The sequence below is a fragment of the Pseudomonas fuscovaginae SE-1 genome, assembly GCF_000364705.1.
GTDB lineage: Bacteria > Pseudomonadota > Gammaproteobacteria > Pseudomonadales > Pseudomonadaceae > Aquipseudomonas > Aquipseudomonas fuscovaginae_A.
On record NZ_AQOH01000111.1, the window covers coordinates 1 to 56,529 of the forward strand.

Genomic DNA, 56,529 nt, shown 5'->3' on the forward strand with positions numbered 1-56,529 from the left:
TCAGCTCAAGAGCTCCACAGAGTCCCAGTTCAGCTCAAGAACTCTACAGACTCCCAGTTCAGCCCAGGAACGCCAAGGCCCCTGCCCAAGAGCTCCACCGTGTCACGGTCAAAAGGTGTAGTCCGCCGTCACGAAGAACGAGCGCGGCTGCCCCAGGATCCATTGTTGACCATCATTGTATTGGCTTTGTGCATACTGGCGGTCGAACAGGTTGTTCAATTGCAGGCCCAACGTGGTGTTGCGCATGGCTTTCCACGAGAGATTCGCATCGACCACGGTGTAGCTCGGCAACTCGGCACTGTTGGCCAGGTCGGCATAACGGGCGTCGACGTAGCGCACGCCGGCACCGGCCTTCACACCCTCCGTAATTGCCTTGCTCAACCACAGGTTGGCGGTACGCCGGGGCACATCCACCGGGCGGTTGCCGTCGCGGGACACGTAGACGCCGTCGACCTTCTGCTGGAAGTCATCGTACTGTGCCCGAACGATGGCGGCGTTGGCCTGCAACTGCCAGTCGTGGGCCAGTTTCAGGTCGAGGCTGGCCTCCAGGCCGTCGGACGATTGCTGGCCGACCTGCAGTTTGTTCTGGGTATTGCTCGGGTCGTCCGTCAGCAGCTTCTTCTTGACGATGTGATAGGCCGCCAGGGTCCATTCGCCGCGCTGGTCCCAGAACATCTGCTTGAGACCGACTTCGGTCTGCTTCGCGGTGGACAGGTCGTATTGCTGCTGGCTCGGGCTCAGCGAGATCAGGCCGCCGACCCCGTCGGTGCTGGTGGCGTATTGGCCGTACAGCGAAGTGTCCGGGGTCATGGCATACACCAGACCGACCTTCCAGTTGCTGCCGACCAGGCTCTTGTCGCTGTCGCTACCGTCGACCAGGTTGTCGCGATCGATGTGCACGAAATCCCGGCGCACGCCAGTCACCAGCGACCACTGCTCGTTCAGTTGGGTACGGTTTTCGGCGAAGACCGAGAACTGGCGCGTGGTGCTCTTGAACTGGTCGCGATAGAGACTGGCGCTGTCGAATGCGCCCGGTGTCGGGTGCTCGATATCGATCGGCTGGCCGGCCGGCAGCAGATCCTCGTACGGCGAGTTGTTGGCGAGCTTGAAGCGGATGCGGTTGACGTCGACCCCGGTCACCGTCTGGCTGTCGAGCCCGAACAGGTTGTGCTTGAAGGTGAAGTTCTGGCGGTCGCCGACCTGCTCCTGGTTGTGGCCGATGCCGAGGAAACCGCTGCGAAGCAACTGCTGGCTGGCAGTGTCGAAGCTATAGTTCTCGGCGTTCTGCCAGCGGCGCCGGGCCTTGAGGTAATACAGCTCGTTGTTCGAGCTGACATTGTCGGAAATCTGCCATTCGGTGGTCAGGCGTGTCCACTGGTCGTTGTAGTGCTGGGTGTTGTTGCCAACGTTGTAGTTCTTCTCGCGCAGATGGCTCCGGTAGTGGCCGTTGATCAGCGGCACACCGAAATAGTTCATCGGCTGCTGGTCGCCATAGTCGTGGGCGAGGGTGAACACCAGGTTGTCATTGGCCTGCCAGCGCAGGGCAGCGCTGACGAAGTCGCTGGCGGAGTCGCCGCGATCCACCCAGCCGTTGCTGCGCAGGCGGTTGAGGTTGATCCGGTAGCTCAGGCTGTCGCTCAGCGAGCCGCCGCTGTCGAAGGCCTGTTGCTGGCTGTCTTGGGAGCCGTAGCCGAGGCGCAGGTGGTTTTCGATCTCGCCGGTGAACGGCTTTTTCGGAACGGTGTTGATCACCGCGCCGGTGGCACCCTCGCCATACAGCACCGAGGCCGGGCCGCGCAGCACATCCACGCGCTCGACCGACCAGGTGTCCACCGGGAAGGTCACGGTGCCCATGCCGGTGTACATCCGGTTACCGTCGTACAACTGCATCACCGAGCTCTGGCCGGTGAAACCGCGAGCCTGCAGCGAAGTGCCGCCGTCGCCCGGGGTACCGGTGCGACTGATGCCGGTGCTGCGCGAGACTGCGTCCTGTACGCTGGTGTCGCCCCGTTCGCGAATGCGCGTGCCGGTCAGGCTTTCGGTGCTGGCGGGGGTTTCCAGGGCGCTCAGGCCCAGGCGTGAACCGGCGCTGGTCGGCGTGTTCAGGTCGACGTCGTCGGTGTCGACGGCGGGCGCGGTGATGGTGCCGGTGGGCAGGGTCAGCGTGGCGTCCGCCTGGGCGTGATTGAACGCCAGCAGGCAGAGGCCGGACACGAGGTACTTGTTCATCGGGGCAGTGAGTCGCTGTTCTTCGAAGGGGCCCGCGGCGTGTGACCGCGGGTCGGGCATCTTGCGATATTGTTATAATATAACAATATTGACTGCAAGCGGATACCTTCCAAAGTCTATAGATCCCTCTACCTGGCGCATCTCGGGTTCTTCAGGCTGAAGGTGAGGCCGGTTCATGTTGACGACCCAGGCGCGACAGCAGCAGCTTGTCGAGCAGCCAGACCACGATCAGCGATGCCCCCACCAGCGGGAATAGAATCGCCAGCACCAGCATGACCAGCATCGCGCTTTTCCACCGTGGCAGGTCGTGACGCAGTGGCGGCACGCCCAGGCTGCCCTGCGGACGGCGCTTCCACCACATGACCAGGCCGCTGACCGAGCCGAGCAGGATCATCAGGCAGATCAGCAGGATCACGAGCTGGTTGATCGGGCCGAACAGCTTGCCCTCGTGCAGCATCACACCCATCTCGGTGGCCCGGGCGACATTGCCGTACTGCTGCCAGCGCACGTCGGCCAGGACCGTGCCGGTGTACTGGTCGACATGCAGGGTGGCATCGTTGCGCGGGTCGTCGGCGAACACGGCGATGGTGAAGACTCCTTCGGCGGTGGTCGGCAGGGTGATGCTGTAGCCGGGTTCGACCTGGCGCGCCGTGGCGATGTCGACCACCTGCTGCAGTTTCACGCCCGGTGCCGCCGGGCCGGCCGAGGCGCCGCCGTGGTGCATGTGCTCGGCATGGTCGCCGGACATCGGCATCGGTGTGTTCTCCATGGCCCAGGGCACGGTCTGGCGCGCGGCGGTGTTCAGGCTGCGGGCCTCGACGTCGGACTGGGGCATGTTGTTCCACATCGGATCGGGAAACTGGTTCCACACCTCGGCGTATTGCTTGCCCCAGAAACCGGTCCAGGTCATGCCGCTGAGCAGCATCAACAGCAGCAGGATCGAGCCCCAGAAGCCGCTGACCGCGTGCAGGTCGCGCCACAGCAACCGCCCTCGGGCGCCCAGGCGCGGCCAGAGCACGCCGCCCGGGGAGCGACCGCGGGGCCACCAGAGGTAGACCCCGGACACCACCAGCATCACGCCCCAGCCGGCGGCCAGTTCCACCAGGCGGTCGCCGACGGTGCCGATCATCAGCTCGCCGTGCAGGGCGCGGGCAACGGCCTGCAGGTTGAGCTTGGCGTCCTGCTCGCCGAGCACGTTGCCGCGGTAGGGGTCGATGAACACGTTGAGTTCACGGCCGCTCTGGATCACCACGAACTGTGCGCTGCGTCCGGCGGCGGGCGGTGGCAGGTACTGCTTGATGCGTGCCTGTGGATAAGTGGCCTGAACCCGCTGCATCTGCTCGTCGGCGCTGATCAGGTGATGGCCGGGTTCGACCTTGAGCAGGTCGCCGTACATCAGCGGATCGAGCTGCGGCTTGAACAGGTAGATGATCCCGGTCAGGGCCAGCAGGATCATGAATGGGGCGACGAACAGCCCGGCGTAGAAATGCCAGCGCCAGGCGAGGTTGTAGAACGAGATTTTCGGTTGGCTCATGGGAGCGCTCCGCAAGGTTTGATGGTTCGAATGTCGGGTATGCGCAATCCCTCTTCCGTGGGAGCCGGCTTGCTGGCGATGGCTGCCGCATGAGCGCCACCGGTCTATTGATGGCCGCCTTCGGCGGATCGCCAGCAAGCCGGCGCCCACAGGGGGGGAGTCGGTGATGTTCTTTAGAAGGCCATGTCCACCTTGGTCCAGAAGGTCCGTCCCGGTTCGCTGATCGCCCGCGGGTCATTGGCCGGGTAGCCGAAGCCGGCGTTGCCCGCCAGGTTCAGGTGCTCGGCATAGGCCTTGTTGAACAGGTTGTCGACGCCGGTGCTGAGCTTCAGGTGCTGGTTGATCCGGTACGCGCCGTTGAGGGAGAACACGCCGAACCCGGCACTCTTCGAGAAGTCCTTGCCGACCACGTTGCCCTTGTTCTGGTCGATACGGTTCTGCGCCGCGACCACCCGCCACAAGGCGCCGGCACTCCAGTCATCCTCGCTGTAGGTCAGGCCGAAGCGGCTGTCGAGCGGCGGGATCTGCGGCAGGGCCTTGCCGTCGCTGCTGTTCTTGCCCCAGGCATAGGCCAGGCTCGCGTCGGCTTTCCAGTTCGAGGTCAAGGCGTAGGCCGCACCCAGTTCGCCGCCCATGATCCGTGCGTCGACGTTCCGGGCCTGGGAGGTCATGCCCATCATCCCCGGCTGGTAGTCGAACAGGATGAAGTCGCGCACCTGGCCGACATAACCCGAGGCCCAGGCTTCCAGGTCGGCGGTCTTGTACTGCACGCCGAAGTCCAGTTGCGTGGTCTTCTCTGGCTTGATCGCATCGAAGGCGTTGAGAGAACCGGCCGGGCCGCTGTTCGGCGAGAACAGCTCCCAATAGTCCGGGAAGCGCTCGGCATGGCCGAGGCCGGCATAGAGCGTGGCCGGTGTCTCGGCCAGGTCGTGCTCGTAACGGGCGAAACCGCTGGGCAGAGTGTCGGCACGGGTGTCGTTGGCGGTCGGGTTGGCCCTGGCAGTCATGCCGGAGCCGAGGCTCTGGCGCGAGTCCCGGGCCGAGGCGCGGTCCAGCCGTGCGCCGGTGATCAGGCGATCACGTTCGGCGGCGTACCAGGTCAGCTCGCCGAACACGCCGTAGTTGTGGAAGTCGGCGTCCTTGACCCGTGGCAAGTCCTTGTAGGTGTCGATGCCCATGCTGCTGCGCTGGCGGTGTTCATTGGTCTGGGCATCGAGGCCGCCGATCAGTTGCCAGTCGGCCCAGTGCCAGGTGGCCTTGATCCGCGCGCCGAGGGTCCGGCGGTCGACGTTGGAGGCCATGGGGCCGGCCATCATCCCGGTGCCGGACGGCTGGCGCAGCGTGTAGTTGTCCATCACATGGTCGGCGTAGTTGTAGTAGACCTGGGCCTCGAGCTTGTCGAGTACCTCGCCGATATTCGATTTCTCGAAGCGCAGGCCGAGGCTTTCACGCTTGAACTGCGCGCCATCCATGCCGCGCCCGGCGTAGCGGGCCTCGCCGTCGCCCTTGCCGGCGGTGAGCTCCAGCAGGGTGTCGGCGTCCGGGGTCCAGCCGAGGGCGACATCGCCGTTCCACTTGTCGTAGCGCGAGGCCACGGTGTCGTTGTGGCCGTCCCTGTAGTCGTCGGCGTGGGCCTGGTTGCCGATCACCCGGATGTAGCCGAGCGGGCCACCTGCGGCGGCATCCACCAGCTTGTCGAAGCGACCGTTGGAGCCGGCCAGGAGGCTGGCGTTGATCCGGCTGCCAAGCTCGCCGAAGTGTTCCGGCTCGCGGTCGAAGAGGATCGTTCCGGCGGAGGCGCCAGGGCCCCAGAGCACGGTTTGCGGGCCCTTGATCACGGTCAGCTTGTCGTAGGTTTCCGGCGCGATGTAGGACGTCGGCGCGTCCATCCGGCCGGGGCAGGCGCCGAGCATCATGCTGCCATTGGTGAGAATGTTCAGGCGCGAACCGAACATCCCGCGCAGCACCGGGTCGCCGTTGGTGCCGCCATTGCGTACCAGGGCGAAGCCGGGGATGGTCTTGAGGTAGTCGCCGCCATCGCTGGCCGGTACCGGCTGGCGTGGGTCCTTGGGGTTGGTGATGACCGTCAGCGGTGAACTGGGAGCGACGGCGGTGATCACGGTCGGGCTGATTTCCCGGGCGTGCTGTTCGTGGTTGTCGGTGTCATCGGCGGCGAAAGCCGTGGGCACCAGCAGAGCCCCGCACATCAGCGTGGTAGCCTGGCGCAGGCTCAGGCGCAGCGCGTACGGGGCGAAAGGGTTTTCCGCCCGCGCAGCGCGCAGGCGAGTCTTTGCAATGGACATAGGGGTTCCATCATTCAAGCGAATACAACACGGCCACCGCGCTCTGGCTACAGGGCGGTCAAGCCGGGTGAGAGATATGTCGTTGCCTGATGGACGGCTGGTGGCGCGCGGGTGCGGGCGCCGGGGAAGATGCTCTGGCGGGCATGGCCCAGGCGGGTTCGGGAGTCGACCGTGGGGGTTGGCCGAGGACCGTCGAGGGCGGCTAAGCTGGGGGACAGCGGCAGTGCCGGGCAACTGAACAGCAGACTGCAGTAGCCGCATTTTTCCCAGAGTGCATGGTGTTCGGCGCTATTACCGTGGTGCTCGCTGGCGTCTTGCCCGAGCCGTGCGCCATGGTGACCGGGCATGTCCATGGGCATTGCCATGTTCATCGCCATCGACATGGCGTGCCGATCCATCGGCATCGCCTGGGATATCAGCGGACCGATAAAGATCATCAGCATGGCGAACAGGCTCAGCCAACTGCCGCGTACCTGAGTGCGGGAGTGGCTGGATCTGCTGCGGCGAGCGCGCATGGGGTGCAACGGAGCCGAGGCTTACTGGGCGTGCATGTGCATCTTGTCCGTGGCGGCGGGCGGTTGCTTCTGTACCGAGACGTCGACGGTAACCGTGCCGGCCTTCTCGAAGTGCAGGGTCAGCGGGAAGTGCTGGCCGTCGCGCAGCAGGCTGCGGTCGCGCAGGTCGAGCAGCATCACATGGTAGGCCATGGGCGCGAACTTCACTTCACCCTGGGGCGGAACGGTGACGTCCGGCACCTGTTGCATCTTCATCAGGTTCGCCTGCATCACATGCTCGTGCAGTTCGGCCTTGCCGGCGATGGGGCTGTCGACGCCGGTCAGGCGGTCAGCCGTCGCTCCCCGGTTTTGCAGGGTGAAATAGGCCGCCACGGTGGGGGCATTGGGGGGCAGTTCCTGGGACCAGGGGTGGTCGATCCGTAACTCGCCGACGGTGAATTCGTGGGCATGGGCAAAACCGACGGGCAGCAGCAACGCGGCCAGAAGCAGGGCATTCTTGAGCATGGGAGTTCTCCATAACGATTCAAAACGCATAGGGGGGGCGAATGTGAGTCAGACCGCTGGAGAGGCTCGGGGATTGAGTGAGGGCCATTGCTGGCGAGGTGTCGGAGAGTCGACCGGGAGGGCGGCGGGGAGCGGGTTACTTTCGGTCGGCGCGAGTGCGAGTTGTGGCACATGGCCGGGCAAGGCCACGAGTGGCGCCGAGCCGGAGCAGCACCAGCAATGCTGCATGTTGGAGTGGTCATCGCCCTGGGGCGCTTTCTGCTCCAGCTTGCCGATGACGGTGGCGACCAGCTTGGTGCCGCTGGCCGAGCAGAAACTGCCCCAGAGCAGTTGTTCGGAGACGGAGCGATCCGCCGCCGGCGCCATGCTCCCGGAAATCGGCATGGCAAGCAGGTTGAACAGCACTGCGAGGCAGGCGATCCAGTGAGCTGCGGCGAGCCGTTGTCGGGACATGGAAGGGTTTCCGTCGGATGTTTCAAACCGGTGGGTTATTTAGCCTGAACGTCCTGCATAAGTAAAAGCACGGGCTGCGGTGTAAGGTCGCAATGGCTTGCAGGTCGTTCACCCCAGGTGTCTTTGTCAAGCGTAGCAGGCATGGCGTGGCGAGGACGTCGATCAGTTGAGGGGAACGCTGTGTACTTCGATATTGACGCCCAGTGCGGTGCGTATGACGGCGAAGATGGCGGCCAGGTTGTCCATGCTCGGGTTGCCGTTGGCTGACAGCATCCGATGCAGGCTTTTGCTGGGCTTGTCGGTTTCCCGTGCGAGTCCTTCGAAGCCGACGGTGGCGTTGACCAGGTCGCGCAGTATGACCCGGGCCATTTCCGGCTCGCCATTGAGAAACAGGCTGGCGGCTTCATCGAGCAGTGCCTCGGCGAAGGCTGGATCGCGTTGCGCCCTGTCGGCGATGGTTTGCTTGAAACTGCGGCTCAGCGCCATGGGGTCTACCTCGTTTGCGATTCTGTGCGTTTGCGGCGTTTGTACTCTGCCACCAACTGCCTGGCCTGCTGGATATCCCTTTTCTGGGTCGACTTGTTACCTCCGCCAAACAGGATGATCAAGCGTGTGCCCTCGCGTATGAGGTAGATCCTGTAGCCCGGCCCCCAGTCGATACGGTACTCCCCGAGTCCGTCCAGCCACTTGCTGTTCGAGGTGTTACCCATCTCCAGCCGAAGCAGGGCGGTGGAAACCTTGGCGGCCGCTTGCACATCCAGTGAAGCGAACCAGCGTTCGAACGGATTGCAGTGGTTGTCCCGCACATATTCTTCGAGGTTGATCATCCCTGCTCTAAAGGTAACAAATAAGTTACTATATTGGCAAGCAGGGAGCGTGATCTATTGGAGGGCTTCCGCCAAGGCGGCAAGTGTTTCCTCAAGCGTCTGGAACTCCCGGTCCACGGCCGGCAGGGGCGGGCGCCTGAGGATCAGGACGGGGATCGAGCGCTCTCGGGATACCTGCAGCTTGGGTTCGGTGGCGCCGCTGCCGCTGTTCTTGCTGATCAGCACGTCGATGGCACGGCGTTCGAACAGGGCCCGCTCGTCTTCCAGGTGGAAGGGGCCGCGGGCGCCGATGACTTCGCAGCGCTCGTTGCCGGGATACGGATCGAGGGCGCGCAGGGTCCAGAACTGCCCTGGGGGGATTTCCTCCAGGTGTTGCAGGGGCTCGCGGCCGAGGGTGAACAGCGGTCGGCGGAACGGCTCGAGGGCCTTGACCAGTTCGGCCCAGTCCGCCACTTCCCGCCAGTCGTCGCCGGGTTCGGCGACCCAGGCCGGGCGGCGCAGGGCCCAGCAGGGGATGCCGCTGGCTTGTGCGGCAGCCGCCGCGTTGCGGCTGATCTGCGCGGCGTAGGGGTGGGTGGCATCGAGCAGCAGGTCGATGCCTTGCTCGCGGATGAACTGCGCCAGGCCCTCGGCTCCGCCGTAGCCGCCGACCCGCACCTGGCAGCGCAGGTCGGTGGGGACCCGGCCGACACCGGCGAGGCTGTAGACATGCTGTGGCTCCAGCGTGCGGGCCAGCGCCAGGGCTTCGGTGACGCCGCCCAGCAACAGCAGGCGTTTGATGGGTGCGCTCATTGAAAGACTCCGGCATGGCCGACGATGCCGCCCTGGCGGTCGATGGCGAACACTTCCACCTGCACCCGAGGCGGAACCACGCTGCGCGCGAAGTCCAGGGCGTGCTGGCAGACCGCATCGCCCAGGGCAACACCGGCGGCGCTGGCCATCGCCAGTGCCTGCTGGCTGGTGTTGGCCTGGCGAATGGCTTGTTGCAGGACTTCGTCGGCGCCCACGGCCGCTGCCCATTCGGCCAACTGCGGCAGGTCGATGCTCGAATGCCGACTGTGCAGGTCCATATGCCCCGCCGCCAGCTTGCTGATCTTGCCGAAGCCGCCACACAGGCTCAACTTGTCCACAGGTACTTTGCGCAGGTGCTTGAGCACGGCACCGACGAAGTCGCCCATTTCGATCAGGGCGATCTCCGGCAGGTCGTACACGCGGCGCATGGTGTCTTCGCTGGCGTTGCCGGTGCAGGCGGCGATGTGCAGGTAGCCGTTGGTCCTGGCAACGTCGATGCCCTGGTGAATCGAGGCGATGTAGGCCGAACAGGAAAACGGCCGAACGATGCCGCTGGTACCGAGAATCGACAGGCCGCCGAGGATGCCCAGGCGCGGGTTCATGGTTTTCAGGGCCAGGGCTTCACCGCCCTCGACGTTGACCGTCACCGAGAAGCCGCCACTGTAGGCGTGTTCGGCGGCGAGTTGCAGCAGGTGGTCGGTGATCATCTTGCGCGGTACCGGGTTGATCGCCGGTTCGCCGACGGCCAGCACCAGGCCGGGACGGGTGACGGTGCCGACGCCGCTGCCGGCATGGAAGCTCACGCCCGGCTCGGCGGTCAGCCGCACCCGCGAATAGAGCAGGGCGCCATGAGTGACGTCCGGGTCGTCGCCGGCATCCTTGAGGGTGCCGGCTTCGGCGCCGTCTTCGTGCAGTCGGCAGAATTCCAGGCGCATCTCGACCTGCTTGCCCTTGGGCAGGATGATCTGCACGGCATCGTGGCTGACACCACTCAGCAGCAGGCGTGCCGCCGCCAGGGCGGTGGCGGTGGCGCAACTGCCGGTGGTCAGGCCGCTGCGCAGAGGGGCGGGTTGTTCGGCGGTTTCGTCACGCATGGGATCGTGCTCTGACTCCAGGCTGGTCGGGGCTCAAGGTTTCACCACATCGAGCAGGGTGATCGGCAGGGCCTGGCGCCAGGTGTCGAAGTCGCCGAGGGGCTGGGCCTGGGCGACGTGGATGCGGGTCAGTTCGCCGCCATGGGCCTGTCGCCAGTTCATCAGCAGCAGTTCGCTTTGCAGGGTCACGGCATTGGCCACCAGCCGTCCGCCGGGCTTCAGGCGGGCCCAGCAGGTGTCCAGGACGCCGGGTACGGTCACGCCGCCGCCGATGAAAATCGCGTCCGGCGGCTCCAGTCCATCCAGGGCCTGCGGGGCATCGCCGCGGACCAGGTGCAGGCCGGGAACGCCGAGGGCATCGCGGTTGTGTTCGATCAGTTGCTGGCGGCCCGCGTCCGCTTCGATGGCAATGGCCCGGCATGAAGGGTGGGCGCGCATCCACTCGATACCGATGGAGCCGCTACCGGCGCCGACATCCCAGAGCAGTTCGCCGGGGACCGGCGCGAGGCGGGCCAGGGTGATGGCGCGTACGTCGCGCTTGGTCAGTTGGCCGTCATGCCGGAACGCCGAGTCCGGCAGCCCACCGATGCGCGACAGGCGCGGGGTGGCCGGATCGGCCAGACAATCGATGGCGACCAGATTGAGGCGGGCGAACGATTGTTCCTGCCAGTCATGGGCGCAGCCATCGATCCGCCGTTCAAGCGGACCGCCGAGGTGCTCCAGTACGCTGATCCGACTGGGACCGAAGCCCCGTTCGCGCAGCAGCTTGGCAATGGCCTCGGGGCTGTGCTCGTCGTTGCTCAGCACCAGCAGGCGCAGACCGTTGTGCAATTGCGCGGCGAGCGCCGCAACCGGGCGAGCGACCACCGACAGGCACACCACCTCCTGCAGCGCCCAGCCCAGGCGGGCGGCGGCCAGCGAGTAGGCGGACGGGGCCGGCAGCACAAGCATTTCCCGGGGCTCGACCTGGCGCGACAGGCTGGCGCCGACGCCGAACAGCATGGGGTCGCCGCTGGCCAGTACGCACACCGGCGTGCCGCGCAAGGCCAGCACCGGCTCGATGGAGAACGGGCGCGGCCAGGCCAGGCGCTCGGCCGCCACGCTCGCCGGCAGCAGATCGAGCTGGCGTTGCCCGCCGAATACCCGCGTCGCGCCCAGCAGGGCCTGCCGGGCGTTATCGCCGAGGCCTGCGTAGCCGTCTTCACCGATTCCCACTACTGTCAGCCAGGGCGCCATCTAAAATCCTCGAAACGCAACTGTTCCGACCGGCAGTCTTTTCATGCCGTCGGACAAAGCAGGCATAATACCGCGCCTTCGACGGCGAAACGCCTTTCGACGATAACGAGCACTTTCCCTGACTGCCGGTTGCCCCTTGAACGAACACCCGCTTGCCAACGCTGTCCGCCCCTCGGCCTGTCCGGGGTTGCTGCGTATCGTCCCGGCGCTGGATGGCGGTATCTGCCGGATCAAGCTGGCCGGTGGGGTGATCAGTGCCGATCAGGCGCGGGCGGTGGCCCAGGCGGCCGAGCGGTATGCCGGTGGGGTGATCGAGGCGACCAATCGGGCCAATCTGCAGATTCGCGGGATCGGGGCGCAGCATCAGGCGCTGATCGACCGCCTGCTGGCGGCCGGGCTTGGGCCGAGAGGGGCAGAGGCATCCACTGGGGCCGGGGCGGAGATGTCACGGGTCAGCGCTGCCGATGATGTGCGCAACCTGATGCTCAGCCCCAGCGCCGGCATCGATTCGCGGATGCTGATCGATACCCGTCCACTGGCGGCGCAGATTCTCGCCAGCCTGCAGGAACGCCCACGCTTGCATGAGCTGTCGGCCAAGTTCGCCATCCAGCTCGACGGTGGCGAGGCCCTGGCGATGCTCGAACATCCCCATGACCTGTGGCTGTCGGCCCTGTTGATCGAGGAGCGACCCTGCCTGGCCTTCGGCCTCGCCGGCTGTCCGGCCCATGACGCGCCCCTGGCGGCGGTACCGCTGGAGCATGGGCATGCCCTGGTGATGGCGGTACTGGAGCTGTTTCTCGACCTGGCTCGTCCCGAGCAGACGCGCATGCGGCATCTGCTGGCCGAGGTGCCGGTCGAGGCGTTTCTGGCGCAACTGGCCGCACGCCTCGGCAGCGAGCCGATGGCTGTTGGCGATTGGCGGCGCCCGTCGGTCGCCGAGTGGCTGCATGTGGGGACTTATCCACAGCGTCAGCCGGATCTTGTGTATGTCGGCGCCGTGTTCCCACTGGGCCGTCTTGATGCGGCCATGCTCGAAGGCGTCGCCGAACTGGCGCGGCAGTTCGGCGACGGCAGCCTGCGCCTGACGCCCTGGCAAAGCCTGCTGCTGCCTGGTATCCGGCAGCAGCAGGCGGGCCTCGTCACTACCCGGCTGCAGCAACTCGGCCTGCTCTGCGATGCCGACCAGCCACTGGCACGGACCGTCGCCTGCACCGGTTCCGCTGGCTGCGCCAAAGGCCTGGCCGACACCAAGGCCGATGCCCGCCGCCTGGCGACGCTCCTGCCGGGGCGGCACCAGGGAGTGCACCTGTCCGGCTGCAAGCGTTCCTGCGCCGCGGCCCATGTCGTGCCGACCACGTTGCTGGCGGTCGCCCCCGGCCACTACGACCTCTATTTTCGCGATGCAGCCCAGCCCGGCTTCGGCCTGCTGCACGCACGCAACCTCACTATTGATGCGGTGGGCGCCTTGCTCGAAGCCCGCTCACGGAGCAGTACCGATGATTGATTACATCCGCGATGGTCAGGAGATCTATCGCAACTCCTTCGCGATCATTCGCGCGGAAGCGAACCTGGCGCGGATCCCCGCCGACCTGGAGAAACTGGCCGTGCGGGTGATCCATGCCTGCGGCATGGTCGATGCCATCGATGGCCTGCAGTTCTCGCCGGGCGCCGGCCAGGCCGGACGTGAGGCCCTGGCGGCCGGGGCGCCGATTCTCTGTGATGCACGGATGGTTGCCGAGGGCATCACCCGTGCCCGCCTGCCGGCCGACAATCAGGTCATCTGCACCTTGCGCGACGAGCAGGTGCCGGCCCTGGCGCAGGAACTGGGCAATACCCGTTCGGCGGTCGCCCTGGAACTGTGGCGGCCTCACCTGGAGGGCAGCGTGGTGGTGATCGGCAATGCGCCGACCTCGCTGTTCTACCTGCTGGAAATGCTCGATGCCGGTGCGCCGAAACCGGCGTTGATCCTCGGTTTTCCGGTAGGTTTCGTCGGCGCCGCCGAATCCAAGGCCATGCTGGCCGCCGACAGTCGTGGCGTGCCGTTCGTGATCATGCAGGGTCGGCTCGGCGGCAGCGCCATGGCCGCCGCGGCCGTCAATGCCCTCGCCACGGAGGTGGAATGATGAGCAAGGCTGGACGTCTGATCGGCCTCGGCGTCGGGCCGGGTGATCCGGAACTGATCACCGTGAAGGCGCTGCGCCTGTTGCGCGAGTCGCCGGTGGTGGCGTACTTCGTCGCCAAGGGCAAGAAGGGCAATGCCTTCGGTATCATCGAGGGCCATCTGCAGCAGGCTCAGACCCTGCTGCCGCTGGTCTACCCGGTGACCACCGAGGCCCTGCCGGCGCCGCTGTCCTATGAGCAGGTGATCAGCGATTTCTACGACGAAGCCAGCCTGGAGGTGGCCGCGCACCTGAACGCCGGCCGCGATGTGGCGGTGATCTGCGAGGGCGATCCGTTCTTCTACGGGTCCTACATGTACCTGCATGACCGCCTGGCCGAACGCTATGAGACCCAGGTGATCCCCGGTGTCTGTTCGATGCTCGGTGGCGCCTCGGTCCTCGGTGTGCCGCTGGTGTACCGCAACCAGAGTCTGTCGGTGCTGTCCGGCGTGCTGCCCCATGAAGATCTCAAGCGCCGGCTGGCCGATGCCGATGCGGCGGTGGTGATGAAACTGGGGCGCAACTTCCCCAAGGTTCGCCTGGTCCTGGAAGAATTGGGGTTGGCCGGCCGTGCCCTGTATGTGGAACGGGCCACCATGGCCAACCAGAAAATCGTCCCGCTCGATGAGGTGGACCCGATGTCCTCGCCATATTTCTCGCTGATCATCGTGCCCGGCGAACGGTGGCAGGGATGAGCCGCCCGGCTCCGGCCATTGTCATCCTCGGCAATGGCAGTCTGGCCACCGCGCGCAGGCTTCAGCAGATCTACCCGGATGCCCTGATCCACGGCCTGGTCGAGCGGGTCGAGGGCGCGGACCGCAGCTACGGCGAGTTCGGCGCGACCTTGCGCCGACTCTACCAGCATGACACGCCGATCATCGCCCTGTGCGCGGCCGGAATCGTCATTCGCAGCCTGGCGCCGGTGCTGCTGGAGAAGGGCGCCGAGCCGCCGGTACTCGCGGTGGCCGAGGACGGCAGCGCGGTGGTGCCGCTGCTCGGCGGGCTGGGTGGGGTGAATGTCATGGCCCGGGAAATGGCCGATGGCCTGGGGGTGGCGGCCGCGATTACCACCAGTGGCGAACTGCGTTTCGGCACCTGCCTGCTCAATCCGCCGAGCGGCTACGCCCTGGCCGACCTGGAGCGGGGCAAGCGTTTCGTCTCGGATCTGCTGGCGGGCGAGAGCGTGCGCATCGAGGGTGACGCGCCCTGGCTGGCCGAGGCACGCTTGCCCGAGGAGCAGAACGCCAGGCTGTCGATTCATGTGGGCAGCGCCGAGCGCAGGCCGGCGATGGACGAGTTGCTGATCTACCCGCGTTGCGTGCTGGCAGCGGTTTCGGCGGATGTGCCGGAGCTGGCCGAGCACGTGCGGGCGGCGCTGCGGGCGGCGGGGATTGCCCAGCCGTCCCTGGCCTGTCTGCTGGCAGCGGACACGCAGATGGCCAGTGCGGCCCTGCACGAGGCCGCCGGGCAGTTGGGCGTGCCGCTGCGTTTCGGCGCAGCCGGCGCCGGCTTGGAAGCGCTGGCGCGGCAGGCCGTGCCCTCAGCATCGCTGCACATTGGCGCGGAATTGGCGCTGGCCGTTGCCGCGCAGCCGTTGGACCCGCTGCAGATCGGTCGCCCACGCGGACGCCTGGCGGTCATCGGCCTCGGCCCCGGTGCCGCCGAACTGATGGTGCCGGCGGTCAGGGCCGAGCTGGATCGGGCCAACGATGTACTCGGTTACGAGACCTACGTGCGCATGGCCGGGCCGTTTCGGGCCGAGCAGGTGCTGCACTGCACCGACAACCGCGAGGAAATGCAGCGTGCCCGGCACGCCTTCGAGCTGGCGGCCACGGGGCGTTCGGTGGTGGTGGTATCGTCCGGCGATCCGGGCGTATTCGCCATGGCGGCGGCGGTGCTGGAAGCCCTGCACGAGTCCGACGATCCCGCCTGGCAGGGTGTCGAGCTGGAGATCCTGCCCGGCGTTTCCGCCTCGCTGGCCACCGCGGCCCAGGCCGGGGCGCCGCTGGGGCACGACTTCTGCGTGATGTCCCTGTCGGACAACCTCAAGCCCTGGACGATCATCGAGAAACGCCTCGACCTCGCCGCCGAGGCCGATCTGGCGCTGGCGTTCTACAATCCGATTTCCCGTTCACGTCCCTGGCAACTGGGGCGGGCACTGGAGATCGTGGCCCGGCATCGCACGCCCGAAACCCCGGTGGTGCTGGGGCGCGACATCGGTCGACCCGGGCAGACGCTGCGGGTAACCACCCTGGGCAAGCTGACCCCGGACCAGGTGGACATGCGCACCCTGGTCATCGTCGGTTCGTCCACCACCTGCGTGTTCCCCCGCGCCGAGGGCGGCGAGTGGGTCTACACGCCTCGCTGGTACGGCGAGAAACCCGGCTCCTGAGGGCCTCAGGGCACCAGGTAGCCGCGTACCCCGGTGAAGATGATCTGCGCCGCCAGGGCGCAGACGAACAGCCCCATCAGGCGGCTGACGATCTGCAGTCCCTGATCACCTAGCAGTCGTTCGATCCGGTTCGACAGGTACAGCACCACGCCGACGGTGAAGCTGGCCAGGGCGATGCTGACGATGGCGGTGAGCTTGTCGTCCCAGTGCGGCTGGCTCACGCCCATCACCAGCAGGGCACCGATGGTGCCGGGGCCGACCGTCAGCGGGATGGTCAGCGGCACGATGGTCACGTCCTGCTGCACATTGTCGCTCTGCACCGCCGACTTGCCCTGGGCCATGCCCAGCGCCGAGATGAACAGCACGCTCCCCGCGCCGATGCGGAAGGCATCCACGGTGATACCGAAGACGCTGAAGATCACCCGCCCGAACAGATACAACAGCACGCTGGAGACCAGGGTGGCGAGGGCGACCTTCCAGGCCAGGCGGCGGCGCTCCTTGCTGGAGTAGCCGCGGGTCAGGCCGATGAAGCAGGACAGGACGAAGAACGGGCTGTAGAGCACCAGCATCTTCAGGTAAACGCTGAACAACACGTGGAGCATGGTCTGAGCTCGAACAGGGGAGGGCCCGGGCAGTCTATCAGGCGCCAGGCCGTCTGTCGGCTCAGGAGGTGCTCTGTTCCTGTACCTGCTGGCTGTCGCGGCGCGCGACCCAGTGCTCGACCAGTTCACGCAGTTGCGAAAGCTCCACGGGCTTGGCCATGTGGCCGTCCATACCGGCCTGGCGCGCCCGTTCCTTGTGTTCGCTGAGGATATGCGCGGTCAGCGCCACCACCGGTGTGCGGACCCGCTGGTTGCCGACCTCCCACGCACGCAACTGTTGGGTGGCGGAGAACCCGTCGAGCACCGGCATTTCGCAATCCATCAACACCAGGTCGTAACGCTGGGCTTTCATCGCCCGCAGCGCTTCCTCGCCATTGCTGGCGGTATCTGGCTGCAGGTTGAGCTTGCCGAGCATGCCACGGATCACCTTGGTGGAGATGCTGTTGTCCTCGGCCACCAGGATGCGGAAGTCGCTGGGCACCGTGACCGCGGGCGTGGCGGCCGCGCTCGACGGTGCGGACACGACCTGGCCCTTGCCGCGCTGGGTCAGTTCGTCCGCCAGGGTAGTCTTGAGCGTGTAGCCGGCCACCGGCTTGGCCAGGATGCGCTTGATGCCGGCATTGCGCGCGATGATCTTGCTCGGCGCGTTGCTGATGCCGGTGAGCATCACCAGCAGGATGTCGTGATTGAGGCTCGGGTCTTCCTTGATCTTCGCCGCCAGTTGCATGCCGGTCATGCCGGGCATGTTCTGGTCCAGCAGGACCACGTCGAAATAGTCGCGCAGGTGGGCCTTGGTGCGCAGCAGGGCCAGGGCTTCCTTGCCGGAAGGCACGGCGCTGACGTTCAGGCCCCAGGCGCTGCATTGCTGGACCAGGACCTTGCGGCAGGTGTCGTTGTCGTCGACCACCAGTACCCGGGCGCCCTTGAGCGGGCCGTCGAGGTCGGAGGTCGGGTGCTCGAGGTGTTGCGGGTCCAGCGGCAGTGTCAGCCACAGGGTGCTGCCCTGGTTGGCGCCGGTCTTGATGCCGAATTCGCCACGCATCAGCAGCACCAGCTGGCGGGCGATCACCAGGCCCAGGTGGCCACCCAGGCGGGTTGCGGCGAGGAAGTTCTTGCTCTGCAGTTCGGCATGCAGGAGGGCGTCGCGTTCCTCCTCGTCCATGGGCACCCCGCTGTCCTGGACGGCAATGCGCAGGCGCGGCTGGCCACTGCGTTCGTCGAGGGCGACGACGATGAGGATTTCCCCTTCGTCGGTCTTCTTCATCGCGTTTTCCAGCAGGCTCAGCAGGGTCTGGCGCAGGCGCGTCGGATCGCCGCTGATCACCCGCGGCACCTGGGGCTGGATGAAGCTGATCAGCTCGACATTCTGCTGTTCGGCCTTGGCGCGGAAGATGCTCAGGCAGTCTTCGATCAGGGCGTTGAGATCGAATTGTACGTCGTCGAGTTCGATCTGCCCGGATTCCAGCTTGGAGATGTCGAGGATCTCGTTGATCAGGGTCAGCAGTTCATTGCCGGCGCTGTGGATGGTCTGCACGTAGTCACGTTGCTTGACCGACAGTGGCGTGCCCAGCAGCAGTTCGGTCATCCCCAGCACGCCGTTCATCGGAGTGCGGATCTCGTGGCTGATCTTCGCCAGGAACTCGGCCTTGGCGGCGATTTCGGCATTGCTGGCCGCCAGGTCGCGGCTGAGGCTGAACTGGTCCTCGGTGATGCTGCGGCGGCGCTCGCCCAGGGCGATGCTCATCAGCAGCCCGCTGACGGAAATGAAGATCAGCAGAGCGACGATCAGGCCCTCCGGGGCCACCAGGGTCAGGCCCAGCAAGGCGGGGAGAATGACCAGGGTGCCGATGTTGAAGATGACCATGGCGACCACGAACAGCCGCGCCGGCCGATAGCCCTTCTGCCAGTGATAGGTGGAAACCAGCAGGATGCTCAGGCTGGCCAGTCCGACCAGACCGTAGGTCATCACGTTCAGCGGCAGGGTGTCGACGAACAGCAGCAACAGCCCGCCCAGGCAGATCACCAGGATGTCGCCCAGCAGCAGCTTGTTCAGCGGGTGCGGGCCCAGGGGCGAGAAGAAGCTGTAGGTGAACATCAGCCCGCAAGGGGCGGTCAGCAGCAGTGCCAGGTAGGCTCCGGCGGTCTGCGCGCCTTGCCAGCCGGGGAACCACGGGCCGATCACGTTCAGCAGGAACAGCGCGCTGAGCAGCAGCAGGAATTCGCAGGAGGCCAGCCACAGGCTGCTGCGCGAACGGGTATAGGCAAAGCGGGTCAGGTTGTGCAGGATCAGCATCGACAGGCAGCCGAACAGCAGCCCGTAGAGCAGGCTCTGGCCACGGTCGGCGGCGCTCATCACGGCGGACTCAAGGGTGATGTGCGGGCGCAGTTCGTGCTTGGAAACCAGCCTCAGGTAGATATCCAGGGGCTTGGGGCTTTGCACCAGAGGCAGCATGAAGTCGCGGCTGGGCAATGGTCGTTCGACCCTGGACAGCTCGTTGCCGCTGCGTACCTGGTCGATCAGCGTGTCGCCGTCGAAGGTGTACAGGTCCAGTCGGGCCAGGTCCGGTGCGAATATCCGCAGGATCTGTTCGTGTTTGCCCGGTTGCAGGCGAAAGCGCAGCCACAGTGCCCCGTCGGAGGGGGCCGCGGTGAGGCGATCGAGGTCGATGGGACTGAATTGGTTGATGTAGCGCGAAGAGCGGATGTCGCTCAGTTGCAGATCGGCCTGATCATCGAGCAATACCGCCCAGCCACTGCCTTGCGAGGCCTGTGCGGGCGTTGCGAGGCAAAGCAGGGTCAGCAGGCTGACGGTGAAACTTATGGCGATCCTGAGCCAGCGCACGGCGAAATCCCTTCGTAGGTTGATGCCTGAGTCATAACTATGCGCGGGGCGGGAATAAGACGGCAAGGGCTTGACGCCCCTGCCTATCCGAACGAATAGCTTATTCCTGGCTGTCTGCGCGTTCGCGTGCAATTGCACGGTAGCCAATGTCGCTTCGGTAGAAGCAGCCTTCCCAGTTGATTTTAGCTGCGAGCTGGTAAGCCTGCTGCTGGGCGGCGCCAACGCTTTCGCCCAGCGCCGTGGCGCAGAGCACACGACCGCCGGAAGTGACGATCTGGCCGTCCTTGAGGGCGGTACCGGCGTGGAACACCTTGCCTTCCAGGGTGGCTGCTGCATCCAGGCCGCTGATCGGCGCGCCCTTGGCATAGTCGCCCGGGTAACCGCCGGCGGCCAGGACGATGCCCAGGCTTGGCCGTGGATCCCATTGTGCCTCGACCTTGTCCAGGGCCTGGGCGAGGGCGGCCTCGACCAGCAGGACCAGGCTCGATTGCAGGCGCAGCATCACCGGCTGGGTTTCCGGGTCGCCGAAACGGCAGTTGAACTCGATGACCTTGGGATTGCCGGCCTTGTCGATCATCAACCCGGCGTACAGGAAACCGGTGTAGACGTTGCCTTCCTCGGCCATGCCGCGCACGGTCGGCCAGATCACCTGGTCCATCACGCGCTGGTGGACTTCGGCGGTGACCACCGGAGCGGGCGAGTAGGCGCCCATGCCGCCGGTGTTCGGACCGCTGTCGCCGTCGCCGACGCGCTTGTGGTCCTGGCTGGTGGCCATCGGCAGGACGTTCTTGCCGTCGACCATGACGATGAAGCTGGCTTCCTCGCCGTCGAGGAATTCCTCGATCACCACGCGGGAACCGGCGTCACCGAAGGCGTTGCCGGCGAGCATGTCGCGCACGGCGTCTTCGGCTTCGGCCAGGGTCATGGCGACGATCACGCCCTTGCCGGCGGCCAGGCCGTCGGCCTTGATCACGATCGGGGCGCCTTTTTCACGCAGATAGGCCAGGGCCGGCTCGATCTCGGTGAAGTTCTGGTAGTCGGCGGTCGGGATCTTGTGGCGGGCCAGGAAGTCCTTGGTGAAGGCCTTGGAGCCTTCCAGCTGGGCGGCGCCGGCGGTCGGGCCGAAGCAGTCCAGGCCTCGGGAGCGGAACAGGTCGACCACGCCGGCGACCAGTGGCACTTCCGGGCCGACGATGGTCAGGGAGACGTTCTTCTCGGCGAAGTCCGCCAACTGCTCCAGGGCCAGGACGTCGATGGCGACGTTTTCGCACTTGGCCTCGATGGCGGTGCCGGCGTTGCCCGGGGCGACGAAGACTTTTTCGACGCGCGGATCCTGGGCGACTTTCCAGGCCAGGGCGTGTTCACGACCGCCACTGCCAATGATCAGGACATTCATTTCAAAAACCTCGATGACGCGGAATTCTGTTGAAACCTATGGCGCTTCACGCCCTAGGAGGTCGCAATGAAGCTGGTAGATGCAAGGCGGAGCGGTCCTCGCTGAGCGCAGTTGCCTCCTGGCAATGAGCATCGGCGAGGGCCGCTCCAACGCAGCAGATGCTGGCGTCAGTGCGGCCGCTGTCGTACGTTAGTGGCGGAAGTGGCGCATGCCGGTGAAGACCATGGCGATGCCGGCTTCGTCGGCGGCGGCGATCACTTCGCTGTCGCGCATCGAGCCGCCTGGCTGGATCACCGCGGTGATACCGACCTTGGCCGCGTTGTCGATGCCGTCGCGGAACGGGAAGAAGGCGTCCGAGGCCATGACCGCGCCCTGCACCTGCAGACCCGCGTGTTCAGCCTTGATCGCGGCGATGCGCGCCGAGTTCACGCGGCTCATCTGGCCGGCGCCGACGCCGATGGTCTGGCGGTTCTTGGCGTAGACGATGGCGTTGGACTTGACGTACTTGGCGACTTTCCAGGCGAAGATCAGGTCGTTGATTTCCTGTTCGGTCGGGGCGCGCTTGGTCACCACCTTCAGGTCGGCGCTGGTGATCATGCCGATGTCGCGGCTCTGGACCAGCAGACCGCCGTTGACGCGCTTGTAGTCCCAGGCCGGAGCGCGCTCGGCGTCCCACTGACCGCAGGCCAGCAGGCGCACGTTGGCCTTGGCGGCGACGATGGCACGGGCCTCTTCGCTGACGGAAGGAGCGATGATCACTTCGACGAACTGGCGTTCGACGATGGCCTTGGCGGTTTCGGCGTCCAGTTCGCGGTTGAAGGCGATGATGCCGCCGAACGCCGACTCGCTGTCGGTGGCGTAGGCCAGTTCATAGGCCTGACGGATGCCGCCTTCGGCGTCCGGGCTCACGGCCACGCCGCACGGGTTGGCGTGCTTGACGATCACGCAGGCCGGCTTGACGAAGCTCTTCACGCATTCCAGCGCGGCGTCGGTGTCGGCCACGTTGTTGTAGGACAGTTCCTTGCCTTGCAGTTGGGTCGCGGTGGCGATGCCGGCCTCGGCCGGCTTGGCTTCCACATAGAACGCCGCGCTCTGGTGCGGGTTCTCGCCGTAGCGCATTTCCTGGGCCTTGACGAACTGGCTGTTGAAGGTGCGCGGGAATTCGCCGCGGCCTTCGGTCGACAGGGTTTCGGCCGCCTGGTTCACGGTGCCCATGTAGTTGGCGATCATGCCGTCGTAGGCGGCGGTGTGCTCGAACGCCTTGAGCATCAGGTCGAAGCGCTGGGCGTAGGTCAGGCCGCCGGCCTTGAGGCTCTCCAGGACCTGGGCGTAGTCGCTGGCGTTGACGACGATGGCGACGTCCTTGTGGTTCTTGGCTGCCGAACGGACCATGGTCGGGCCGCCGATGTCGATGTTCTCGATGGCGGTCGGCAGGTCACAGCCCGGCTTGCTGATGGTGGCTTCGAACGGGTAGAGGTTGACCGCGACCAGGTCGATCGGCTGGATGCCGTGTTCGCTCATGATCGCATCGTCGATGCCGCGACGACCGAGGATGCCACCGTGGATTTTCGGATGCAGGGTTTTCACCCGGCCGTCCATCATTTCCGCAAAACCGGTGTAGTCCGCGACTTCCACGGCGGCGACGCCGTTGTCCCGCAGCAGCTTGAAGGTGCCGCCGGTGGAGAGGATTTCCACGCCCAGGGCTTCCAGTTCACGAGCGAAATCGAGGATTCCGGTCTTGTCGGAAACGCTGATCAGGGCGCGGCGGATCGGCAGGCGGGTAGTCTGGTCGGTCATCTCGATGTCCATCAAAACAAGGGAGTCAGCAAAAAAGGCGACCGTTTCTACGCGGGCGCCTTTCTGGTTTTATTGAATGCTTACAGCAAATCGTACTGCTTGAGTTTCTTGCGCAGGGTGCCGCGGTTCAGGCCCAGCAGCTCGCTGGCCTTGGTCTGGTTGCCCTTGACGTAGTTCATCACGCTTTCGAGCAGGGGAGCCTCGACTTCGGAGAGCACCAGGTTGTACACGTCCGTGACGGCCGCGCCCTCGAGGTGGGCGAAATAATTGTGCAGCGCCTTTTCGACGCTGCCGCGAAGGGTCTGGCCCTCCTCGCTTGGCGTATTGAGGTGCTGTTTCAAATTGACGTTGTCGCTCACGGGCGTTGTTCCACTCACTAAAGTCTCGGTCATCATCGTCATGCGGCCACCCCCTCTGCGTCCCCTGTCACCAGGCTCTTGTAACGTCCGGCGAAGAACTCACGAACGTTGGCGCACTGTGCTTCCGTATCTTCCAAACGATTGAAGTGGGCGCGAAACTCCCTGGCGCCCGGCAAGGTTGCGAGATACCAGCCGACATGCTTGCGGGCGATGCGTACGCCCATGACCTCTCCATAGAAGGCATGCAATGCGGCCAGATGCTCAAGCAGAATGCGTTCCACTTCCAACAACTCCGGTGCCGGGAGGGTTTCACCGGTACGCAGGAAATGCTCTATCTCACGAAAAATCCACGGTCGCCCCTGGGCAGCCCGGCCGATCAACAGGCCGTCGGCACCGGTGGCGTTCAGCACGTACCGGGCCTTTTCGGCCGAATCGATGTCGCCGTTGGCGAAGACCGGGATCGACACCGCCTGCTTGATCGCGGCAATGGTGTCGTACTCGGCTTCGCCGGTGTACAGGTCTGCACGGGTCCGTCCATGCACCGCCAGGGCGGTGATGCCCGCCTGTTCGGCGATCTTCGCCACCGTCAGGCCGTTCTTGTTCGCCCGGTCCCAGCCGGTGCGGATCTTCAGGGTGACCGGGACATCGACCGCCGCCACGACGGCGTGCAGGATCTCCCTCACCAGGTCTTCATCCTTCAACAGTGCGGAGCCGGCGGCCTTGTTGCAGACCTTCTTGGCCGGACACCCCATGTTGATGTCGATAATCTGTGCGCCCAGCTCGACGTTGGCCCGGGCCGCATCCGCGAGCATCCGGGCATCGCCACCGGCGATCTGCACCGAGCGCGGCTCGGGATCGCCTTCGTGAATCATGCGCAGACGCGACTTGCGGCTGTTCCACAGGCTCATGTCGCTGGTCACCATTTCCGAAACCACCAGGCCTGCGCCCAGGCGCCGGCAAAGCTGACGAAAGGGCTGGTCGGTCACACCCGCCATGGGGGCGAGAATCAAACCGTTCTGCAGTGTGTATGGGCCGATGCGTACCGCCGACATAGGACTTCCCTGTTGTGGGGCCGGATCATGGGAGTTCGAAAAAGGGTTGGCATGATACCCGCTCTCGATGACCGGATAAAGGCAAAATTGGATAAAATCTGAACAGTTATTCTGTTATCGCCAGCGGTTTGGTCGTCGGCGGAAAACTGCCGTCAAACAACCTGACAACCCGGGCTATTCGGGCGAATGGAAGCTGAGGCTGTAGTTCACGGCCTTGGCACCTGGATCGAGGATGTCCAGGGCGATATGGATCGGGGTCTGGGGGGGCATTTCGCTCTGTTCGCCGAGGTCGCCGCCCAGGTATTCACCGGGCTTGAAGCGCCGGCTGGCGATCAGATGGCCGTTGAGATCGGCAAAACGCAACTCCAGCAGCGGAAACGGCTGAGAAAACGACGCGCGGTTGTAGATGATCGCATCCACCACCAGGGCGCCGTTGAAATCCGGGTGGCTGCGCACCACGAGGTTGCTGCTCTTGATCCGGGCGATATCGACCTTGGACGGCACCTTGCAGCCCAACTGCGGGCACAGTTGCTGGAACCACGGCCGATACTGGTCCTGGCGCGCCAGTTCGTCGAAATGGTAGGCGACGTACTGGCCGAGCAGGGCGGCACCGGCGAGCAGCACCAGCAGCAGCCACAGCAGGCGCTTGCCCCAGGGCGAGCGGCGACGTTGCCAGTCGAGGTGAATCGGGTCGTCCTCGAGGTCCAGCAGCACGTCGTCGTGTGCCCCGACACCGGGTTCGCTGCGGGTACGGGCGGGCTTTTTCTGCTCGGTGACGGCGTCGTCGGCCGTATCTTCCCGGTCGGCGTTCACCGTTTCGTGAGGCGTGAGCCCTTCCAGTTCGCTGTCTTCGATGGCCAGGCGTGGCGCCTCGGGCTCATCGTCCAGGTCGGCGAGGTCGAAGGACAGCGATGGCTCGGTACGGCCCGGCTTGGGCTGTTCGGGCTTGCGTTCGACCTTGCGCTCGGCCTTTGGTGTCGGAACCGGCCGTTCCTGTTCGTCTTCGGCCAGTTCGTCGGGCTCGCTGGTCGGTGCGCTGAACAGGCTGCCGGACCATTGGGCTTCGTCATCATCGCTGTCGCGCCGGGCGCTGAAGGATTCTTCCTTGCCCGGATGATCCTGGCCGAATGACCGGGCCGGCTGGATTTCCCGCTGTTCCAGGCGGGCCAGTTCTTCGTCGAGGTCCAGGTCGTCCAGATCCAGCTCTTGCGCCGTCCATTGCTTCTGGCTGATGGCGCGAGGCGGCTCGGCTGGCGCTGTCGGCACTGCCGGTGCGGCGGGAGGCGCTTCTGCCGGTGCCGGTGTCGCCGGGGCGGCTGTGACGGGCGGGGTCGGCGGGTTGGCTGCCGCTTCCCGGGCCGCGCGCTGCTCCAGCAGCTGGCGCGCCGCATTGAACACCTGCAGGCACGAGCCACAGCGCACGACACCGCGCGCCACGCTCAACTGGGCATGGCTGACGCGAAAGCTGGTTTGGCAATGCGGGCACTGGGTGACGAAGCTGTCGGTCATGCGGCGATCCGGTTCATGCAAGCGCCCATTCTAGCGCCGACGGCCTGTGATGCGCACCCAGCCGTCGCGATCGGCGATCGGGTCCAGATCGAAGTCCTTGGCATAGGCGGCGGCCACTTCCTCGCCCTGTTCGGCGAGGATGCCGGACAGCGCCAGGCGGCCACCCGGCTTGACCAGGGTCGACAGTTGCGGTGCCAGGGAAACCAGCGGGCCCGCGAGAATGTTCGCCACCAGAACATCGGCCTGCATCTGCGGCAATTGCTCGGGCAGATACAGCGGGAACAGCTCTTCGGCGATGTTGTTGCGCCCGGCGTTGTCGCGGGACGCCTCCAGGGCCTGCACGTCGATGTCGGTGCCGACCGCTTCGCGAGCGCCCAGCAGCAGGGCGGCAATCGCCAGGATGCCCGAGCCGCAGCCGAAGTCGAGGACGTTGCAGTCCTTGAGGTCCTGGCCGTCGAGCCATTCCAGGCAGAGGGCGGTGGTCGGGTGGGTGCCGGTGCCGAAGGCCAGGCCCGGGTCGAGCAGCAGGTTGACCGCGCCCGGCTCCGGTGCGGCATGCCAGCTCGGCACGATCCACAGGCGCTGACCGAAACGCATCGGCTGGAAATTGTCCATCCAGCTGCGTTCCCAGTCCTGGTCCTCGATCACTTCGCTGTGGTGTTCGGGCAGCGGGGCGCCGGTCAGCAGCTCGAGGTGCGCCAGTACGCTGGCGGCCTCGGTGCCGGCCTCGAACAGCGCCAGCAGATGGGTGTGGGACCACAGCGGGGTGGTGTTCAGTTCGGGTTCGAAAATCGGCTGATCTTCGGCATCCATGAAGGTTACCGAAACAGCGCCGACTTCCAGGAAAGCGTCTTCGTAGGTTTCGGCTTGTTCCGGGCTGATGGCGAGGCGTACTTGCAGCCAAGGCATGGCGGGCACCTGTGAAAATGAGTGTGCGATCGGGGTGGTCGCGAGAAACGCGGCAGTTTACGCCAGCGCGATGCTTTGTGGGAGTGGGCCTGCTCCTGCAAAAACGACAAGGCCGCTCGAAAGCGGCCTTGTCGTTCGGATCACCGGCTCACTGGTGGGCGAGCTTGTGTTCCAGGTAGTGAATGTTCACACCACCTTCGCAGAAGCCTTCGTCACGAACCAGGTCACGGTGCAGCGGGATATTGGTCTTGATCCCGTCCACCACGACTTCATCCAGGGCATTGCGCATGCGCGCCATGGCTTCGTCGCGAGTGGCTCCCCAGGTGATCAGCTTGCCGATCAGGGAGTCATAGTTCGACGGAACCTTGTAGCCGCTGTACAGATGCGAGTCGACCCGCACGCCGTTGCCGCCCGGAGCATGGAAATGCTTGACCAGGCCCGGGCTCGGGATGAAGGTCTTGGGGTCTTCGGCGTTGATCCGGCACTCCAGCGCGTGACCGTGGATCTTCACGTCGTCCTGGGTGTACGACAGCGGATTGCCAGCGGCGATGCTCAGCATCTCCTTGACGATATCGATGCCGGTGACCATTTCCGATACCGGGTGCTCCACCTGCACGCGAGTGTTCATCTCGATGAAGTAGAAGCGGCCGTTCTCGTACAGGAACTCGAAAGTACCGGCGCCACGGTAGCCGATGTCGATACAGGCCTGGACGCAGCGAGCCAGGACTTCCTTGCGCGCGTTTTCGTCGATACCCGGTGCCGGAGCTTCCTCCAGGACCTTCTGGTGACGACGCTGCAGCGAGCAGTCACGGTCGCCCAGGTGGATCGCATGGCCCTGGCCGTCGGAAATCACCTGGACTTCCACGTGACGTGGGTTGGTCAGGAACTTTTCCAGGTAGACCATCGGGTTGCTGAACCAGGCGCCGGCCTCTTCACGAGTCTGCTTGGCCGCTTCGACCAGCTCTTCCTCGCTGTGCACCACGCGCATGCCGCGACCGCCGCCGCCGCCTGCCGCCTTGATGATCACCGGGTAGCCGACTTCGCGACCGATGCGCAGGGCGGTTTCCGGGTCTTCAGGCAGTGGGCCGTCGGAGCCGGGTACGGTCGGTACGCCAGCCGCGATCATGGCGGCCTTGGCCGAAACCTTGTCACCCATCAGGCGAATGGTGTCGGCTTTCGGGCCGATGAAGGCAAAACCGGATTTCTCGACCTGTTCGGCGAAATCGGCGTTTTCCGCGAGGAAGCCGTAGCCTGGGTGAATCCCCGTGGCACCAGTGACTTCGGCGGCCGCGATGATGTTCGGGATGTTCAGGTACGAGTGGGTGGCCAGGGGCGGGCCGATGCAGATGCTTTCGTCCGCCAGTTTCACGTGCATCAGTTCCGTATCGGCCGTCGAGTAAACAGCTACGGTCTTGATGCCTTGTTCCTTACAGGCGCGCAGGATACGCAGAGCGATCTCGCCACGGTTGGCGATCAGGACTTTTTCCAGCTTCGCAGGTTTGGACATCGAAGGCACTCCGCGGTTCAAACGATGGTGAACAGCGGCTGGTCATACTCAACCGGCTGACCGTTTTCTACCAGGATGGATTCGATCACACCGCTGGCTTCGGCCTGGATGTGGTTCATCATCTTCATCGCTTCGACGATGCAGATGGTGTCGCCTTTCTTGACGGTCTGGCCGACTTCGACGAATGGAGCCGAAGTTGGCGACGGGGTACGGTAGAAGGTACCGACCATCGGCGACTTGACCACGAAACCGTTCAGTTTCGGTGCGGCGGCGGCTTCAGGAGCGGCAGCGGCGGCAGCTGGTGCGGCGGGGGCAGCGGCTGGAGCCGGAGCCTGTACCGGTGCAGGCGCATAGTACTGCTGCGCCGGGGCCTTGCTGTGGCGACTGATGCGTACGGACTCTTCGCCTTCCTTGATCTCGAGCTCGTCGATGCCGGACTCTTCCAGCAACTCGATCAGTTTCTTAACTTTACGGATATCCATGAATCATCAACTCCCAAGGGTCGGTCAGGGGCGTTTATCGCTTGTCGTTCAAGCTGTCGCCAGTCTTTCAAGCTGCTCTAGGGCGGCCTCCAGGGCCAGTCGGTAACCGCTGGCGCCCAGGCCGCAGATCACTCCTACCGCTACATCTGAAAAGTAGGAGTGATGGCGGAAAGGTTCGCGTTTGTGCACGTTCGACAGATGCACTTCGATGAATGGGATGCTCACCGCCAGCAACGCGTCACGTAATGCGACGCTTGTATGTGTAAAAGCTGCCGGATTGATGAGAATGAAGTCCACGCCTTCGCCACGGGCGGCATGGATTCGCTCGATCAATTCGTATTCGGCATTGCTTTGCAGATACATCAGGTGGTGCCCGGCTTCCCGGGCCCGGCGCTCCAGGTCCTGGTTGATTTCGGCCAGCGTGACCGCGCCGTAGACGCCCGGCTCGCGGGTGCCCAGCAGGTTCAGGTTGGGTCCGTGCAGGACCAGTAGGGTCGCCATCGGCTGTTTCCTTGTTATCGGTGCGCAGTGGTCAATGCGCGCCGACTATGCCGCAAAGCGCGGATGACTGTCCAGTTGACTGCAATAGCCAGCACGATGTCCGATGTTCGCGAAAAATTTGTGACTCGTTTGTTGAAACCGGTCATCCCTGTTCGCAGCAGGTTCGGCGAAGTTGGCTGTGGGAGGCCGACCGTGAGTTCACAAAACGACCGATTGGACGATGCCTTGGGCGAAAACGCCTGCCGCGAAGAAGGGTAGCAGGCGCGTGGAAAATGGCGGGGCCGCGTGCTCAGACGCGGAAGGCCTGCACCGCCGTGTTCAACTGCGTGCCCAGCTCCAGCAGGCGTTCGCCCTGGCTGCGGCCTTCGCCGATACGCAGCAGGTTGTCTTCGCCCAGTTGGTGGATGCGCTCGCTGTGATCGCGGATCTCGCTGACCGCGCCACTTTGTTGGGCGGTGACGTCGGCGATGCGCACGGCCGTGTCGGAGATGGTCTGGATCGCCCCGACGATTTCATCCAGCGCGCCATCGGCCGCCTGGGCCTGGTTGGCGGTCGCCTCGGCGTGTTGGACCTGGGCGCGCATGCCTTCCACCGATTCGCGTGCCGCGCTCTGCAGTCCGGCGATCAGGTTCTGGATTTCCCCGGTGGCCCCCGCGGTGCGCTGGGCCAGGGTCCTGACCTCCTCGGCGACCACCGCGAAACCACGACCCATTTCCCCGGCGCGGGCGGCTTCGATGGCGGCGTTGAGGGCCAGCAGGTTGGTCTGGTCGGCGATCGAGCGGATCACTGTCAGCACGCCACCGATGGTCGCCGATTCCTCGGCCAGGTGCTCGATCATCTGTGCGTTGCCCTGGACCTCGCCGACCAGCGCATGCAGGCCGGCCAGGCTCATGCCGATGACCTTCTGGCCGTGCTCCACCGCCAGTCCGGCGCTGCGGCTGGCATCCGCGGCCTGGCTGGCATCGCCGCTGACCTGCTGGATGGTCGCCTCCAGTTCTCCCAGCGCGTCACGGATCTGCCCGGTGTCGCCGGCCTGACGCTCGACACCGCTGTGCAGGCCGCTGCTCAGCTCGGCCAGGGTCCTGCTGCTGCCGGCAACCTGTTCGGCGTTCTGGCGAATGGTGCCGACCAGATCCACCAGGTAGGCGCGCAGGCGGTTCAATGAGGCTTCGATATCGTGCAGTTCGCGATTGGTCCTGCCCAACTGGATATCCCGGCTGAAGTCGCCTTCGGCCCAGATCGAAAGGGCCGGCGCGAGGTTGGTCAGGACCCGGGCCAGCTTGCGCTGCAGGGTGTCGATCAACAGGGCGATCAGCAGGATCAGGCCGATCATCGCGCCTTGCATCAGGCGTACTTCGCTTTCGATCTGGCCATGCTGGGCGCGTACCACCGGTTCCATGGCGGCGATCGCCTGTTGCACGGCACTGATCTTCAGGTGGGTCGCCGTCGCCAGGTCGGCCCGGCGCCGGATCTGCTCGCGGGTGCGGGCCAACTCGGCCGGGTAGCGGTTCAGCAGGCTGTGCAGTTCGCGCTTGAGGCCGACGCCGGTGTCTTCGGCGGTCGCCTTCCCGCTGGTCTCCAGGCCCATCATGGCGTTGAAGTCGTCGGCGCCGGACTCGCTGCTGGAGGTCACACCGAGCAGGGGCAGGGCTTCCAGTTGTTCGGCCTGGCTGCGGATACTGGCCAGTTCACGCTCGACGTCGGCGGCCAGTTCGCTGCGACCGCTGCTGACCAGCTTGTCCCGGGCCAGCGACAGTTTCGCCAGGTGCGAGGAGGCTGCCAGCAACGGCGGCAGATAGGCCGCGGCCTCGGGCTTGCCGGCACCGGTGGCGTACCGGGTCAGTTGTTCGAGGTTGCCGCCCAGCTCGCGTTCGGCCTGCAGCAACAGGGCCTGCGGGTCGCCGGCCAGCTTGCCGGCGGCCAGCAGGTCGGTCTTGCTGAAGTCGCCCAGGGCGGCCAGGCTGGAGCGCAGGCTTTCGGTCATGGACGGCGGCAGGGCGGCGATTTCCTTGCCGATCGCTTCGATGGACTGTCCGGCGCCGCTCAGGCGCAGGGCGTCACCGCTGCCCAGGTAGTCTTCGATATTGCGTGCCGCCTGGTTCTGGAACTGCTGCGACAGGCCCAGGTAGCGCTCCATCAACTGGTAGGGACGTTCCAGTGCCCGCTGCGACCACCAGAGCGTAGCCCCGAGTGCCAGGCAGACGGCAACGAGCAACAGGGTGTTGAGATTGGTCAGCAACTTCAGGCGCATTCTGGATCCTACCCACGACAAAAGTGGTAAGCGCCTGAATTTATTGCTGTTTAGTTACAGCGTTATGACGGAATCAGTGGAATCCGATGAAAAGGTGGCACTTTGCCGTGCAACCTGCACCCGGTTGCGTCCGGCATGCTTGGCCCGGTAGAGGGCTTCGTCGGCCTGGCTCGCCATGAGCAGGCTGTCGCTGTCTTCCTGCAGCTCGACCACGCCGGCGCTGAACGTGCACCACAGGTCCTCCGGCTGGGCCGGATAGTGGATCTCGGCGAAGCGCTGGCGAATTTCCTCCAGCACCTTGTAGGCCGACTCCAGGTCGGTGTCGGGCATGACGATGGCGAACTCTTCGCCGCCGTAGCGGCCGATGAAGTCGGTCTTGCGCAGGCGCTGCTTGAGAAACAGCGCCAGGCTCTTGATCACCCGGTCGCCCATGGGATGGCCGTGGCTGTCGTTGACCCGCTTGAAGTGATCGATATCGAGCATCGCGAAGCTCAGCGGCTTGCATTCGCGACGGGCACGGAAGCTGCAATCCTCGAGCAACTGCAGGATATGGGTGTGGTTGTACAGGCCGGTCAGGCTGTCGCGGATCATTCGCGACTTGAGGTTGCGCGCCCGCGCCGCACGGTTGCGCACGGTGGTGATCAGATGGCGTGGCTTGATCGGCTTGGTCAGGAAGTCGTCGCCGCCTTCGCTCATGGCGTCGAGCTGCTTGTCCAGGTCGTCCTCGGCGGACAAATAGATGATCGGCACGCTGACATAGCGGTCGTTGTGGCGGATCACCTTCGCCAGCTCGGTGCCGGTGCAGGCCGGCATGTACATGTCGAGGATGATGAGGTCCGGCTGGAAGTCCGCCAGTTCGGCCATGGCTTGTATCGGGTCGATCAGGGTCCGGGTGACGATACCGGCGCTGTTGAGCAGGCGTTCGGTGTGCAGGGCCTGGGCGCGTGAGTCGTCGATGATCAGCACCTTGTACGGATCGTACTGGGCGGCACAGGTCAGCACCTCGATTTTCTCCAGCAGGCTGGAAGCCTCCAGTGTGCCGGTGAGGAATTCCTGGCCGCCGGCGCGCACGGCGGCCAGGCGGGTCGGCGTATCGGTTTCATGCAGGCTGAAAAACAGCAGCGGCAGCTTCTGTTCCAGGCCGAGCTGCGCTTCGGCCGCCAGGTGCAGGCCCATGCCGCTGCCGGTGAAGTCGACGTCCATGACGATCGCGGCCGGCAGGCGTTCGGCCATGGACGAGCGGAACGCCGCGACATTTTCCAGCGCCTGGGCGCCGAGGCCGAAGAACTCCAGTTGCTTGACCAGCCGCTCGGCACGCTCGTGATCCTGCAGCATCACGTAGACCGGCTTGCGCAGCGGTGGCAGGAAGGTGTGCTCGAGCTGGTCGCCATGGCGCAGGCCGGTGCGCGACAGGCGCTGCATCAGGCGGTTGAGTTCGGTGATCAGGCCGCTGCTGAGTCGACCCCGGTTGGCGTCGACCGCTTCCAGCGAGCGATGGATGCCATGGGCCAGTTGGACGTGTTCCGGTTGTTCGAAGCGTTCGGCGAAGCGCAACAGGCGCAGGTTCGCCTCATTGAGTTCGGACATGTCGCTGCTCGACCATTCGCTGCGTTGCAGGCGCTGCCATATCTCCAGAATCTGGCGTGCCTGGTGAATGACCCGCTGGGCAAAGTGCTGCCTGAGGCGCTCGCGGTTGGGGTCTTCTGGCTCGCTCATAGCTGGCTACTGGTTAGACGAACGGCGGAGGGTAGTGGCTCTATGCTAGCACTTCTCTGGCCTTGGTATATGTGCCATGCGTCAACTTCTCGAATTCATTTCATGACCTCCTGGTCGGCGTTCGAGGTGGCGGGGATGGTCAATCGGGCGGCGCTTGCATGAAGCGTCCCGAGGCCGCTTGATTTATAGTGGGGCGATGGATGGCAACGTGGCCGTGCCTTGCGCGACGAACGCCGGCCCTGAGGCGGGTTCGCTCGGGCAGGGCACGATGGGCCAGGGTTGTGGTCAACCGATGAACTCATGTGATCGAAAGGATAGAGCCATGCTGGACTGGAAAAAACGCGCAGGCAGCGCGCCGGAACGCGCCGCCGAACCCTCGCCGGCCCCCCGCGGCTATTTCGCCGGCCTGCTGTTCAGTCGCGCCCTGGCAACCCTGGTCGGGTTGTACCTGGTGGTGACGATTCTGCTCGGCTGGTACTGGAGTCAGGAGCCGGCGCTGTTTCCCGTCCAGCAGAACGCGCAGATGGCCGCCGAGAAGCAGGGGCGCAAGATGGTCGTCGGCTACACCACGGTCGAAACCCTCAAGACAGTGGTCGGTACCCTGCTGAACAAGCCGGGTGGCTATCTGTCCAATGATCGCTTCCCGCCAGGCGTCTGGCTGGACAACATCCCCAGCTGGGAATACGGCGTGCTGGTCCAGGTGCGCGACCTGACCCGTGCCCTGCGCAAGGATTTCGCCCGGTCGCAGTCGCAATCGGCTGAAGACGCCGATCTGGCCAAGGCCGAGCCGCGCTTCAACTTCGACAACCGCAGCTGGATGCTGCCTTCCAGCGAGGCAGAGTACCAGGAGGGCATCAACTCCCTGGATCGCTACCAGGCGCGGCTGTCCGACCCGAATCAGAACAACGCGTTGTTCTACGCCCGTGCCGACAACCTGAACAACTGGCTTGGCGATGTCGCCACGCGCCTGGGCTCGCTGTCCCAGCGCCTGTCGGCCAGTGTCGGGCGGGTCAAGCTGAACTCCGCGCTGAAAACCGAAAGCGTGGCACCCGGACAAGTGCCGCAGGTTGACGAGGAAGTGGTCGAGACACCCTGGCTGCAGATCGACAACGTCTTCTACGAAGCCCGTGGCCAGGCCTGGGCGCTGTCGCACCTGCTGCGCGCGATCGAGGTCGATTTCGCCGACGTGCTGGCGAAGAAAAACGCCACGGTCAGCGTACGGCAGATCATTCGCGAGCTGGAAGCCTCGCAGGAGCCGGTGTGGAGCCCGATGATCCTCAACGGCAGTGGCTTCGGTGTCCTGGCCAACCACTCGCTGGTGATGGCCAACTACATTTCGCGGGCCAACGCCGCGGTGATCGACCTGCGCCAACTGCTCAACCAGGGTTGATCGATGAATCTCTCCCCGAACGAGGTGGCGCATCGCGCCGCCTCCGATGCCGAGCTGATCGCCTGGGTCGACGACGACGATCGACTACAGGGCAGCCTCGCCCGCGCCGAACTGCGCGAACGCGGCCTGATCGGCCGGGGTACCTACATCCTGCTATTCAATTCGGCCGGTGAGCTGTGCGTGCATCGGCGGACCCTCAGCAAGGCCATCTATCCCGGCTACTGGGACGTGGCGGCGGGGGGCATGGTCCAGGCCGATGAAAGCTATGCCGAGTCGGCCGCCCGCGAGCTGGAGGAGGAACTGGGGGTCAGTGGCGTGCCCTTGACCGCCCATGAGCGTTTCTTCTTCGACCAGCCGGGCAACCGGCTCTGGTGCGCGGTGTTCAGCGCCGTCTGGGACGGGCCCTTGCGGCTGCAACCGGAAGAAGTGCTCGAAGCCCGTTTCATCCCGGTGGAGGCCGCCGTGGCGGAAAGTGCGCACAAGCCTTACTGCCCGGACTCCCTGGCGGCCTTGAAGCGCTATTTGCAGGGCGTCGCAAAACCTTCATGAAATGGCGCCGATTGGCTCTTGGGTCATCGGCCTTTTGCCGTTAAACTGCGCGCCTTTTCAAGCTCGGACGGCCTGGCCGTCTCGAGTAGCGCTGCCCCTGCCTGAGTGGGGCTTCGCGGTCGTCGCCCCTGGGGCTTTCGACCAGTCTTTCGTCCTCCCAAGAGGATTGCCGGTGGCCAAAAAAGCCGCATCCTTCGCCGCTCTCGGCGGCCTGGTGTTTTCCACCGACGCAGGCCGACATTGCCCCGACTGTAGCCAGCCGGTGGCCGCCTGTACCTGCAAACAGACCCGTATCCCCGAAGGCGACGGCATTGCCCGCGTGCGCCGCGAAAGCAAGGGCCGTGGCGGCAAGACGGTGACGACGATCACCGGCGTGCCCCTGGCCGAGGACGCTCTCAAGGAACTGGCGAGTACCTTGAAGAAGCGTTGTGGTACCGGTGGCGCGTTGAAGGACGGCGTCATCGAGATCCAGGGCGACCATGTCGAGCTGCTGCTGGGCGAGCTGGTCAAGCACGGTTTCAAGGCGAAGAAGTCCGGCGGCTAGCAGCCTCTGTGAAAACCACCGTGAAGTCGACCCGCCCGCCCGGATGAACGTGGCCTGGCAGTCGTGCCCATGGTTTTCACAGAGCCTGTTCCCGCACAGCCTCTAAACTCGAAGCTGGATCCGTGGTCCTACCCGGATACAGGCGAATCGTCATTTTCATTCTTTAGACTGCGCGCAGCCTGGGTCCAGGCGGCGCTACCTGACTTCTTCTATAGGGGACTTCGATGTCCGTACGACGCACACGCAAAGACGATGGCAGCCAATGGACAGTTGCGGACAGCCGCAGTGTTTACGGGATTCGCCATTGGGGGGCCGGATATTTCGCGATCAATGACGCCGGTCGTGTCGAGGTTCGTCCGAACGGCCCGAACAGTTCACCCATCGACCTCTTCGAGCAGGTCGATGAGCTGCGCAAGAGCGGCTTGTCCCTGCCATTGCTGGTGCGCTTTCCGGATATCCTGCAGGACCGCGTGCGCCAACTGACCGGCGCGTTCGACGCGAACATCGCGCGCCTGGAATACCAGAGCAAGTACACCGCCCTGTACCCGATCAAGGTCAACCAGCAGGAAGCGGTGATCGAGAACATCATCGCCACCCAGAACGTTTCCATCGGCCTGGAAGCCGGTTCCAAGCCCGAGCTGCTGGCGGTGCTGGCGCTGGCGCCGAAGGGCGGCACCATTGTCTGCAACGGCTACAAGGACCGCGAGTTCATTCGCCTGGCGCTGATGGGGCAGAAGCTCGGCCACAACGTGTTCATCGTGATCGAGAAGGAGTCCGAAGTCGAACTGGTGATCGAGGAAGCCGCGTTCCTCAAGGTCAAGCCCCAGGTCGGCCTGCGGGTGCGCCTGTCGTCCCTGGCGTCGAGCAAGTGGGCCGATACCGGCGGCGAGAAATCCAAGTTCGGCCTGTCGGCGGCGCAACTGCTGTCGGTGGTCGAGCGCTTCCGCGCGGCCGGCCTGGACCAGGGTATTCGCCTGCTGCACTTCCACATGGGCTCGCAGATCGCCAACCTGGCGGACTATCAATACGGCTTCAAGGAAGCGATCCGCTACTACGGCGAGCTGCGCAACCTCGGCCTGCCGGTCGATCACATCGACGTCGGCGGCGGCCTGGGGGTCGACTACGACGGCACCCACTCGCGTAACGCCAGTTCGATCAACTACGACATGGATGACTACGCCGGTGTCGTGGTCGGCATGCTCAAGGAGTTCTGCGATGCGCAGAACCTGCCGCATCCGCACATTTTCTCCGAAAGCGGCCGTTCGCTGACCGCTCACCATGCGATGCTGGTGGTGCAGGTGACCGACGTCGAGAAACACAACGACGACGTGCCGCATATCGAGAATCCGCAGGACCTGCCGGAAACCGTGCAATGGCTGGTGGAGCTGCTGGGTCCGACCGATATCGAGATGGTCACCGAAACCTATTGGCGCGCCACCCACTACATGAGCGACGTGGCCACCCAGTACGCCGATGGCAAGCTGACCCTGGCCGAGAAAGCCCTGGCCGAGCAGTGCTACTTCGCCGTGTGCCGGCGTCTGCACAACTCGCTGAAGGCCCGCCAGCGCTCGCATCGCCAGGTACTCGACGAGCTCAACGACAAGCTCGCCGACAAGTACATCTGCAACTTCTCGGTGTTCCAGAGCCTGCCCGATACCTGGGCCATCGGCCAGGTGCTGCCGATCCTGCCGCTGCACCGGCTGAACGAGGAGCCGCTGCGTCGGGCGGTGCTGCAGGACCTGACCTGCGACTCCGATGGCAAGATCAAGCAGTACGTCGACGAGCAGAGCATCGAGACCAGCCTGCCGGTACACGCTGTGAATGAAGGCGAGGACTATCTGCTGGGGATCTTCCTGGTGGGCGCCTACCAGGAAATTCTGGGCGACATGCATAACCTGTTCGGTGACACCGACTCGGTGAACATCTACCAGAACGCCGATGGCAGCGTGTACCACGCGGGTATCGAAACCCATGACACCATCGAGGACATGCTGCGCTATGTGCACCTGTCGCCGGAGGAACTGATGACCCACTACCGCGACAAGGTCGCCAGTGCCAGCATCAGCGTCAAGGAGCGGACCCAGTTCCTCGACGCCCTGCGTCTGGGCCTGACCCGTTCTTCCTACCTGTCGTCTTGAGTCGAGGCCGATAGTTCCTCGGAATTAGCCATTTCAAGACGATGCTTTTTCCTTTGATCATGTAGGTTTAGTCTGGATGTCCAAAAACCCACCCGCCGAGGTGGGTTTTTTATTGCCAGAAGGCAAAGTGCTCGCTTCATTGCTTCCGTGTTTTGTGTAGGTGGTTTCTCTACCGCCTGTTTGACCCTCTACTCGTTCTTTTCCCTCGGCGAAAATCCCGGATCAAAGTCGTGCCCATGTAGAGGGAAATCCATGTTCGATCCAGCCAACCAGCCGTTTTTCCGTCTGGATGTCGCCGGCTTGTCCCGTCCCCTGGCGGTCACTTCCTTCAGCGGTCGCGAGGCGGTCAGCGAGCTTTTCGCCTTCGAGCTGGACCTGCCCGGCGACACGCTCGGGACGGATCCGGACCGGCTGATGTACCGCAGTTGCTTTCTGCGCCTGGGGGCTGCCGATGAGGGTATCCATGCACAGATCCAGGGTGTCAACCTGCGTTGTGCCGACCTGGCTCCGGGACACTGCCGGCTGTCCCTCGGACCACGACTGGGGCTGCTCGCGCAGCGGTTGCGTCGGCGTCTGTTCCAGCAACGCACGGTCCCGGGCATCATCGCCCAGGTGCTGGGTGAGCATGGTCTGCGCGATGACGCGTTTCGTTTTGTCCTCAAGGCGCGTTGCGTACCGCGACCGTATTGCGTGCAGTTCGATGAGTCCGATCTGGAGTTCGTGCAGCGGCTCTGCGCCGAGGAGGGTATCCACTTTCACTTCCAGCATTCGCGGGATAACCATCGGCTGGTGTTCAGCGATGGGCTGGGGGCCTTGCGGCGGACCGGGGAAGCACGTTTCTGCCCGGATGACGGGCCCGGCGTTGAGGAGTTCCAGGTCAGTCTGTCGGCGCGGTTGCATCGGCGCGGTGGGCGCAGCCAGGAGCTGGCGCAGGGTGAAAGCGATTTGCCCGGGCTTCACTGTGCGGCGTTTCTACCGCTGTCCGGCCACCCCCGCAAGGCGTGGAACCGCCTGTGGCTGATCACGGCGCTCGAGCATCGCGGCGACAGCAGCCCGCTCGAACCATGGGGGCCGTTCTACCGCAACCTGTTCAGGGCGACCTCCTGGGAGGTTGCCCCGCGCACTCCCCGCCGCTATCCGAAACCGCGGTTGTCCGGCCTGTTTCGGGCCCGGCTGGCCGCAGGCAAGCCGCGTACCCGCGATGATGGGCAAGCTTGGCTTGCCGTTCAGTTACGGGTCTTCTATCAGGGCGAGGGAGCCCGGCAGAACACCTGCCGGCTACCGCTCGACCGTCTGGCTGTGACCGACGTCGAGGCATTCGTGGCGGGATTGGAGGAGGGCACGCCGCTATGGGTACGTTTCGTCGATGGCGATCCGGATCGGCCACGGATCATCGGGCGCGCCGATGCCCGGCAGTTGCAGGTGCAACCTGCCGGCGACCCGTTCTGTGAACTGTTGCGTACGGGGCACCCGCTGGTGCGGCTGTGCCCGCCGGCCCCCGACAGCCTGCCAGCCTCCTGTGGTTGCCGGGGTTGCCTGTCGTGAACACGGAGGCGATGTGGCTGCTGCTGGATATCCCCACGGCCCCCGGTCTGGTGGCGGCGTTGCGGGAACGCTATACGCATTACGAGAGCCACCTGCTGTTCGAAGGCACGCCGTTCCATGGCGTGCGCGACTGGGGGCCGCGGCTGCTCAGGCTGGCCGCGGATTGTCCGTTGGCGACGCTGAGCCAGGCCCGACCGGCGGCCTGGGGCGGCCTGTTCCTGCGTAGCCCGGCCCGGCCCGCCGTTCTGCTGGCCCATCTGCGGCAGATGCTGGTGGTACGTTTTGACGGCGAACATCAGGGCGTGATCAGCTACTACAACCCGCAGACCGCCAGCTACTTCTTCGACGGTGCCGACAGCCGTGAACTCAGCCGCTGGCTGGGGCCTATCAGCCTTGTCTATTGGTATGGCGGCACCTGGGCCGACAAGGCCGCCGGCTGTCTCGGCTGGCAGCAACTGATCAATCCGCGGTTGGATGGGGCGGCCCTCGGCGCCCGGGAAACCCTCAGCAGCGCACAGCAGCGGCGGCTGCAGGTGTGCGTGCTGGAGCGGCACGCCTACCAGTGGAGCCGAGCCAGCGGCCACGATTACACCTGGACTTGGCAACATCTGCAGGAGGGTATCGCCCAGGGATTTTGCGACAGCACCAGTCTCGATGACTGGTTGTGGTTGCGGGCGCAGTATCCGGCGGCATCATTCCCAGCCGGCCTGCCGGGTGATACGCCGGGCGAGCGTCTGGAAAACCTGCGCCTGGTCTGGATGCGGGCGCGGGGCTGATGGCCCGGATGTGGTGTTTCAGACGTGCCCATCTGAAGATGGCTGGCTCAGCTTTTCAGGGACAGTTCTGAGACACCGCACCAGGGGCAACGCTCAGATTCAAGGCTTGTAGCGTGACCGGTGCGGTGTCGAGAAAAATATGAGGTCCAGACAAATCTGCATGCGGGAGCCATTGAAATTCCCCCGTCAAACCCGCCACCAAAAATAATTTCGGCAGAAGCTTGACCAGGGAGAACGATCGTTCTACTCTGGCCGCATGGAAAAGCCGATGACCCTGCACGCGGAAAAATGCTGGCTACCGCGGAGAAGCTCATCTACGAAAATAGTATCCATGCCACTGGCATGGAGTTCTTGATAAAGAACTCTGGTGCATCACCTGAAAGTTTTTATCGCCATTTATCGAACAAAGGCGATATTGCACCGCGGCATTGAATGCACGGGGTGTACAGCTGGATGCCGTGCTGCGGACGTGAATGCGAAAACTGTAAACGTTCTCAAGAAGTCATGACTAACATTTTCGCCATGCTTGAAAGCCGGTTTTAATCAGGCATTTTTCGGGGATGGATTTAATTATTGCGACCGGGGTGGTTGGCGATGTAGGCGATCCTGTCCATCATGTCGCGAAGTTGCATGAACAAAAACTGCTTGACTATACATTGTAGCTGGTTGGTCGACTGGATGTCGAAACTCCAAGGTTCTTGCCAGTAACTTTTCTGTTGTTAAAGGGAGCGGTAACGGTGGCCCGCGTAATGGGTGGCTGCAGTGCTCTGGATAGCGTAAAGGTAACAGCTGAAATATTGCTTGAAGCAGTATCGCGCGGAAGCGTTTAGAGTTCCAGAAATACTAACCTGAATGAAACATCCAAAAACTGGAGGCACCACCATGTCCAATGCACCCGTTCGCCCGCCACTTCCTCCCTTCACTCGCGAATCGGCGATTGAAAAGGTTCGACTCGCTGAAGATGGCTGGAATAGCCGAGACGCAGAAAAAGTTTCGCTCGCCTATACGCTGGATACCAAATGGCGTAACCGCGCCGAGTTCGCGAGCAATCGCGAAGAGGCCAAGGGTTTTCTCACGCGCAAATGGAAAAAAGAGCTCGATTATCGTCTGATCAAAGAGCTCTGGGCCTTCACCGATAATCGCATCGCCGTTCGTTATGCTTACGAATGGCACGATGATTCGGGTAACTGGTTCCGCTCTTACGGCAACGAGAACTGGGAGTTCGAAGCGGATGGCCTGATGCACCGTCGCTTCGCTTGCGTCAATGACATGCCCATCAAGGAAAGTGAGCGTAAGTTCTTCTGGCCTCTGGGTCGCCGCCCTGATGATCATCCAGGTCTGACCGAACTTGGTCTGTAAGCCATGCTGAACCTGATCCTTTACACGTAAAGGGTCAGGTTCTTATCTTGCAAAAATTCATTATCGATATTCGGGTTTCAATTGGCATGAACTTGCGCGCCAAAGGCAAATAAAGGGTCAATGACGACTCACTTCAAATCCATTCATTCCGCTGCGTCGCTTGGCGATCTCGGCGAGTCTATCCGCGGGCCTTGTCTTCATACCCTGAGCGCCGTGTCGCTCTATTCTCCAGCGAAACAAACTGTCAGGTGATTCGTACGGGTGGGCATCCCCCGTGAACGCGCATCTTGAGTCGCGCACCACCTCACTCATCGAGTTCGCGGGATACTTCCTTGGTCAGTTCAATAAAAACTCGCGCTGCTGCGCTCTGAAAGGCGTCTTTGCGACGCAAAAGGACGGCGGTTCGTTGCAAGCGTTCTGGCTCCAGTCTGATTGCCACCAGGTCGTCGTGAACCGACACGAGTTTGGCCGGCAATAACGTCGACAGACGGGTCCGGCGGACAATTTCAATCACTGCCCCTATGGCATTGGCCTCCATCTGCACGTGTGGACGAATGGCGTGCTTGCGGCAGTAGCGGTCGATTTGTTCGCGGGTGGCAAAATCCGTACTGAGCAGAACCAGAGATTCGGCACTGAGTTCCTGCAATCCAATGGACCGTTCCTCGGCCAGACGGTGTTGGCGGCTCACCACCAGAGCGAGGGTTTCGTTCAGCAAGGGGAGCGCGTCAATGTCCGGTGTATTTATTTCATCGAAAGCGATCCCTACATCCAGTTCTCCTGCCAAAAGCAGCTCCTCGATGCGTTCCTGAGAGATCTCTTTCACATTGAAGGTGATTTTCGGGTACCTGGAGTGAAATGCCTCGATCAGCGGACCCACCAGGTAGGTCGTGAACGTCGGTGTTACGGCCACGCGCAATGAGCCGCGAGTGAGGTTGCTCACATCATGGATAGCGCTTTTGGCTTCCTGCAATTCCTGATAGGCACGGCGCGCATACAGAAGGTAGGCATCTCCCGCGTCAGTCAGACGCGTTGTGCGTCCCGAGCGATCGAACAATTGGGCGCCAAGGATTTCTTCCAATTGTTTTACCTGCTGCGAGAGGGCTGGCTGCGAGACGTGCAGCGCCGCTGCTGCCTTCGTGAAACTGAGATGTTCTGCAACCGCGAGGAAATACTGGATGTGGCGAGCAAGCATGCTTTGTCTCATAAGATAATCTGATCTTACTCATAATAAATGAGACTTTTACCTTATGTCATGTGCTGCTTAATCTTTGTCCCACACCCAGCGACATTGAGACAGCAACTCATGAAAGCGATTATTGACGGTTTTCTGAAATTCCAAAAAAACGCCTTCCCCGAGCGGGTCAAACTGTTCAAGGACCTGGCCAACCAGCAGAGCCCAAAGGCACTGTTCATCTCTTGCTCTGACAGCCGACTGGTGCCTGAACTGGTCACCCAGCGCGAGCCAGGCGATCTGTTCGTCATCCGCAACGCCGGCAATATCGTGCCTTCGTATGGTCCGGAGCCGGGCGGCGTTTCGGCCTCTGTCGAATACGCGGTGGCTGGACTCAACGTCGCAGACATCGTGATCTGTGGCCACTCCGACTGCGGCGCGATGACCGCCATCGCAACGTGCAAGTGCCTGGATCACATGCCTGCCGTTGCCGGCTGGTTGCGTTACGCCGACTCGGCAAAGGTGGTCAACGAAGCCCGCAAACACCCCGATCAGCCGAGCAAAGTCGCTTCAATGGTGCGCGAAAACGTCATCGCGCAACTGGCCAACATCCAGACTCACCCATCCGTTCGCCTGGCGCTTGAAGAAGGCCGTGTGACTTTGCATGGCTGGATCTACGACATCGAGACCGGACGTATCGACGCCTTCGATGGCAGGACCGGGACTTTCGTGTCTCTTGCTGAAAACCCGGAAGTTCGCGCCGTTTCCCCGCAAGCCAGGCACGTCGCCTGAAACCTGTATCAACACCTTTACCTACTCAGGAGATCTACCATGATCCAGACTCAAGCCACCCGTACCGCTCGCCAAGAACTGACCGAAACCATCATTCTGGCCAAGGCCCGCAAGGACCTCTCTTTCGCCGAGATCGTTGACGGTACCGGCCTGTCCGAGGCATTCGTCACTGCAGCCCTGCTCGGCCAGCACCCGCTGCCTGCCGCCGCTGCGAAGGTCGTTGGCGAGAAACTCGACCTCGATGCCGATCAAGTCGCTCTGCTGCAGTCGATGCCAATTCGCGGCAGCTTTTTCGACGGCGTGCCGTCCGACCCGACCATCTACCGTTTCTACGAAATGATGTCGGTCTACGGCACCACCCTCAAAGCGCTGGTTCACGAGAAGTTCGGCGACGGCATCATCAGCGCCATCAACTTCAAGCTGGATATCAAGAAAGTCGAGGATCCCGACGGTGGTCACCGCGCCGTGATCACCCTGGACGGCAAATACCTGCCTACCAAGCCTTTCTGATGTAACTCAACCCGGCGTCTGAAGGCGCCGGGTCGCTCCCCAGTCCTTTATTGCCACTGAGCGCTGCCTGCGTGCTCTGGCCTTTTCACGCCCTCGATACAGGTGATTGCTATGAAACTTTTACTCGTTTTATTCCTTGGCTGCCTTGGTTCTGCTGCAATGGCGGACGAGCAGGGTACTCAGGCCGCACAGGTGACGGTCGAGCCCTATCGGTATTCCCAGAACCTGGATATCGCGCACGTTGTGGCGATTTCTCAGGTACCCGATGTCTGCGATGTGGTGCCGATGCATTTGACTTACGACGACTCCAATGGCGAACGGCATATCATGGAATACCACGTGATGGGCAATGGTTGTACGAACTGATCAGGCACCTGCACACTGCCTGCTGGCCACTGTTGGCAGCAGGGTCGGTGCCTTCACACAAGGTTGTCTTGCGTCACTCGAGAGATCTCAGAGCGTCGGGTTGTTGAACCAGCGATTGCGTCGCTGCAGTTTCCAGGCGCAAGCGCCGAGGGTCAGGCTGCGCAGCAACATGAACAGCAGGAACGCGATCCACAGGCCGTGATTGCCGTAGCGGCTCAGGGCCCAGGCGAGGGGCAACGCGATCAACACGCTGGCGAGCATCGCGTCGCGCATCTCGCGGGCGCGGGTGGCGCCGATGAACAGGCCGTCCAGCAGGTAGCTCCAGACCGCGACCAGCGGCAGCACGGCCAGGTATGGCAGGTAGCCGAAGGCGGTTTCGCGTACGCTGGGGATGTTGGTCTGCAGGGTGATGAACAGGTGTCCGCCGAGCAGGAACAGCAAGGCGAAGCCGAGGCTGGCCAGCAGTGACCAGCCGGCGGCGACGACCAGCGAGCGGCGCAGGGTCTGACGATCCCCGGCACCGATCGCATGCCCGCACAGCGCTTCAACCGCGTGGGCCAGGCCATCGAGGGCGTGCGCGGCCAGCAGCAGGCCGTTGAGCAGCAGGGCATTGGCGGCGACGGTGGCATCGCCCAGGCGGGCACCTTGTATCGTGATCAGGAAGAACACCGATTGCAGTGCCATGCTGCGGATGAAAATGTCGCGGTTGACGGTGAGCAGCGGGCGCCAGCTCCGCCACGGGGCCAGGGCCGCCCAGGCCAGTTTGCCGGGGTAGCCGCGCAGGGCGTTGCCTGTCAGCGCCAGGCCGAGCAGGGCACCGCCCCACTCGGCGATGACCGACGCCCGCGCCGCGCCGACCACGCCCCATTCCAGGCCGAGCACGAACCACAGGTTAAGGGCGATGTTCATCAGATTGGTGGTCAGCAGGATCGCCAGCGGTGCCCGGGCATTCTGCGTGCCGAGGAACCAGCCGACCAGCGCGTAGCTGGCCAGGGCCGCCGGTAGCCCGAACAGGCGGGTGTTGAAGAAGTCCCGGGTCAGTTGCTGCAGTTCGACCGAGGGCTGCATGACTTGCAGCGCCAGGTGGCTGAAAGGCAGCGCGATGACCCCGAGAAACAGTGCCAGCAGCAGGCTCAGCAGCAGTCCCTGCAGGAGAATCTGTCGTAGTGCGGTACCGTCGCCACGCCCGGCCGCCTGGGCGGCGAAGCCGGTGGAGCCCATGCGCAGGAAGCCCATGGCCCAGGCCAGGAAAATGTACAGGCTGGCCCCCACCGCCACGGCGCCCAACTGGTGAGCGTGGGGCAGGTGGCCGATCACCGTGCTGTCGACCAGTGCCACCAGTGGAACGGAAATATTCGACAGAATCATCGGCGCGGCGAGCGCCCAGACCCTCTGGTGGGTAGGGCGGTCGCGCCAGTCAGTGAGCAGGGTGGACATGCAGGCTCCTCGCAAGAGCACGCATTGTAGCGAGCGGACAGGCGGCGGTCGTCAGTGAATGATCCAGCTCAACAGCCAGAGCCCGAGCAGCAGCCAGATGATGCCGAGGAAGATCGAGGCGCGCATGAAGGCCCGGACTGCCGAGTAGAGGAACATCAGGCCGACGATCAGGGCCAGGATGCTGATCAGCGAGGTATCCATGCCCAGGGCCCGGGCCAGGCCATCGACGAAGTGGCCACCGGCATGGGCGAGCAGGTCGAAGAGTCCACCCAGGCCGTCGACGATGAAACGGATTATTGACCCGAGCACCCGACCCAGCCACTCGAAAAAACCTTCTGCCTGCATGTGCTTACCCTGATGAGTATATGGCGACGGATTGTAGCCTTTGGCCATGGAACTGGCAGGCAGTTCCCGCAAGCATAGTGCCTTGGACTGGACGGCCCCCGATAGTCAGGGGCTGTCCAGGTTCATGGCGGTACGCAAAACAGGTGGTTGACATCATCCGGTGCAGCCGGCTGTCTCTGATTCTCCACCGCTGGTCCCGGCTCGTGGCGAGCCCGCTTCAGAACTCGTAGCGCACCTTGGCCGTGAAGGTGTCGGAGTCGAAACCGGTCTTGGCCACGTAGTTGTAGGACCCGCCAACGCTCCATGCTCCCAGGCGGTAGGTGGCGCCGACACCCAGCTCATAGCTGTCACGTGCAGGTTTGGCACCGCTGGTGGTGAACGGTGTGCCACCGAGGACGAAGGTCGAGGTGGTGCTGGCCTTGTCCGCGATCAGGTCATGCCAGGCCATGACCTTGGCTTCCGGCTCCAGCGAGCCTTGCCCCAGGTCGAAGGCCGAGGCCAGGCGCAGGCCCGCCCCCAACTCGCCGACTTCATAACGCTGGCTGCCGACACGGAGAGCCGCCGAGCTGCCTTTTTCGCGATAACCGTCCAGCGCCACGTTGGCGTAGCGGGCGCCGACCTGGGGTTCCAGTATCAGGTGCCGGTCGATCTGCAGGGTATAGCCAGCCAGGGCATTGAGCCCGAAGAGGCTGCTGTCGTAGTCGGCCTTGGCCTGGGTGCCGGCGATGTAGCGCCTGGAGCTGTTGTCGTTCCAGCCGAATGTGGCCGAGGTGTCGACGAACCAGTGGTCGTGGGACCAGTTGCCATAGGCGGTCAGGGCGTGGCCGGTGATGTCGGTCTTGTTGCCGCCACTGGCCTTCACGTTGCTGTCCAGGTAGCTGTAGGCAAGGCCGAGGGTGGTGTCGCGGCTGAACTGGCCGTCGATGCCAACGGCAATACCGTGGCTGTTGGCGCTGTAGCCGTCGATGCCATTGCGCATGTCTTGGTCGGCCTCGCTGTTGAGCGCCTGGATCCAGACTCCTTTCTGCGCCACTTCGTCACCCGAGGACAGGCCGTTGCGGGCAGCGCCGGAGCGGTTGGCGATGACGTTGTTGACCAGCGTCTGGCTGTTGGTCGCCGCACGCACGGTGCCCTGGTTCATCTCGGGGCTCAGGGTTTCGGCGAGCCTGGCCAGTTCGGCATCGGTGTTGGCGTTGGCGAAGGCCTTGAAGACCGCATCGCTCTCGGTGAGATTGCCCATCACCGTGCTGGAGAACGGTTGGATGGCCATCGAGGCGTTGCGTGAACCGCCGGCGCCCTGGATATTGTGGGCCACGCTGTCCGCTTCCTTGCTGGCGACCACGGCCTTGACGGTGCTGCCGTCGACCCTGTAGCTGTTGACGTTCAGCAGGGCCGAACCCGAAGTGACCTGAATGTTTTCGCCGCCGAGCAGAGTCCCGGAACTGAGCAGGGCATATTCGGTGCCCTGGGCTGCGGTACGGAAGTCACTGGCACGTGGCTGCAACTGGATGCGGGTGCCCGGCTCGGCCTCGGTGGTTCCCGTGACGGTCAGAAGAGGGGTGGTCGGGTTGGTGTCGTTGGCCAGGAACAGGCGCAGGACTGCCCGAGAGTCCATGTCCAGGTTGCCGATGAACTGGGTCTGGGCCTTGTTCAGGGTCAGCGTGCCCTGTCCGAGATCGATCCAGGTCGCTTGCAGGGTCGAGCCATCGAACACGGTATTGCCATCAACGTTGGCGGAAAACAGGCCGAGTACATCGCCTTTGACGGTGCCGCCGGTCCAGTTCAGCGAGGCGTTGCCGTGGGCCTGGATTGCTGCAGTGCCGCCTTCGATCAGGCCGGCCTTTTGGTTGATCTGAATGAAGGGATTGCTGCCACTCAGGCTGGCGACATTGATGGCGATACCGTCCGCGGAAATTGTACCGGTGTTGACGATACCTGCCTGGTCGAAGTTGCTTGGAGTCGCAGGCGGGAAGCTACTCTGCTCGATATGGATGGCCTCGGCACCAATGCCAGTGGCACGGAGGGTGCCACTGTTATGAATGCCATTGAGCTGGGTACCGCTGATATCGATGCCGCGTGAGTTGAGGCCGTCGCTGCGCAGGGTACCCGTGTTGATCAGCAGGCCGCCTTGGGTGGCATCCTTGAGGATGACGCCTTCGGCCCCTTCACCGCTGGCAATGATGTTGCCACTGTTGCGGATGTCTCCAGTGACATCGCTCTGCTCGAAAATCACACCCCAGCTGTTCTTGCCCTGGACGCTGATGGTGCCTTCGTTACTGAAGTCGCCATGGACAGAGGGGCGAATCGAGTGGCTGGGGTCGAAGTACAGGCCGGTACCATTGTCGCCATTCACGTTGATCGATGCCTTGTTGGTGAAGTTGCCAAGGACCGTGATCGCTTGCAGGTCACCAACGTCGATATCGTCGAACGGCGTGGCGTGCTGACTGGTGATGCTTCCGATCAGCGTGACATTATTGAAGGTCTGCTGGTCGATGACAAAGCGGCCCTGGCCCAGGTCGTGAGTCACATCGGGAATGGGAGCGGCGTGGATGACGGTGGGGCAGGCAGCGGCAACGGCGAGTGCCAACAGCGTGCGGCGCAGACAGGGGGTACTCAACGGAAATGTCCTTCCATGGGAGTTTGACAGGGTTCGGGCGCGGAGCCGTTCTGTCAGGCGTCCATGCCGGCTGCGCAGCAGGGGGGCTGCTTTCAGCGGCCGATAATCTACAGTGGCCATTATTTTGATGCCACTGTTTCCTGTTGAAAAACTGGCGTCAGAAATTCAATGAGGGTCAGGAACCCACGACATGGATCCGCGGCTGCGGGAACAGGTTGTTGAGGGTTTCCAGCAGGCGCACGTGATAGATGGGCTTGCGGAACAGGTCCAGTACCTGCAGACGCAACATGTCGCTGACATCGTCCATGTCGGCATGGCCGGAGGTCACGATCACCGGCAGGTGCTGGCGCGAGGTGTGCTCGCGCAGCCGTTTGATCAGCGACATGCCGCTCTCCTCGGGCATGCGCAGGTCGGTGATGACCAGCGCGATGTCGGGGTGCTTGGTCAGGTGGAACAGGGCCTGCTTGACCGAAGTCGCGGTGAAGCAGGAGAACCCTTCTCCTTCCAGCAACTCGGCCAGTTCCAGGAGTGCATCCTCTTCGTCATCCACTAGAAGGAGCTGTTGGCGTGGGGGAACAGAGGAAGTCATGAACGAGTCCTGTAACTGATTCGTTTGATGAGTGTAGCGCCTCTTCGAAGAGGAAAGTAACGCTGGAGTTCAAGTCCCCAGGCCTGAGGATATGCCCTCGAACAATGACTTGATCTTGCCGCCGATCCCGGTGGACAGTCCTGCAATCACTACCGCCACCATCGCCGCCACAATCGCATATTCGATACCGGAAGCGCCCTCCTTGCGATTAATGAAAAGCTGAGCCTGCACATACAACCTGGTCACGAAATCAAGGATCATCTGACAACTCCTTACGCTTTTAAACGCTGTATCAGCCGCCTTAAAACATGGTTTCCCTATGCCATCACAGCATCGTCAACAAAGCGGCGGGCAACAACTGTAAGAAAGGATTAGTCATAAAGTATTAATGCGAAGGTTGACGCCGATAAACGTCGGTTTTCTTTCTCTTGTCCGTGGATATTTTCGGTTGGGTAATGGCATTTCGTCCTAGCTGGACTACCTTCAAATAGCGAAAAAGTTGATGTTCATAGCTGCCTGAATGCGATGGTTTCGCGGGTCGCGCAGTAGGAAAGGGAGAGCCGTCATGAACAGTCGGGTGACCATGGGGCTGGCGGCCATCTTGTTGATCGCAGCCCTGATTGCCGGATACTGGGGGCTGATGCTCAGCCATCCGTCGACGCCTGTGGCCCCGGCCGTGACCGCGCCGGTGGACAACCAGGCCGTGGCCAGCGCCGAGGATCCGGCACGCCAGCCGGTGGTGGTGCTGGCCCACGATGTCCCTCCCTTCATTCCCCTGACCGCCGCGGACCTGGTGGTCGAGCGGCTGCGCATCGCTCCGCCCGGCAGTCTCGGCTCGTTGCAGGAGGCGGTGGATCGCATTCCGTGGCGCCCCCTGAAGGCTGGAACCTGGCTCAGCGACGAGAGCTTCCAGGCCGGTGGCGCGCTGGCGCGCATGATCCGCGCCGACGAGCGGGCGCTGGCGGTAGCCGTGGATGAGGTGATCGGCGCCGGCGGGCAACTGACTCCCGGTGACTACGTCGATGTGCTGCTGTTTCTGCGCCAGGATGCCAGCAACCTGCAGCAGTCGGCCCAAGTGGTGATTCCGGCGATGCGCCTGCTCAGTGTCGGCGATCAGCAGGGCCTGACCAACGATGGCAAGCCCGCGTCGGCGGTGAGCGCCGGCGAGCGGGCCAATCAGGAACTGCGCCGCGCATCCGCCCGCACCGTGGTGCTGGCGGTTCCCGAGCAACTGTTGAGCCGGCTGATGCTGGCGACCCAGGTCGGCACCCTGCGTCTGGCGGTACGCAGTGCCGACGAGAACCTGCTGCCGCGCTACTGGGCGGGCGAGAAGGTCGGTGCCGACCACCTCAAGGCGGCCAGTGCCGAACTGTTTCAGTTCAACCAGTTGGCCCTGGCCGGACCAGCCAAGGGGCAGCCCCCGGTTGTCGAGAGCGGCGGGCGTGGTCAGGGAGCGGTGGTGATCCGTGGCAACCAAGCCAGTCCAGCAACGCCCTGACCTGCAAGGAAGCTGCGGATGAATGGATCCCTGTCGAGTGTCAAGCGAGTGTTCCGGGTCTCGTTCCCCGGGCGTTTGTCGGAGCAACGTACTGGATTATCGAAATGAGCCAGAGCCTGAGCCAGACTTTTCTGGCAATCACCCGCAACACCACCGACCTGGAATGGCTGCAGGGTGCCCTGGCACCGCTGGGCCAGGTGGTCAGTGCCGGCGGCAGTCTCGACGAGTTGCTGTCGCTGGTGGACGTCACCTTTGCCGGGCTGATTTTCGTCGGCCTCGACCGGGAGAACCTGGTGGCCCAGAGCGCCCTGATCGAAGGGTTGCTGGAAGCCAAGCCGATGCTGGCGATCGTCGCCCTCGGCGACGGCATGGACAACCAGTTGGTGCTCAACGCGATGCGTGCCGGTGCGCGGGACTTCGTCGCCTATGGCTCGCGCTCCAGCGAGGTGGCCGGGCTGGTCCGGCGCCTGAGCAAGCGCCTGCCGGCGGTGGCGCCGAGTGCGCAGATGGGGGGCTTCACCGTGCTCTACGGTGCCCAGGGCAATGCCGATGGCGCTCTGCTGTCCACTCACCTGGCTCTGGTGGTGCAGAAGAGCGGGCAACAGACCCTGCTGCTCGATCTCGGCCTGCCCCGGGGGGACAGCCTGGCCTTGCTCGGCCTGGAGAGCTCGTTCCATTTCGGCGACGCGCTGCGTCACCTGCGCCGCCTGGACGCGACGATGATCGACAGTGCCTTCACCCGCACCGAAGAGGGCTTGCGCATCCTCGCCTATGCCAGCACCGACGACCCGCTCAAGCGCACCAGCGCCGCCGAGCTGTACATGTTGCTCAGCGCCCTGCGTCAGCACTTCCAGCACATCATCGTCAATCTCACCGGGCAGTCCGACAGCGAGGCCCTGCGGACCTTCGTCAGCCACTGCGACAAGTTGCTCTGGTACACCGACCAGAGTGTCCTCGATTGCCGACGCAACCTGACGATCCTCAATCTGTGGCGGGAGAAGGGCATGAAACTCGACCACGCGCGTTTACTGGTCGACCGTTATCTGAAAAATGTCTCGCCGGATTCCGACACCCTGGGCAAGACCTTTGGCTTTCCGGTGCTGTCGGTGCTGCCGTTCAGCGCCGAACTTCGCCTGAACGCGAAGAACCAGGGCCAGACGCTGTTCGAGCTGGCCTCGCGCGAAGCCCTGACCCATGGGCTCAAGACCCTCGGCGAGCGTCTGGCCAAGCGCTCCGAGGGGCGTACCAAGACCTCTGAACGCTGGCTCAACCGTATCTGGGGGAGCAAGTGATGGGCGAGAGACTGTTCGGCGGCCAGAACCGTGGAACGGCTGGCAACGCCGACCACGAAGGGCTCAAACTGGTGCTGCATCGCTACATCATCGATGCCATCGAGGAGTCGGGGAAGAACCTGCTCGAAGGCTCGCGCCAGATCCTGGCGCAGTTCGTCATCGACAAGGTCGGCGAGTATGTGTCGCGCCTGCACCTGGCTATTTCCCGTTATGAGATGGAGCGGCTGGCGGAGGAGATCGTCGACGAACTGACCGGCTTCGGTCCGCTGGAGGTGCTGCTGCGCGATACCGCGGTCACCGAGATTCTGGTCAACGGCCCGCACCGGGTGTTTCTCGAGCGCGACGGTCTGCTGCACCAGAGCGACCTGCGCTTCATCGACGATCACCATGTGGAACGGGTCATCCAGCGGATCCTCGCGCCGCTCGGACGTCGACTGGACGAGTCGTCGCCGATGGTCGACGCGCGGATGCCCGACGGCAGCCGGGTCAACGCGATCATTCCGCCGATCGCTCTGGACGGCCCCTGCCTGTCGATCCGCAAGTTTCGCAAGGACATGCTCAAGAGCAACGATCTGGTGGCGATGCAGACCATCGATCAGGCCATCCTCGAGTTCTTCCAGGACGCCGTGGGCAAGCGCTGCAACATTCTGATCAGCGGCGGTACCGGCACCGGCAAGACCACCCTGCTCAATATCCTCAGCCAACTGATCAACCGCCACCAGCGTCTGGTCACCATCGAGGACGTCGCCGAGCTGCAGCTCAACCATCCCCATGTGGTGCGCCTGGAGACCCGCCCGCCGAATGCCGAGGGCCATGGCGAGGTGCGTTCCAGCGACCTGATCCGCAACGCCTTGCGGATGCGTCCGGACCGGATCATCCTCGGCGAGATTCGCGGCGTGGAAGTGCTCGACGTGCTGACGGCGATGAACACCGGTCATGACGGCTCGATGAGCACGGTGCATGCCAACAATGCCCAGGACGCCTTGCTGCGTCTGGAAACCCTGGTCGGCTTGACCGGACGCCAGGTGGCGGAGAAGACGCTGCGCCAGATGATCTGCGCGGCGCTGGATGTGGTGATCCAGTTGACCCGCCTGCCCGATGGCCGGCGCTGTGTCAGCGAAGTGGTGGAGGTGGTCGGGGTTCGCGATGACATCTATGTCACCAACACCCTGTTCCGGCTCGATCGCCGCAACGGTTTCAGTTTCCAGCGCGATGCCGTCAACCCGGCGGGCGACAAGCTGCGACGCGAGTCGCACCTGGGGTTCGACGATTGAGGAGACCCGACCATGCTCGCTCCGCTGTTGCTTGGTGTCATCTGTCTGCTGCTGCTCGGCTCTTCGCTGCGGCTGTTCTACCTCGCGATGCGCAAGACCGGCAACGAGCGGGTGCTTGGCCGCCTGACCGAGGGGCAGCCGGAATTCGTGACGGTCGCCAGCACCGCCAGCCCGCTGAGGAACCGACTGGACCGCCTGTTCCTGCGTGCCGGGCTGGACCGCCCGGGTGAGCGGCTGGTTCTGTGGCTGATGATCTGGATGGTGCTGGTTTTCCTGGGAGGGCTGGCGGTTGGAGTGTTCGGCCTGGTGGCGATGCTGGTGCTGCCGCCGCTCGGCCTGCGCGTGTTCGTGGGGTGGCGTTATCGGCGGCGGGTGCGGCGGATCGTCGAGCAGTTGCCGCAGATGCTCGACTATGCGGTGCGCAGCCTGAAGTCCGGGCGGACCCTGGCCGATGCGATCCTCGGTGGTATCGAGGCATCGGCCGATCCGTTGCGCGAGTCCATGGTGCGTATTCGGCGCAACGTCGAGCTGGGCGTCAGCCTGCCGGAGGCGGCCAGCGACTTCGCCGAGTTCTATGAGCGGGAGGAGTTTCGCTTCCTGGCCCTTGGCCTGAAGGTCAACCACCGTTATGGCGGCAATGCCAGCGAGCTGCTGGAAAACCTGATGAAGCTGATCCGCGAGCGTGATCAGGCCGCGCGGCAACTGCGCGCCATGACCGGCGAGACCCGCATGACCGCGGTGGTCCTGGCGCTGCTGCCGATCGGCGTGGCGGGTTACTTCATGGTGACCAATCCCGGCTATCTGCTGAACATGTGGCAGGATCCGAGCGGCCAGCGGATGCTGCTGCTGTCCTTCGGCCTGCAGGTGCTGGGTTGTCTGGCGCTGTGGCGCATGCTGCGGAGCGTATGAGATGGCCCTGCTGATGAGTCTGCTGCTGTTTCTCGCCGCCCTGGTGCTGATCGTGGGTGATGTATTGCACAAGCGTCAGCGCGAGCGGGCGGTGACGGAACGCTTGCAGGGGCACATGGTGCGCGAGCGGCACAAGTTGGGCGATTGGCTACGGATGCTGGGGGAGACCCGTTTCGGCCAGCGCTCGGTGAGTATCGACAACGAAACCCAGGTGCTGCTCAACCGCATCGGCTGGCGCAAGGCGAACCAGCGCTCGTTGTTTGCCGCCTGCCAGATCGGTATGCCGGTGCTGGTGCTGGTGTTCGTCCTGCTGGTGCAGGGGGTGTTCTTTTCCGAGCTGGAGTCGCCGTGGATCGCGCCGTTCCTCGGTCTGGCCGCCGGCTATCTGCTGCCCAAGCGCCTGCTGGTCATGGCCGCCGCGCGGCGGCAGCAACAGGTCACGGTCGAGGTTTCGACCTTCATTCCGCTGCTGCGCATTCTCTTCGAATCGGGCATGGCCGTGGAGCAGGCGTTGCGGGTGCTCGCCAGTGAGTCCCGGCAATTGCTGCCGGTGCTGAGCGGTGAGTTGCAACTGGTGCTGGCCAGGGTCGATTCCGGTCTGGAACTGGGCGAGGAGCTGGGCAAGATGGCCCGGTTTCTGGCGGTCGACGAGTTCGACGATACCTGTGTCATTCTCCAGCAACTGCTCCAGCAGGGCGGCGGGGCGATGAAGTCGTTGCTGTCGCTCAAGCAACTGCTCGATGACCGGCGCCTGACCCGCCTGCAGGAGTACATCTCGAAGATGTCGGCGAAGATGTCGGTGGTGATGATGGTGTTTCTGTTTCCGGCGTTGCTGATCGTGCTCGCCGGGCCGGGTTTTACCGCCTTGAGCAAGGCCTTCACGTCTTAGGCCGTCGCATCCCGTTGTCGTGGCCCGGCGGGCGATAGCGCCAGGGCCAGTTGCGTGCGGTTGTGCATATGGGTCAGCCGCAGCACCTGCGACACATAGAGCTTCACGGTATTTTCGGTGATGCCCAATTCGCAGGCGATCTGATAGTTGGTCTGGCCCTTGCCCACGAGGCGGGCCACATCGATCTGGCGCGGCGACAACTGGCTGAATATCTGTGCGTCCTTAAGGTCCTGCGCCGTGTTCGACTCTTCGTCGGTGGCTTCCTCGCGACGCCTCTGGGGCGGGCGGCGGACACTGTCGAGGTCGTGGTAGAGGTCATCGATGGAATCGGCGAGAAATTGCAGTTTCTGGTTCAGGTGTCCGAGGCTTTCATGCTGCAGGCGTTCGGCGATCACGGCTTCCTGGCGCTGAATGCCTTCGAGCAGTTCGGCAAGGTCCACCGGTTTCTGGTAGTAGTCGGCGATACCGGCGCGCAGGGCCTTGATCACGTCCTGCTTGTCGGCGCGTCCGGTCAGCATGATCGATTCGAAGATCCGTCGCTTGCCGGCGAAACGTTGCAGCTCGTGCACCAGTTCGACACCATCGAGGTCGGGCAGGTGCAGGTCGCACAGGACCAGGGCGATTCCGGGATCTTCCCTGAAGCGTTCGATGGCCAGCTGGCTGGTCAGGGCGGGTACGCAGCGATAGCCGCTTTTTTCAAGGAACTCGCAGAGTTCGTCCACGATCAGTGGTTCGTCATCGACCACCAGTACCTTCATCTCAGAGACAAGCCTGTTCACGCGCTACTCCATGCTTTGCAAGCCAATGACCACGAGTTCCCTGCCCACGCGCGCAGCCTGGGGGCCAGAGATAAAAGTAGACGCACTTTGGCGTGCTGTACACCTAATGGAGGCTGACGGTCATGCACAGCAGGCCGGCCCACAGGAAGGGCGCGAACGGCTGTTTGTCCGCGGTTCCCGGCTCGAGGTTGCGCAGCAGCCGCTTGAGCGGCCTGCCCAGCCGTGGCCAGAGCCGCGGACCCAGCCCCAGCCACAGCAGGCTGGCCACCCCGGCGCCGATGACGGTTCCGAGCAGGTAGCGGCTGTCGCTGGCCAGAGCCAGGGCGATCAGCAGCTTGACGTCGCCGGCCCCCAGTCGCGCCGTGACGTAGCCGGGCAGGGTCAGCAACAGGGCCAGCAGGAAGGCCCAGCCGCCTTGCTCTGCCGTTGCCCCCAGCCAGGTGTTGCCACTCCAGAGCAGATAGAACAGTGCCAGTGCCGAGCCCCCCAGGGTCAGGCTATTGGCGATTTCCCGCTGGCGCAGGTCCTGCGCCGCGCAGAGTGTGAACCAGACAAGCAGGATGAGGCTGTGCATCGGCTAAAAAACGTCCCTTTCCGATGAATGATTCTATGCTGATAGCAACGTGCAGTTGTCAGGGTAGACGCAGTCATGATCCCAGGCCTCCCCGGAAAGCAAAAAGGCGCCGCCGCCATCGAGTTCGCGCTGGTCTTCGTGATTTTTTTCGCGGTGCTTCATGGCTTGCTCAGCTACAGCCTGCCGATGCTGATGGTGCAGTCGTTCAATGCCGCGACCGCCGAG

General features: G+C 63.8%; 53 protein-coding genes (1 of these 53 only partly in view). 21 read left to right on the top strand and 32 right to left on the bottom strand.

The genetic code is table 11. The features are described 5' to 3' along the window. Nucleotides 1–108 precede the first annotated feature (108 nt). The 11 genes from K675_RS0111920 to K675_RS0111970 form a co-directional block, all read right to left on the bottom strand. The gene (locus K675_RS0111920; RefSeq protein ID WP_017903749.1) at nt 109–2,229 is read right to left on the bottom strand and encodes a TonB-dependent receptor; all 2,121 of its coding nucleotides are present in this window, start codon (nt 2,227–2,229) and stop codon (nt 109–111) included. A gap of 151 nt (nt 2,230–2,380) precedes the next feature. Further along, nucleotides 2,381–3,763 (bottom strand): PepSY-associated TM helix domain-containing protein, encoded by a 1,383-nt coding sequence (locus K675_RS0111925; RefSeq protein ID WP_017903750.1) that lies wholly within the window; start codon nt 3,761–3,763, stop codon nt 2,381–2,383. A 173-nt stretch (nt 3,764–3,936) separates the two neighbouring features. Further along, entirely contained in the window at nt 3,937–6,066 is a 2,130-nt protein-coding gene (locus tag K675_RS0111930; protein ID WP_017903751.1) for a TonB-dependent copper receptor, read from the bottom strand. Between the two features lie 47 nt (nt 6,067–6,113). Beyond that, nucleotides 6,114–6,581, bottom strand: a complete 468-nt coding sequence (locus K675_RS32250; protein ID WP_080635335.1) for a DUF2946 domain-containing protein — start codon at nt 6,579–6,581, stop codon at nt 6,114–6,116. 21 nt (nt 6,582–6,602) lie between these two features. Beyond that, nucleotides 6,603–7,085, bottom strand: coding sequence for a copper chaperone PCu(A)C (locus K675_RS0111940; RefSeq protein WP_017903753.1), 483 nt, complete (start codon nt 7,083–7,085; stop codon nt 6,603–6,605). Nucleotides 7,086–7,133: 48 nt separating this feature from the next. Then, the gene (locus K675_RS0111945) at nt 7,134–7,538 is read right to left on the bottom strand and encodes a DUF2946 domain-containing protein (RefSeq protein WP_017903754.1); all 405 of its coding nucleotides are present in this window, start codon (nt 7,536–7,538) and stop codon (nt 7,134–7,136) included. 162 nt (nt 7,539–7,700) lie between these two features. Next, nucleotides 7,701–8,024 (bottom strand): DNA-binding protein, encoded by a 324-nt coding sequence (locus tag K675_RS0111950; RefSeq protein ID WP_017903755.1) that lies wholly within the window; start codon nt 8,022–8,024, stop codon nt 7,701–7,703. A 5-nt stretch (nt 8,025–8,029) separates the two neighbouring features. Next, on the bottom strand, nt 8,030–8,365 hold the full coding sequence (locus K675_RS0111955) for a type II toxin-antitoxin system RelE/ParE family toxin (RefSeq protein WP_017903756.1): 336 nt from the start codon (nt 8,363–8,365) through the stop codon (nt 8,030–8,032). A gap of 54 nt (nt 8,366–8,419) precedes the next feature. Continuing rightward, nucleotides 8,420–9,145, bottom strand: a complete 726-nt coding sequence (locus tag K675_RS0111960) for a cobalt-precorrin-6A reductase (RefSeq protein WP_026145123.1) — start codon at nt 9,143–9,145, stop codon at nt 8,420–8,422. A gap of 8 nt (nt 9,146–9,153) precedes the next feature. Next, nucleotides 9,154–10,251 (bottom strand): cobalt-precorrin-5B (C(1))-methyltransferase, encoded by a 1,098-nt coding sequence (locus K675_RS0111965; RefSeq protein ID WP_017903758.1) that lies wholly within the window; start codon nt 10,249–10,251, stop codon nt 9,154–9,156. Between the two features lie 33 nt (nt 10,252–10,284). Beyond that, nucleotides 10,285–11,487 (bottom strand): bifunctional cobalt-precorrin-7 (C(5))-methyltransferase/cobalt-precorrin-6B (C(15))-methyltransferase, encoded by a 1,203-nt coding sequence (locus K675_RS0111970; RefSeq protein ID WP_017903759.1) that lies wholly within the window; start codon nt 11,485–11,487, stop codon nt 10,285–10,287. Between the two features lie 136 nt (nt 11,488–11,623). On the opposite strand from K675_RS0111970, the gene cobG reads away from it, so the two are divergent. From cobG to cobJ, 4 genes are read left to right on the top strand one after another with little or no spacing between them, the layout of a single operon-like run. After that, the gene (gene cobG / locus K675_RS0111975) at nt 11,624–12,991 is read left to right on the top strand and encodes a precorrin-3B synthase (RefSeq protein ID WP_017903760.1); all 1,368 of its coding nucleotides are present in this window, start codon (nt 11,624–11,626) and stop codon (nt 12,989–12,991) included. Next, a complete protein-coding gene (locus K675_RS0111980; RefSeq protein ID WP_017903761.1) occupies nt 12,984–13,610 on the top strand; it encodes a precorrin-8X methylmutase in 627 nt (208 codons plus the stop codon). The genes cobG and K675_RS0111980 overlap by 8 nt, the downstream gene beginning before the upstream one ends. Beyond that, on the top strand, nt 13,607–14,341 hold the full coding sequence (locus K675_RS0111985) for a precorrin-2 C(20)-methyltransferase (protein WP_198291638.1): 735 nt from the start codon (nt 13,607–13,609) through the stop codon (nt 14,339–14,341). Before K675_RS0111980 ends, K675_RS0111985 begins: the two co-directional genes overlap by 4 nt. Then, nucleotides 14,338–16,038: a precorrin-3B C(17)-methyltransferase gene (gene cobJ, locus K675_RS0111990; RefSeq protein ID WP_017903763.1), complete on the top strand. Its 1,701-nt coding sequence runs from the start codon at nt 14,338–14,340 to the stop codon at nt 16,036–16,038. The genes K675_RS0111985 and cobJ overlap by 4 nt, the downstream gene beginning before the upstream one ends. 5 nt (nt 16,039–16,043) lie before the next feature. Here the strand turns inward: cobJ and K675_RS0111995 are convergent, their stop codons facing one another. From K675_RS0111995 to K675_RS0112055, 13 genes are all read right to left on the bottom strand, one after another. Beyond that, nucleotides 16,044–16,640 carry a MarC family protein gene (locus tag K675_RS0111995; protein WP_017903764.1) on the bottom strand — a complete coding sequence of 199 codons (597 nt, stop codon included), beginning with the start codon at nt 16,638–16,640 and terminating at the stop codon, nt 16,044–16,046. Nucleotides 16,641–16,701: 61 nt separating this feature from the next. Beyond that, complete coding sequence (locus K675_RS0112000; protein WP_017903765.1) at nt 16,702–19,482, bottom strand: hybrid sensor histidine kinase/response regulator; 2,781 nt, start codon at nt 19,480–19,482, stop codon at nt 16,702–16,704. Nucleotides 19,483–19,582: 100 nt separating this feature from the next. Then, a complete protein-coding gene (gene purD / locus K675_RS0112005) occupies nt 19,583–20,878 on the bottom strand; it encodes a phosphoribosylamine--glycine ligase (RefSeq protein WP_017903766.1) in 1,296 nt (431 codons plus the stop codon). A 189-nt stretch (nt 20,879–21,067) separates the two neighbouring features. Beyond that, complete coding sequence (purH, locus tag K675_RS0112010; RefSeq protein WP_026145124.1) at nt 21,068–22,675, bottom strand: bifunctional phosphoribosylaminoimidazolecarboxamide formyltransferase/IMP cyclohydrolase; 1,608 nt, start codon at nt 22,673–22,675, stop codon at nt 21,068–21,070. A gap of 80 nt (nt 22,676–22,755) precedes the next feature. Next, the gene (fis, locus tag K675_RS0112015; protein ID WP_003186237.1) at nt 22,756–23,076 is read right to left on the bottom strand and encodes a DNA-binding transcriptional regulator Fis; all 321 of its coding nucleotides are present in this window, start codon (nt 23,074–23,076) and stop codon (nt 22,756–22,758) included. After that, on the bottom strand, nt 23,073–24,086 hold the full coding sequence (gene dusB / locus K675_RS0112020) for a tRNA dihydrouridine synthase DusB (RefSeq protein WP_017903768.1): 1,014 nt from the start codon (nt 24,084–24,086) through the stop codon (nt 23,073–23,075). The genes fis and dusB overlap by 4 nt, the downstream gene beginning before the upstream one ends. Nucleotides 24,087–24,260: 174 nt before the next feature. Further along, nucleotides 24,261–25,595 carry a DUF3426 domain-containing protein gene (locus K675_RS0112025; protein ID WP_017903769.1) on the bottom strand — a complete coding sequence of 445 codons (1,335 nt, stop codon included), beginning with the start codon at nt 25,593–25,595 and terminating at the stop codon, nt 24,261–24,263. 30 nt (nt 25,596–25,625) lie between these two features. Continuing rightward, on the bottom strand, nt 25,626–26,504 hold the full coding sequence (gene prmA / locus K675_RS0112030; RefSeq protein ID WP_017903770.1) for a 50S ribosomal protein L11 methyltransferase: 879 nt from the start codon (nt 26,502–26,504) through the stop codon (nt 25,626–25,628). Between the two features lie 148 nt (nt 26,505–26,652). Next, entirely contained in the window at nt 26,653–28,011 is a 1,359-nt protein-coding gene (gene accC / locus K675_RS0112035) for an acetyl-CoA carboxylase biotin carboxylase subunit (RefSeq protein WP_017903771.1), read from the bottom strand. A gap of 17 nt (nt 28,012–28,028) precedes the next feature. Then, the gene (gene accB, locus K675_RS0112040) at nt 28,029–28,493 is read right to left on the bottom strand and encodes an acetyl-CoA carboxylase biotin carboxyl carrier protein (RefSeq protein WP_017903772.1); all 465 of its coding nucleotides are present in this window, start codon (nt 28,491–28,493) and stop codon (nt 28,029–28,031) included. Between the two features lie 48 nt (nt 28,494–28,541). Further along, the gene (gene aroQ, locus K675_RS0112045; RefSeq protein WP_017903773.1) at nt 28,542–28,994 is read right to left on the bottom strand and encodes a type II 3-dehydroquinate dehydratase; all 453 of its coding nucleotides are present in this window, start codon (nt 28,992–28,994) and stop codon (nt 28,542–28,544) included. A gap of 289 nt (nt 28,995–29,283) precedes the next feature. After that, entirely contained in the window at nt 29,284–31,245 is a 1,962-nt protein-coding gene (locus K675_RS0112050) for a methyl-accepting chemotaxis protein (protein WP_017903774.1), read from the bottom strand. Nucleotides 31,246–31,299: 54 nt separating this feature from the next. Further along, complete coding sequence (locus K675_RS0112055) at nt 31,300–32,961, bottom strand: response regulator (RefSeq protein WP_017903775.1); 1,662 nt, start codon at nt 32,959–32,961, stop codon at nt 31,300–31,302. Between the two features lie 322 nt (nt 32,962–33,283). Here K675_RS0112055 and K675_RS0112060 point away from each other — a divergent pair, with 322 nt between their 5' ends. The 8 genes from K675_RS0112060 to K675_RS0112090 all read left to right on the top strand — a co-directional run bounded on the left by K675_RS0112060 (nt 33,284) and on the right by K675_RS0112090 (nt 41,262). Beyond that, the gene (locus K675_RS0112060; protein WP_017903776.1) at nt 33,284–34,351 is read left to right on the top strand and encodes a DUF2333 family protein; all 1,068 of its coding nucleotides are present in this window, start codon (nt 33,284–33,286) and stop codon (nt 34,349–34,351) included. Between the two features lie 3 nt (nt 34,352–34,354). Further along, complete coding sequence (locus K675_RS0112065) at nt 34,355–34,900, top strand: NUDIX hydrolase (RefSeq protein WP_017903777.1); 546 nt, start codon at nt 34,355–34,357, stop codon at nt 34,898–34,900. A 172-nt stretch (nt 34,901–35,072) separates the two neighbouring features. Next, nucleotides 35,073–35,444 carry a translation initiation factor Sui1 gene (locus tag K675_RS0112070; protein ID WP_017903778.1) on the top strand — a complete coding sequence of 124 codons (372 nt, stop codon included), beginning with the start codon at nt 35,073–35,075 and terminating at the stop codon, nt 35,442–35,444. A gap of 224 nt (nt 35,445–35,668) precedes the next feature. Then, nucleotides 35,669–37,582 (top strand): arginine decarboxylase, encoded by a 1,914-nt coding sequence (gene speA / locus K675_RS0112075; RefSeq protein WP_017903779.1) that lies wholly within the window; start codon nt 35,669–35,671, stop codon nt 37,580–37,582. A gap of 252 nt (nt 37,583–37,834) precedes the next feature. Then, the gene (locus K675_RS0112080) at nt 37,835–39,127 is read left to right on the top strand and encodes a contractile injection system protein, VgrG/Pvc8 family (RefSeq protein ID WP_017903780.1); all 1,293 of its coding nucleotides are present in this window, start codon (nt 37,835–37,837) and stop codon (nt 39,125–39,127) included. Between the two features lie 11 nt (nt 39,128–39,138). After that, on the top strand, nt 39,139–39,903 hold the full coding sequence (locus tag K675_RS0112085; protein ID WP_017903781.1) for a DUF4123 domain-containing protein: 765 nt from the start codon (nt 39,139–39,141) through the stop codon (nt 39,901–39,903). Nucleotides 39,904–40,245: 342 nt separating this feature from the next. Further along, entirely contained in the window at nt 40,246–40,335 is a 90-nt protein-coding gene (locus K675_RS34135; protein ID WP_420066336.1) for a hypothetical protein, read from the top strand. Nucleotides 40,336–40,785: 450 nt separating this feature from the next. After that, nucleotides 40,786–41,262: a DUF1348 family protein gene (locus K675_RS0112090; protein WP_017903782.1), complete on the top strand. Its 477-nt coding sequence runs from the start codon at nt 40,786–40,788 to the stop codon at nt 41,260–41,262. Nucleotides 41,263–41,566: 304 nt separating this feature from the next. Here the strand turns inward: K675_RS0112090 and cynR are convergent, their stop codons facing one another. Then, nucleotides 41,567–42,454: a transcriptional regulator CynR gene (gene cynR / locus K675_RS0112095; RefSeq protein WP_017903783.1), complete on the bottom strand. Its 888-nt coding sequence runs from the start codon at nt 42,452–42,454 to the stop codon at nt 41,567–41,569. A 111-nt stretch (nt 42,455–42,565) separates the two neighbouring features. Between cynR and K675_RS0112100 the strand changes: the two genes are divergently transcribed. The 3 genes from K675_RS0112100 to K675_RS0112110 all read left to right on the top strand — a co-directional run bounded on the left by K675_RS0112100 (nt 42,566) and on the right by K675_RS0112110 (nt 44,101). Then, nucleotides 42,566–43,225, top strand: a complete 660-nt coding sequence (locus K675_RS0112100; RefSeq protein WP_017903784.1) for a carbonic anhydrase — start codon at nt 42,566–42,568, stop codon at nt 43,223–43,225. A gap of 39 nt (nt 43,226–43,264) precedes the next feature. Next, nucleotides 43,265–43,735 (top strand): cyanase, encoded by a 471-nt coding sequence (cynS, locus tag K675_RS0112105; protein WP_017903785.1) that lies wholly within the window; start codon nt 43,265–43,267, stop codon nt 43,733–43,735. A 111-nt stretch (nt 43,736–43,846) separates the two neighbouring features. After that, nucleotides 43,847–44,101, top strand: coding sequence for a DUF2790 domain-containing protein (locus K675_RS0112110; protein WP_017903786.1), 255 nt, complete (start codon nt 43,847–43,849; stop codon nt 44,099–44,101). Between the two features lie 87 nt (nt 44,102–44,188). Here K675_RS0112110 and K675_RS0112115 read toward each other — a convergent pair whose 3' ends face one another. From K675_RS0112115 to K675_RS0112135, 5 genes are all read right to left on the bottom strand, one after another. Next, nucleotides 44,189–45,538, bottom strand: coding sequence for an MATE family efflux transporter (locus tag K675_RS0112115; protein WP_017903787.1), 1,350 nt, complete (start codon nt 45,536–45,538; stop codon nt 44,189–44,191). A gap of 51 nt (nt 45,539–45,589) precedes the next feature. After that, the gene (locus K675_RS0112120) at nt 45,590–45,883 is read right to left on the bottom strand and encodes a hypothetical protein (protein ID WP_026145125.1); all 294 of its coding nucleotides are present in this window, start codon (nt 45,881–45,883) and stop codon (nt 45,590–45,592) included. Between the two features lie 217 nt (nt 45,884–46,100). Further along, nucleotides 46,101–48,500 (bottom strand): autotransporter outer membrane beta-barrel domain-containing protein, encoded by a 2,400-nt coding sequence (locus K675_RS0112125; RefSeq protein ID WP_017903789.1) that lies wholly within the window; start codon nt 48,498–48,500, stop codon nt 46,101–46,103. Nucleotides 48,501–48,675: 175 nt separating this feature from the next. Continuing rightward, a complete protein-coding gene (locus K675_RS0112130; RefSeq protein WP_026007664.1) occupies nt 48,676–49,089 on the bottom strand; it encodes a response regulator in 414 nt (137 codons plus the stop codon). Between the two features lie 69 nt (nt 49,090–49,158). Then, entirely contained in the window at nt 49,159–49,350 is a 192-nt protein-coding gene (locus K675_RS0112135) for a Flp family type IVb pilin (protein ID WP_017903790.1), read from the bottom strand. 304 nt (nt 49,351–49,654) lie between these two features. Between K675_RS0112135 and cpaB the strand changes: the two genes are divergently transcribed. From cpaB to K675_RS0112160, 5 genes are all read left to right on the top strand, one after another. Then, complete coding sequence (gene cpaB, locus K675_RS0112140; protein WP_017903791.1) at nt 49,655–50,587, top strand: Flp pilus assembly protein CpaB; 933 nt, start codon at nt 49,655–49,657, stop codon at nt 50,585–50,587. A 104-nt stretch (nt 50,588–50,691) separates the two neighbouring features. Further along, nucleotides 50,692–51,879 carry an AAA family ATPase gene (locus tag K675_RS0112145; RefSeq protein WP_017903792.1) on the top strand — a complete coding sequence of 396 codons (1,188 nt, stop codon included), beginning with the start codon at nt 50,692–50,694 and terminating at the stop codon, nt 51,877–51,879. Then, nucleotides 51,876–53,153 (top strand): CpaF family protein, encoded by a 1,278-nt coding sequence (locus K675_RS0112150; RefSeq protein ID WP_026145126.1) that lies wholly within the window; start codon nt 51,876–51,878, stop codon nt 53,151–53,153. The genes K675_RS0112145 and K675_RS0112150 overlap by 4 nt, the downstream gene beginning before the upstream one ends. Nucleotides 53,154–53,165: 12 nt before the next feature. Then, entirely contained in the window at nt 53,166–54,062 is an 897-nt protein-coding gene (locus tag K675_RS0112155; protein ID WP_017903794.1) for a type II secretion system F family protein, read from the top strand. Nucleotide 54,063: 1 nt separating this feature from the next. Further along, complete coding sequence (locus tag K675_RS0112160) at nt 54,064–54,951, top strand: type II secretion system F family protein (protein ID WP_017903795.1); 888 nt, start codon at nt 54,064–54,066, stop codon at nt 54,949–54,951. On the opposite strand, the gene K675_RS0112165 is transcribed toward K675_RS0112160, so the two are convergent. Then, entirely contained in the window at nt 54,948–55,730 is a 783-nt protein-coding gene (locus K675_RS0112165) for a response regulator transcription factor (protein WP_026145127.1), read from the bottom strand. The genes K675_RS0112160 and K675_RS0112165 overlap by 4 nt on opposite strands. 103 nt (nt 55,731–55,833) lie before the next feature. After that, nucleotides 55,834–56,304, bottom strand: coding sequence for an A24 family peptidase (locus K675_RS0112170; RefSeq protein ID WP_017903797.1), 471 nt, complete (start codon nt 56,302–56,304; stop codon nt 55,834–55,836). Between the two features lie 75 nt (nt 56,305–56,379). Here K675_RS0112170 and K675_RS0112175 point away from each other — a divergent pair, with 75 nt between their 5' ends. After that, a protein-coding gene (locus tag K675_RS0112175; RefSeq protein ID WP_017903798.1) for a TadE/TadG family type IV pilus assembly protein crosses the window boundary here: on the top strand, nt 56,380–56,529 show its start. It continues 297 nt past the right edge of the window; 150 of the gene's 447 nt are visible here — the first part of the coding sequence; its start codon is at nt 56,380–56,382; the stop codon falls past the right edge of the window.

Excerpts from the sequence above, each read along its gene's own strand:
- K675_RS0111920 (WP_017903749.1), bottom strand. The coding sequence starts at position 2,229 with ATGAACAAGTACCTCGTGTCCGGCCTCTGCCTGCTGGCGTTCAATCAC.
- K675_RS0111925 (WP_017903750.1), bottom strand. The coding sequence starts at position 3,763 with ATGAGCCAACCGAAAATCTCGTTCTACAACCTCGCCTGGCGCTGGCAT.
- K675_RS0111930 (WP_017903751.1), bottom strand. The coding sequence starts at position 6,066 with ATGTCCATTGCAAAGACTCGCCTGCGCGCTGCGCGGGCGGAAAACCCT.
- K675_RS32250 (WP_080635335.1), bottom strand. The coding sequence starts at position 6,581 with ATGCGCGCTCGCCGCAGCAGATCCAGCCACTCCCGCACTCAGGTACGC.
- K675_RS0111940 (WP_017903753.1), bottom strand. The coding sequence starts at position 7,085 with ATGCTCAAGAATGCCCTGCTTCTGGCCGCGTTGCTGCTGCCCGTCGGT.
- K675_RS0111945 (WP_017903754.1), bottom strand. The coding sequence starts at position 7,538 with ATGTCCCGACAACGGCTCGCCGCAGCTCACTGGATCGCCTGCCTCGCA.
- K675_RS0111950 (WP_017903755.1), bottom strand. The coding sequence starts at position 8,024 with ATGGCGCTGAGCCGCAGTTTCAAGCAAACCATCGCCGACAGGGCGCAA.
- K675_RS0111955 (WP_017903756.1), bottom strand. The coding sequence starts at position 8,365 with ATGATCAACCTCGAAGAATATGTGCGGGACAACCACTGCAATCCGTTC.
- K675_RS0111965 (WP_017903758.1), bottom strand. The coding sequence starts at position 10,251 with ATGCGTGACGAAACCGCCGAACAACCCGCCCCTCTGCGCAGCGGCCTG.
- K675_RS0111970 (WP_017903759.1), bottom strand. The coding sequence starts at position 11,487 with ATGGCGCCCTGGCTGACAGTAGTGGGAATCGGTGAAGACGGCTACGCA.
- K675_RS0111980 (WP_017903761.1), top strand. The coding sequence starts at position 12,984 with ATGATTGATTACATCCGCGATGGTCAGGAGATCTATCGCAACTCCTTC.
- K675_RS0111985 (WP_198291638.1), top strand. The coding sequence starts at position 13,607 with ATGATGAGCAAGGCTGGACGTCTGATCGGCCTCGGCGTCGGGCCGGGT.
- cobJ (WP_017903763.1), top strand. The coding sequence starts at position 14,338 with ATGAGCCGCCCGGCTCCGGCCATTGTCATCCTCGGCAATGGCAGTCTG.
- K675_RS0111995 (WP_017903764.1), bottom strand. The coding sequence starts at position 16,640 with ATGCTCCACGTGTTGTTCAGCGTTTACCTGAAGATGCTGGTGCTCTAC.
- purD (WP_017903766.1), bottom strand. The coding sequence starts at position 20,878 with ATGAATGTCCTGATCATTGGCAGTGGCGGTCGTGAACACGCCCTGGCC.
- purH (WP_026145124.1), bottom strand. The coding sequence starts at position 22,675 with ATGACCGACCAGACTACCCGCCTGCCGATCCGCCGCGCCCTGATCAGC.
- fis (WP_003186237.1), bottom strand. The coding sequence starts at position 23,076 with ATGACGATGATGACCGAGACTTTAGTGAGTGGAACAACGCCCGTGAGC.
- dusB (WP_017903768.1), bottom strand. The coding sequence starts at position 24,086 with ATGTCGGCGGTACGCATCGGCCCATACACACTGCAGAACGGTTTGATT.
- K675_RS0112025 (WP_017903769.1), bottom strand. The coding sequence starts at position 25,595 with ATGACCGACAGCTTCGTCACCCAGTGCCCGCATTGCCAAACCAGCTTT.
- prmA (WP_017903770.1), bottom strand. The coding sequence starts at position 26,504 with ATGCCTTGGCTGCAAGTACGCCTCGCCATCAGCCCGGAACAAGCCGAA.
- accC (WP_017903771.1), bottom strand. The coding sequence starts at position 28,011 with ATGTCCAAACCTGCGAAGCTGGAAAAAGTCCTGATCGCCAACCGTGGC.
- accB (WP_017903772.1), bottom strand. The coding sequence starts at position 28,493 with ATGGATATCCGTAAAGTTAAGAAACTGATCGAGTTGCTGGAAGAGTCC.
- aroQ (WP_017903773.1), bottom strand. The coding sequence starts at position 28,994 with ATGGCGACCCTACTGGTCCTGCACGGACCCAACCTGAACCTGCTGGGC.
- K675_RS0112050 (WP_017903774.1), bottom strand. The coding sequence starts at position 31,245 with ATGCGCCTGAAGTTGCTGACCAATCTCAACACCCTGTTGCTCGTTGCC.
- K675_RS0112055 (WP_017903775.1), bottom strand. The coding sequence starts at position 32,961 with ATGAGCGAGCCAGAAGACCCCAACCGCGAGCGCCTCAGGCAGCACTTT.
- K675_RS0112060 (WP_017903776.1), top strand. The coding sequence starts at position 33,284 with ATGCTGGACTGGAAAAAACGCGCAGGCAGCGCGCCGGAACGCGCCGCC.
- K675_RS0112065 (WP_017903777.1), top strand. The coding sequence starts at position 34,355 with ATGAATCTCTCCCCGAACGAGGTGGCGCATCGCGCCGCCTCCGATGCC.
- speA (WP_017903779.1), top strand. The coding sequence starts at position 35,669 with ATGTCCGTACGACGCACACGCAAAGACGATGGCAGCCAATGGACAGTT.
- K675_RS0112080 (WP_017903780.1), top strand. The coding sequence starts at position 37,835 with ATGTTCGATCCAGCCAACCAGCCGTTTTTCCGTCTGGATGTCGCCGGC.
- K675_RS0112085 (WP_017903781.1), top strand. The coding sequence starts at position 39,139 with ATGTGGCTGCTGCTGGATATCCCCACGGCCCCCGGTCTGGTGGCGGCG.
- K675_RS34135 (WP_420066336.1), top strand. The coding sequence starts at position 40,246 with ATGGAGTTCTTGATAAAGAACTCTGGTGCATCACCTGAAAGTTTTTAT.
- K675_RS0112090 (WP_017903782.1), top strand. The coding sequence starts at position 40,786 with ATGTCCAATGCACCCGTTCGCCCGCCACTTCCTCCCTTCACTCGCGAA.
- cynR (WP_017903783.1), bottom strand. The coding sequence starts at position 42,454 with ATGCTTGCTCGCCACATCCAGTATTTCCTCGCGGTTGCAGAACATCTC.
- K675_RS0112100 (WP_017903784.1), top strand. The coding sequence starts at position 42,566 with ATGAAAGCGATTATTGACGGTTTTCTGAAATTCCAAAAAAACGCCTTC.
- cynS (WP_017903785.1), top strand. The coding sequence starts at position 43,265 with ATGATCCAGACTCAAGCCACCCGTACCGCTCGCCAAGAACTGACCGAA.
- K675_RS0112110 (WP_017903786.1), top strand. The coding sequence starts at position 43,847 with ATGAAACTTTTACTCGTTTTATTCCTTGGCTGCCTTGGTTCTGCTGCA.
- K675_RS0112115 (WP_017903787.1), bottom strand. The coding sequence starts at position 45,538 with ATGTCCACCCTGCTCACTGACTGGCGCGACCGCCCTACCCACCAGAGG.
- K675_RS0112120 (WP_026145125.1), bottom strand. The coding sequence starts at position 45,883 with ATGCAGGCAGAAGGTTTTTTCGAGTGGCTGGGTCGGGTGCTCGGGTCA.
- K675_RS0112130 (WP_026007664.1), bottom strand. The coding sequence starts at position 49,089 with ATGACTTCCTCTGTTCCCCCACGCCAACAGCTCCTTCTAGTGGATGAC.
- K675_RS0112135 (WP_017903790.1), bottom strand. The coding sequence starts at position 49,350 with ATGATCCTTGATTTCGTGACCAGGTTGTATGTGCAGGCTCAGCTTTTC.
- cpaB (WP_017903791.1), top strand. The coding sequence starts at position 49,655 with ATGAACAGTCGGGTGACCATGGGGCTGGCGGCCATCTTGTTGATCGCA.
- K675_RS0112145 (WP_017903792.1), top strand. The coding sequence starts at position 50,692 with ATGAGCCAGAGCCTGAGCCAGACTTTTCTGGCAATCACCCGCAACACC.
- K675_RS0112155 (WP_017903794.1), top strand. The coding sequence starts at position 53,166 with ATGCTCGCTCCGCTGTTGCTTGGTGTCATCTGTCTGCTGCTGCTCGGC.
- K675_RS0112160 (WP_017903795.1), top strand. The coding sequence starts at position 54,064 with ATGGCCCTGCTGATGAGTCTGCTGCTGTTTCTCGCCGCCCTGGTGCTG.
- K675_RS0112170 (WP_017903797.1), bottom strand. The coding sequence starts at position 56,304 with ATGCACAGCCTCATCCTGCTTGTCTGGTTCACACTCTGCGCGGCGCAG.